The 57,671-nt window shown below is 38.7% G+C and carries 53 protein-coding genes, 1 tRNA gene, 5 pseudogenes and 1 riboswitch (2 of these 60 only partly in view); of the genes and pseudogenes, 49 read left to right on the top strand and 10 right to left on the bottom strand.

The features are described 5' to 3' along the window. Together prsA and HT698_RS00960 are read left to right on the top strand one after the other, a co-directional pair. Positions 1 to 932 carry the 3' portion of a peptidylprolyl isomerase PrsA gene (gene prsA / locus HT698_RS00965; RefSeq protein WP_173218303.1) on the top strand. 10 nt of this gene lie to the left of the window's left edge, so only the last 932 of its 942 coding nucleotides appear in the window; the start codon falls outside the window, past its left edge; it ends in the stop codon at positions 930 to 932. A gap of 297 nt (positions 933 to 1,229) precedes the next feature. Further along, positions 1,230 to 1,325, top strand: a pseudogene (locus HT698_RS00960) (IS630 family transposase); the annotation flags it as partial. A gap of 363 nt (positions 1,326 to 1,688) precedes the next feature. Here the strand turns inward: HT698_RS00960 and HT698_RS00955 are convergent. The 4 genes from HT698_RS00955 to HT698_RS00940 form a co-directional block, all read right to left on the bottom strand. Then, positions 1,689 to 2,309, bottom strand: coding sequence for a histidine phosphatase family protein (locus HT698_RS00955; protein ID WP_173218305.1), 621 nt, complete (start codon positions 2,307 to 2,309; stop codon positions 1,689 to 1,691). Next, positions 2,309 to 2,791, bottom strand: coding sequence for an aminoacyl-tRNA deacylase (locus HT698_RS00950; RefSeq protein WP_173218307.1), 483 nt, complete (start codon positions 2,789 to 2,791; stop codon positions 2,309 to 2,311). Before HT698_RS00950 ends, HT698_RS00955 begins: the two co-directional genes overlap by 1 nt. After that, on the bottom strand, positions 2,791 to 3,633 hold the full coding sequence (locus tag HT698_RS00945; protein ID WP_173218308.1) for a DUF368 domain-containing protein: 843 nt from the start codon (positions 3,631 to 3,633) through the stop codon (positions 2,791 to 2,793). The genes HT698_RS00950 and HT698_RS00945 overlap by 1 nt, the downstream gene beginning before the upstream one ends. 94 nt (positions 3,634 to 3,727) lie before the next feature. After that, positions 3,728 to 4,528 carry a glycoside hydrolase family 25 protein gene (locus HT698_RS00940; RefSeq protein WP_173218310.1) on the bottom strand — a complete coding sequence of 267 codons (801 nt, stop codon included), beginning with the start codon at positions 4,526 to 4,528 and terminating at the stop codon, positions 3,728 to 3,730. Between the two features lie 143 nt (positions 4,529 to 4,671). On the opposite strand from HT698_RS00940, the gene glmU reads away from it, so the two are divergent. The 19 genes and pseudogenes from glmU (at position 4,672) to HT698_RS10445 (ending at position 27,731) form a co-directional block, all read left to right on the top strand. Continuing rightward, on the top strand, positions 4,672 to 6,051 hold the full coding sequence (gene glmU / locus HT698_RS00935; protein WP_173218312.1) for a bifunctional UDP-N-acetylglucosamine diphosphorylase/glucosamine-1-phosphate N-acetyltransferase GlmU: 1,380 nt from the start codon (positions 4,672 to 4,674) through the stop codon (positions 6,049 to 6,051). Positions 6,052 to 6,060: 9 nt separating this feature from the next. Continuing rightward, positions 6,061 to 6,606, top strand: a complete 546-nt coding sequence (locus HT698_RS00930; RefSeq protein WP_173218314.1) for an NUDIX hydrolase — start codon at positions 6,061 to 6,063, stop codon at positions 6,604 to 6,606. Between the two features lie 11 nt (positions 6,607 to 6,617). Then, positions 6,618 to 6,929, top strand: a complete 312-nt coding sequence (gene macP, locus HT698_RS00925) for a cell wall synthase accessory phosphoprotein MacP (RefSeq protein WP_000517861.1) — start codon at positions 6,618 to 6,620, stop codon at positions 6,927 to 6,929. A gap of 16 nt (positions 6,930 to 6,945) precedes the next feature. Continuing rightward, the gene (locus HT698_RS00920; RefSeq protein ID WP_173218316.1) at positions 6,946 to 7,638 is read left to right on the top strand and encodes a 5'-methylthioadenosine/adenosylhomocysteine nucleosidase; all 693 of its coding nucleotides are present in this window, start codon (positions 6,946 to 6,948) and stop codon (positions 7,636 to 7,638) included. Positions 7,639 to 7,714: 76 nt separating this feature from the next. Further along, positions 7,715 to 8,206 (top strand): chromosome segregation protein RocS, encoded by a 492-nt coding sequence (gene rocS / locus HT698_RS00915; protein ID WP_000021242.1) that lies wholly within the window; start codon positions 7,715 to 7,717, stop codon positions 8,204 to 8,206. 97 nt (positions 8,207 to 8,303) lie between these two features. Further along, a complete protein-coding gene (locus HT698_RS00910; protein WP_173218318.1) occupies positions 8,304 to 8,894 on the top strand; it encodes a 3'-5' exonuclease in 591 nt (196 codons plus the stop codon). Positions 8,895 to 8,902: 8 nt separating this feature from the next. Beyond that, positions 8,903 to 10,666 carry a glycerophosphodiester phosphodiesterase gene (locus HT698_RS00905; RefSeq protein ID WP_173218320.1) on the top strand — a complete coding sequence of 588 codons (1,764 nt, stop codon included), beginning with the start codon at positions 8,903 to 8,905 and terminating at the stop codon, positions 10,664 to 10,666. Positions 10,667 to 10,991: 325 nt separating this feature from the next. Beyond that, on the top strand, positions 10,992 to 11,891 hold the full coding sequence (locus tag HT698_RS00900; protein WP_173218323.1) for an Rpn family recombination-promoting nuclease/putative transposase: 900 nt from the start codon (positions 10,992 to 10,994) through the stop codon (positions 11,889 to 11,891). A 191-nt stretch (positions 11,892 to 12,082) separates the two neighbouring features. Continuing rightward, positions 12,083 to 13,045 carry an Rpn family recombination-promoting nuclease/putative transposase gene (locus tag HT698_RS00895; RefSeq protein ID WP_173218325.1) on the top strand — a complete coding sequence of 321 codons (963 nt, stop codon included), beginning with the start codon at positions 12,083 to 12,085 and terminating at the stop codon, positions 13,043 to 13,045. Between the two features lie 5 nt (positions 13,046 to 13,050). Next, positions 13,051 to 13,458 (top strand): annotated as a pseudogene (locus HT698_RS00890) (hypothetical protein); the annotation flags it as partial. A gap of 719 nt (positions 13,459 to 14,177) precedes the next feature. Next, positions 14,178 to 14,294, top strand: a pseudogene (locus HT698_RS10450) (YSIRK-type signal peptide-containing protein); the annotation flags it as partial. A gap of 1,902 nt (positions 14,295 to 16,196) precedes the next feature. Next, positions 16,197 to 16,403 (top strand): annotated as a pseudogene (locus HT698_RS00880) (hypothetical protein); the annotation flags it as partial. Between the two features lie 27 nt (positions 16,404 to 16,430). After that, entirely contained in the window at positions 16,431 to 16,847 is a 417-nt protein-coding gene (locus tag HT698_RS00875; RefSeq protein ID WP_173218515.1) for an LPXTG cell wall anchor domain-containing protein, read from the top strand. Between the two features lie 229 nt (positions 16,848 to 17,076). Beyond that, positions 17,077 to 17,784: a thiol-disulfide oxidoreductase-associated membrane protein CcdA2 gene (gene ccdA2 / locus HT698_RS00870; RefSeq protein ID WP_173218327.1), complete on the top strand. Its 708-nt coding sequence runs from the start codon at positions 17,077 to 17,079 to the stop codon at positions 17,782 to 17,784. Positions 17,785 to 17,794: 10 nt separating this feature from the next. Then, the gene (sdbB, locus tag HT698_RS00865) at positions 17,795 to 18,352 is read left to right on the top strand and encodes a thiol-disulfide oxidoreductase-associated lipoprotein SdbB (RefSeq protein ID WP_173218329.1); all 558 of its coding nucleotides are present in this window, start codon (positions 17,795 to 17,797) and stop codon (positions 18,350 to 18,352) included. Positions 18,353 to 18,474: 122 nt separating this feature from the next. Next, the gene (locus tag HT698_RS00860; RefSeq protein ID WP_173218331.1) at positions 18,475 to 19,866 is read left to right on the top strand and encodes an amino acid permease; all 1,392 of its coding nucleotides are present in this window, start codon (positions 18,475 to 18,477) and stop codon (positions 19,864 to 19,866) included. Positions 19,867 to 20,008: 142 nt separating this feature from the next. Continuing rightward, positions 20,009 to 20,926 (top strand): zinc-binding lipoprotein AdcAII, encoded by a 918-nt coding sequence (gene adcAII / locus HT698_RS00855; protein WP_173218333.1) that lies wholly within the window; start codon positions 20,009 to 20,011, stop codon positions 20,924 to 20,926. 7 nt (positions 20,927 to 20,933) lie between these two features. After that, entirely contained in the window at positions 20,934 to 24,026 is a 3,093-nt protein-coding gene (locus tag HT698_RS00850; protein WP_173218335.1) for a pneumococcal-type histidine triad protein, read from the top strand. Positions 24,027 to 24,236: 210 nt separating this feature from the next. Next, positions 24,237 to 27,731, top strand: coding sequence for a pneumococcal-type histidine triad protein (locus HT698_RS10445; RefSeq protein WP_173218337.1), 3,495 nt, complete (start codon positions 24,237 to 24,239; stop codon positions 27,729 to 27,731). A gap of 77 nt (positions 27,732 to 27,808) precedes the next feature. Here the strand turns inward: HT698_RS10445 and pepT are convergent, their stop codons facing one another. Further along, entirely contained in the window at positions 27,809 to 29,032 is a 1,224-nt protein-coding gene (pepT, locus tag HT698_RS00840; RefSeq protein ID WP_166736673.1) for a peptidase T, read from the bottom strand. A gap of 146 nt (positions 29,033 to 29,178) precedes the next feature. Between pepT and hemH the strand changes: the two genes are divergently transcribed. Then, positions 29,179 to 30,273, top strand: coding sequence for a ferrochelatase (hemH, locus tag HT698_RS00835; RefSeq protein ID WP_166736674.1), 1,095 nt, complete (start codon positions 29,179 to 29,181; stop codon positions 30,271 to 30,273). A 40-nt stretch (positions 30,274 to 30,313) separates the two neighbouring features. Here the strand turns inward: hemH and mscL are convergent, their stop codons facing one another. Beyond that, the gene (gene mscL, locus HT698_RS00830) at positions 30,314 to 30,691 is read right to left on the bottom strand and encodes a large conductance mechanosensitive channel protein MscL (RefSeq protein WP_000916790.1); all 378 of its coding nucleotides are present in this window, start codon (positions 30,689 to 30,691) and stop codon (positions 30,314 to 30,316) included. An 81-nt stretch (positions 30,692 to 30,772) separates the two neighbouring features. Continuing rightward, entirely contained in the window at positions 30,773 to 31,204 is a 432-nt protein-coding gene (locus HT698_RS00825) for a GtrA family protein (protein ID WP_173218339.1), read from the bottom strand. 28 nt (positions 31,205 to 31,232) lie between these two features. Next, a riboswitch (PreQ1 riboswitch) is annotated at positions 31,233 to 31,329 on the top strand. Between HT698_RS00825 and HT698_RS00820 the strand changes: the two genes are divergently transcribed. The 4 genes from HT698_RS00820 (at position 31,327) to dapA (ending at position 34,464) form a co-directional block, all read left to right on the top strand. Then, positions 31,327 to 31,836: a QueT transporter family protein gene (locus HT698_RS00820; protein ID WP_000737071.1), complete on the top strand. Its 510-nt coding sequence runs from the start codon at positions 31,327 to 31,329 to the stop codon at positions 31,834 to 31,836. Its footprint overlaps the riboswitch before it by 3 nt. Before the next feature lie 99 nt (positions 31,837 to 31,935). Continuing rightward, positions 31,936 to 32,008 (top strand) — tRNA-Thr (locus tag HT698_RS00815). Positions 32,009 to 32,396: 388 nt separating this feature from the next. Next, positions 32,397 to 33,473: an aspartate-semialdehyde dehydrogenase gene (locus HT698_RS00810; RefSeq protein ID WP_000542462.1), complete on the top strand. Its 1,077-nt coding sequence runs from the start codon at positions 32,397 to 32,399 to the stop codon at positions 33,471 to 33,473. Positions 33,474 to 33,528: 55 nt separating this feature from the next. Then, positions 33,529 to 34,464, top strand: coding sequence for a 4-hydroxy-tetrahydrodipicolinate synthase (gene dapA, locus HT698_RS00805; protein ID WP_112443646.1), 936 nt, complete (start codon positions 33,529 to 33,531; stop codon positions 34,462 to 34,464). Positions 34,465 to 34,509: 45 nt separating this feature from the next. Here the strand turns inward: dapA and mnmE are convergent, their stop codons facing one another. Next, entirely contained in the window at positions 34,510 to 35,883 is a 1,374-nt protein-coding gene (mnmE, locus tag HT698_RS00800) for a tRNA uridine-5-carboxymethylaminomethyl(34) synthesis GTPase MnmE (RefSeq protein ID WP_173218341.1), read from the bottom strand. A gap of 137 nt (positions 35,884 to 36,020) precedes the next feature. After that, a complete protein-coding gene (locus HT698_RS00795) occupies positions 36,021 to 36,203 on the bottom strand; it encodes a 4-oxalocrotonate tautomerase (RefSeq protein WP_001117401.1) in 183 nt (60 codons plus the stop codon). A 123-nt stretch (positions 36,204 to 36,326) separates the two neighbouring features. Between HT698_RS00795 and HT698_RS00790 the strand changes: the two genes are divergently transcribed. From HT698_RS00790 to HT698_RS00690, 21 genes and pseudogenes are all read left to right on the top strand, one after another. Then, positions 36,327 to 36,917, top strand: a complete 591-nt coding sequence (locus HT698_RS00790; protein WP_000068143.1) for a thymidine kinase — start codon at positions 36,327 to 36,329, stop codon at positions 36,915 to 36,917. Beyond that, positions 36,914 to 37,993, top strand: coding sequence for a peptide chain release factor 1 (gene prfA, locus HT698_RS00785; protein WP_173218343.1), 1,080 nt, complete (start codon positions 36,914 to 36,916; stop codon positions 37,991 to 37,993). The genes HT698_RS00790 and prfA overlap by 4 nt, the downstream gene beginning before the upstream one ends. Then, positions 37,993 to 38,829: a peptide chain release factor N(5)-glutamine methyltransferase gene (gene prmC, locus HT698_RS00780; RefSeq protein WP_173218345.1), complete on the top strand. Its 837-nt coding sequence runs from the start codon at positions 37,993 to 37,995 to the stop codon at positions 38,827 to 38,829. Before prfA ends, prmC begins: the two co-directional genes overlap by 1 nt. Beyond that, positions 38,813 to 39,415: an L-threonylcarbamoyladenylate synthase gene (locus HT698_RS00775; protein ID WP_173218347.1), complete on the top strand. Its 603-nt coding sequence runs from the start codon at positions 38,813 to 38,815 to the stop codon at positions 39,413 to 39,415. Before prmC ends, HT698_RS00775 begins: the two co-directional genes overlap by 17 nt. Position 39,416: 1 nt before the next feature. Beyond that, on the top strand, positions 39,417 to 39,848 hold the full coding sequence (locus HT698_RS00770; protein WP_173218350.1) for a GNAT family N-acetyltransferase: 432 nt from the start codon (positions 39,417 to 39,419) through the stop codon (positions 39,846 to 39,848). Positions 39,849 to 39,909: 61 nt separating this feature from the next. Further along, entirely contained in the window at positions 39,910 to 41,166 is a 1,257-nt protein-coding gene (gene glyA, locus HT698_RS00765; protein ID WP_173218352.1) for a serine hydroxymethyltransferase, read from the top strand. A 7-nt stretch (positions 41,167 to 41,173) separates the two neighbouring features. Beyond that, positions 41,174 to 42,148, top strand: coding sequence for a nucleoid-associated protein (locus HT698_RS00760; RefSeq protein ID WP_173218354.1), 975 nt, complete (start codon positions 41,174 to 41,176; stop codon positions 42,146 to 42,148). Beyond that, positions 42,148 to 42,762, top strand: a complete 615-nt coding sequence (pmp23, locus tag HT698_RS00755; protein ID WP_004254352.1) for a cell wall hydrolase Pmp23 — start codon at positions 42,148 to 42,150, stop codon at positions 42,760 to 42,762. Before HT698_RS00760 ends, pmp23 begins: the two co-directional genes overlap by 1 nt. Before the next feature lie 73 nt (positions 42,763 to 42,835). Continuing rightward, positions 42,836 to 43,810 (top strand): DUF1002 domain-containing protein, encoded by a 975-nt coding sequence (locus HT698_RS00750; protein WP_042751122.1) that lies wholly within the window; start codon positions 42,836 to 42,838, stop codon positions 43,808 to 43,810. 73 nt (positions 43,811 to 43,883) lie between these two features. Next, complete coding sequence (rlmD, locus tag HT698_RS00745; protein WP_173218356.1) at positions 43,884 to 45,239, top strand: 23S rRNA (uracil(1939)-C(5))-methyltransferase RlmD; 1,356 nt, start codon at positions 43,884 to 43,886, stop codon at positions 45,237 to 45,239. 528 nt (positions 45,240 to 45,767) lie between these two features. After that, positions 45,768 to 46,490, top strand: coding sequence for a MurR/RpiR family transcriptional regulator (locus tag HT698_RS00740; RefSeq protein WP_173218358.1), 723 nt, complete (start codon positions 45,768 to 45,770; stop codon positions 46,488 to 46,490). A gap of 8 nt (positions 46,491 to 46,498) precedes the next feature. After that, the gene (locus HT698_RS00735; protein ID WP_023932686.1) at positions 46,499 to 47,251 is read left to right on the top strand and encodes a MurR/RpiR family transcriptional regulator; all 753 of its coding nucleotides are present in this window, start codon (positions 46,499 to 46,501) and stop codon (positions 47,249 to 47,251) included. 148 nt (positions 47,252 to 47,399) lie between these two features. After that, positions 47,400 to 48,830, top strand: a complete 1,431-nt coding sequence (locus HT698_RS00730; RefSeq protein ID WP_173218360.1) for a 6-phospho-beta-glucosidase — start codon at positions 47,400 to 47,402, stop codon at positions 48,828 to 48,830. 12 nt (positions 48,831 to 48,842) lie between these two features. Further along, on the top strand, positions 48,843 to 49,145 hold the full coding sequence (locus HT698_RS00725) for a PTS sugar transporter subunit IIB (protein WP_001020606.1): 303 nt from the start codon (positions 48,843 to 48,845) through the stop codon (positions 49,143 to 49,145). A gap of 10 nt (positions 49,146 to 49,155) precedes the next feature. Beyond that, the gene (locus HT698_RS00720; RefSeq protein WP_173218362.1) at positions 49,156 to 50,469 is read left to right on the top strand and encodes a PTS sugar transporter subunit IIC; all 1,314 of its coding nucleotides are present in this window, start codon (positions 49,156 to 49,158) and stop codon (positions 50,467 to 50,469) included. 13 nt (positions 50,470 to 50,482) lie between these two features. Beyond that, positions 50,483 to 50,803 carry a PTS lactose/cellobiose transporter subunit IIA gene (locus HT698_RS00715; protein WP_173218364.1) on the top strand — a complete coding sequence of 107 codons (321 nt, stop codon included), beginning with the start codon at positions 50,483 to 50,485 and terminating at the stop codon, positions 50,801 to 50,803. An 8-nt stretch (positions 50,804 to 50,811) separates the two neighbouring features. Then, positions 50,812 to 52,260, top strand: a pseudogene (gene gtfA / locus HT698_RS00710) (sucrose phosphorylase). A 261-nt stretch (positions 52,261 to 52,521) separates the two neighbouring features. Then, positions 52,522 to 53,265, top strand: coding sequence for a CPBP family intramembrane glutamic endopeptidase (locus HT698_RS00705; protein WP_050971353.1), 744 nt, complete (start codon positions 52,522 to 52,524; stop codon positions 53,263 to 53,265). A 464-nt stretch (positions 53,266 to 53,729) separates the two neighbouring features. Continuing rightward, positions 53,730 to 54,296 carry a hypothetical protein gene (locus HT698_RS00700; RefSeq protein ID WP_050971352.1) on the top strand — a complete coding sequence of 189 codons (567 nt, stop codon included), beginning with the start codon at positions 53,730 to 53,732 and terminating at the stop codon, positions 54,294 to 54,296. A 322-nt stretch (positions 54,297 to 54,618) separates the two neighbouring features. After that, entirely contained in the window at positions 54,619 to 54,807 is a 189-nt protein-coding gene (locus HT698_RS00695; RefSeq protein ID WP_000179769.1) for a hypothetical protein, read from the top strand. Between the two features lie 62 nt (positions 54,808 to 54,869). Beyond that, positions 54,870 to 55,634, top strand: a complete 765-nt coding sequence (locus tag HT698_RS00690) for an ATP-grasp domain-containing protein (protein ID WP_050252851.1) — start codon at positions 54,870 to 54,872, stop codon at positions 55,632 to 55,634. A gap of 609 nt (positions 55,635 to 56,243) precedes the next feature. On the opposite strand, the gene HT698_RS00685 is transcribed toward HT698_RS00690, so the two are convergent. Then, positions 56,244 to 56,615: an AbiH family protein gene (locus HT698_RS00685; RefSeq protein ID WP_173218366.1), complete on the bottom strand. Its 372-nt coding sequence runs from the start codon at positions 56,613 to 56,615 to the stop codon at positions 56,244 to 56,246. Between the two features lie 184 nt (positions 56,616 to 56,799). Between HT698_RS00685 and HT698_RS00680 the strand changes: the two genes are divergently transcribed. Together HT698_RS00680 and HT698_RS00675 are read left to right on the top strand one after the other, a co-directional pair. Beyond that, on the top strand, positions 56,800 to 57,144 hold the full coding sequence (locus tag HT698_RS00680; RefSeq protein WP_001127479.1) for a hypothetical protein: 345 nt from the start codon (positions 56,800 to 56,802) through the stop codon (positions 57,142 to 57,144). A gap of 75 nt (positions 57,145 to 57,219) precedes the next feature. Beyond that, on the top strand, positions 57,220 to 57,671 hold the 5' portion of the coding sequence (locus tag HT698_RS00675) for a hypothetical protein (protein ID WP_240147172.1). Its footprint extends 406 nt past the window's final position; the window shows 452 of its 858 coding nt (coding positions 1–452); it begins with the start codon at positions 57,220 to 57,222; its stop codon lies beyond the right edge, outside the window.

The raw sequence follows: 57,671 nt of genomic DNA, 5'->3' as shown, positions 1-57,671 counted from the left end.
AACTATTGGCAGGTGCCATTACACTATTATCAGTAGCAACTTTAGCAGCTTGTTCGAAAGGTTCAGAAGGGGCAGACCTTATCAGCATGAAAGGGGATGTCATCACAGAACATCAATTTTATGAGCAAGTGAAAAGCAACCCTTCAGCCCAACAAGTCTTGTTAAATATGACCATCCAAAAAGTTTTTGAAAAACAATATGGCTCAGAGCTTGATGATAAAGAGGTTGATGATACTATTGCCGAAGAAGAAAAACAATATGGCGAAAACTACCAACGTGTCTTGTCACAAGCAGGTATGACGATTGAAACACGTAAAGCTCAAATTCGTACAAGTAAATTAGTTGAGTTGGCAGTTAAGAAGGCAGCAGAAGCTGAACTGACAGATGATGCCTATAAGAAAGCATTTGACGAGTACACTCCAGATGTAACGGCTCAAATCATCCGTCTTGATAATGAAGATAAGGCCAAAGAAGTTCTCGAAAAAGCCAAGGCAGAAGGTGCTGATTTTGCTCAATTAGCCAAAGATAATTCAACTGATGAGAAAACTAAAGCAAATGGTGGAGAAATTACCTTTGATTCTGCTTCAACGGAAGTACCTGAGCAAGTCAAGAAAGCCGCTTTCGCTTTAGATGTAAATGGCATTTCTGATGTGATTACAGCAACTGGCACACAAGCCTACAGTAGCCAATATTACATTGTAAAACTCATTAAGAAAACAGAAAAATCATCTAATATTGATGACTACAAAGAAAAATTAAAAACTGTTATCTTGACTCAAAAACAAAATGATTCAACATTTGTTCAAAGCATTATCGGAAAAGAATTGCAAGCAGCCAATATCAAGGTTAAGGACCAAGCCTTCCAAAATATCTTTACCCAATATATCGGTGGTGGAGATTCAAGCTCAAGCAGTAGTACATCAAACGAATAGTCCAAATCAATAAGTCAGGGAAAAAACTCGACTTCAGGAAAAAATGAAGTAAATCTTTCCACAATAAAACGCATAGTACAAGGTTTTCAATACCTGATATTATGCGTTTTTTGATTTTAAAGACTTTTTGACCAGACTCATTTTTTTAACTTAATACTCAGTGAAAAGCAAAGATTAAACTAGGAAGCTAGCTGTAGGCTGCTCAAAGAACAGCTTTGAAGACTTATGAGGTCACCAACATATATAATGTGAAGCTGACGTGGTTTGAATCGATTTTAGAAGAGTATGAGTCTGGAAGTTTTAATGGATAATGCAAGATTCCATAGAATGGGTAAGATAGAGTTCTTATGTGAAGAGTTTGGGCATAAACTTTTACCTCTTCCTCCCTACTCATCTTATACTCAATGAAAATCAAAGAGCAAACTAGGAAACTAGCCGCAGGTTGCTCAAAGCACTGCTTTGAGGNNCATATATACGGCAAGGCGACGTTGACGCGGTTTGAAGAGATTTTCGAAGAGTATTAGTATAGAAAAGTGAATCTGAACTAGTACATCACTACTTCTAAAACATTCTTATAAATTAGTTTAAATTCTCAAATCACATTATTCAGTTCTTATTTCATTTTGCTCTACAATCCTGTTGAGAAGACACGTGTTCATATCAAAAAGGTATTGGCAAGTTGCAATACCTTTTTACGAGGCTCTTTTGTCTTATTTTTGTTTCAACTGACTATATCTCCAGAAGGCTAGGCTATAATTATGATTGATAAGAAGTATCATTCCACGTATCGAGAGTGAATGTTTCAAAATCATGGGTTTCTAGAATGGTCAGGCTGGCATTTGCTAGACTGCCATCTTTACGAAGAAGTGGTTCTTTATATCCTAGAAGAGTACGAAGACTGGCAGTAAGATTGGCACCGTGACCGACAATTAGAATACGCTCAGCTGGACTATCTTTGAGTGATTTGATAAATTGGATGGTCCGTTGCGTGGTGCTATAGAGGGATTCGGCTCCAAACATTTGAGTATCAAATTGAGCAAGATTAGTACGGAAAGCCTGGATTTGTTGCGGGTAAATAGCTTCCAAGGTTGCAATTTTCAAACCTTCCAACTTCCCCAGCTGCCATTCACGAATATTAGGAACACTTTCTAAAGGACAGGGCGTCTTGAGTTGACTTTGGATAATCTCGGCAGATCTGACTGCTCGAGGTAAGTCACTTGAATAGATCTGATCAAAAGGAATATCCTTGAGATACTGGCCTAGTTGTTTTAGGGTTTCAATGGATTCAGGAAGAAGGGGGGAATCTCCACTAGCACCTTGAAAGCGTCCTTCTTGGTTCCAGACTGTACGACCGTGGCGGACAAAGTAGAGTTTCATTACTTGCTGTCCTCCAAAATATCTACAAAGTCTGCCTTTACAAAGCTAGCCAAGTCTTGTGGCACGACGATAATGCTGTGACCAACTTCCCCAGCAGAGACAATCATTTGATCCAAGTCTAGGGCGATTTTATCGATAAAAATGGGGTAATTGTGTTTCTGACGAATTCCGACAGGATTATTGGCTCCATGAATGTAACCAGTTGTTTTTTCCAAGTCCTTTTGTGGAATCATGCTCACTTTTTTATTGCCAGAAATTTTGGCTAGTTTCTTTTCAGACAAGTGTTGAGTGATAGGGACAATTCCGATAATCGGTCCTGTCTTGTCTCCCAAAAGAGCCAAGGTTTTGAAAATCTGATCTCGTTCATAACCTTGAGGAAGCTCTCCTTCCAGGGCATTGATTTGAATCCCCTGATGTGGGATACCTGCTTTAGATAGGATTTGTTCTACTAATGTTTTTTTGACTTTAACTTTTTTTGCCATTATTTATATTTATCCTCCAATTGACTCATCCAAATACCAAGCCAAATTCCTAGAGCAAAGAAGAAGGCGATGATGACATAACCGACAAGTGAAAGACCTGTGTATTGGATACTTTCAGCGTTTCCTGCATTTGGAATCAAGATCAAAAGGGTACTTGATAGGACGATACCGATGATGAAATGATAGACGCATGAGTGGTAGTTGTTTAAGGCATAATCCATCAATTTTGAAAAAACGATGAGAGTGGCACCTGCTCCGATTCCAATCGGGAAGAAGGTTCCCAAGAGGTCAAAGGTTTTAAAACCAGTCAACATCGGAGCATAGAGACCCAAAATCAAAAGTAGATTTGATGGACTGAGGCCAGGAACCAAGACGCCAAGAGCCAGCAGTGCACCTGCTAGGACCAAATTAAGAAAGCTAGCACTTAAGGTTCCAACGACAAAATTTAAGGCATAGAGTCCTAATCCAGAAATGATAAAGGTTGTCCAGAACCAAGCTAAATCAATCTTGTCTCGGTCAGATTCTCGAGTTGATTCCTTGAGAAGGCTAGGAACTGTACCAATGATGGCACCCGCAAAGCTCCATAAGACAAAGACCTGATAATTTTCAAGCAGGTATTCAATCGGGTAGGAAAATAAGCCGATTCCCAGAAGCATACCGATGGCAACTGGAATAAAGTACAAAACATTTTCTTTAAAGTCTTTAAAGGGATGGGCCAGAAAGCCAATCATCCGTTCGTAAATTCCTAAGATTGCTGCTAGAACCCCTCCGGAAATTCCCGGTAGAATAAATCCAAGAGCAATCACAATCCCTTTGATAATGCGCGCTAACCATGAGAGCATATATTTCCTCCAACTATTTCTATTTCAAAAAATCCTTACTATATTGTATCACAATCAAACACAAAAAGAAAAAGCAAATGCTAAACAAATGCTTTTAAGGTTTTAAAAAGATTTTTCTAAAGGTTTCTTCTTTGTTTTTTAAGGGAGAGATGACGTTGATATCCAAATCGTGGTCAAAGCCGGCAATTTTTCCTTTAGATGTGTATTGGTGGATGTCATAATCTAAATCAGTTTTAGGACTGCTCTCCAAAAATCCTGAGTTTGAGCCGTAGGACGGAATCCAAACAGAAGTAAACTTGCCTGTATCAATACTGTGTTCTTCCATGAAGTAGACCCCAACGTAGATTCCGATGTTTTTAGCACCTAGTGATGCTAGTTTTGCTCGAAAGGCTTCAACACCCTCGTTCATATTGGACATGGTTTTGTCCTCCACATCTAGCCAATAGTAGCTAGGGCTGTATGGCGATGAAGCATTATAAAAAACTTCAGCAGCCTTTTCCATTTCTTGGACACTTTTTCCAGCTACATAGGCATAGACAGCAACTGGGACATTCCGCTTTTGAAGTTCAGTGATATGACTCTTATAGGCCTTGTCTATTCCATTGATAAAGGAAGCATCATTTTCTTCTGTCGTTTGAGCACCACTGTGAACACGAACAATAGCGCCTGAAATATTTTGTGAGAGGGCATCGTAGTTGATTTCCTCAGGACGCTGCCAGCCAGAGAGGTCAATAATCGGTTTGTCTAAGTGTTTCAAAGCCTGTGCTTCAATCTGCGCTATGTTGGATTTTGTTTTAAAGGATTGGTTGTCATTAAGTGGGCGATTGATGATTAAAATGAAAATTATGATCCCAAAAAAACCAAATAAAATAAGTGGATGAATTTGTTTTCTCATATCTTATAATTCTACCCTAAAAATCAAAAAAAATCAAAAAAATGGGTTAAGGAAAGGACTTTGGAGCATTTTTTCATTCAAGAGCGCGGAATGATTTGAAATATGGTATAATAAAAGGGAATTTCTAGAGAAAAGAGAAGATTATGTCAAATTATGCCATTATTTTAGCAGCGGGTAAAGGGACTCGCATGAAATCTGATTTGCCAAAAGTTTTGCACAAGGTTGCGGGTATTTCTATGCTGGAACATGTTTTCCGTAGTGTGGGAGCTATCAAACCTGAAAAGACAGTAACAGTTGTCGGACACAAGGCAGAATTGGTTGAGCAGGTCTTGGCTGGACAGACAGAATTTGTGACTCAATCTGAACAGTTAGGGACTGGGCATGCAGTTATGATGACAGAGCCTATCTTAGAAGGTTTGTCAGGTCACACCTTGGTCATTGCAGGAGATACTCCTTTAATCACAGGTGAAAGCTTGAAAAACTTGATTGATTTCCATATCAATCATAAAAATGTGGCCACTATCTTGACTGCTGAAACGGATAATCCTTTTGGCTATGGACGAATTGTTCGTAATGATAATGCTGAGGTTCTTCGCATTGTTGAGCAAAAAGATGCCACCGATTTTGAAAAGCAAATCAAGGAAATCAACACTGGAACATATGTCTTTGACAACGAGCGTTTGTTTGAGGCTTTGAAAAATATTAATACAAATAATGCTCAAGGTGAATATTATATTACAGACGTCATCGGTATTTTCCGTGAAGCTGGTGAAAAAGTTGGCGCTTATACTTTGAAAGATTTTGATGAAAGTCTTGGGGTAAATGACCGTGTAGCTCTTGCGACGGCTGAGTCAGTCATGCGTCGTCGCATCAATCATCAGCACATGGTCAACGGTGTTAGCTTTGTCAATCCAGAAGCAACTTATATCGATATTGATGTTGAGATTGCTCCCGAAGTTCAAATCGAAGCCAATGTTACCTTGAAGGGGCAAACGAAAATTGGTGCTGAGACTGTTTTGACAAACGGTACTTATGTAGTGGACAGCACTGTCGGAGCAGGAGCGGTCATTACCAATTCTATGATTGAGGAAAGTAGTGTTGCAGACGGCGTAACTGTCGGACCTTATGCCCACATTCGTCCAGGTTCAACTCTAGGTGCCCAAGTTCATATTGGTAACTTTGTTGAGGTTAAAGGTTCTTCTATCGGCGAGAATACTAAGGCTGGTCATTTGACTTATATTGGAAACTGTGAAGTGGGTAGCCAGGTTAATTTTGGTGCAGGAACCATTACAGTCAACTATGACGGCAAAAATAAATACAAGACAGTCATCGGTAACAATGTCTTTGTTGGTTCAAATTCAACCATTATTGCGCCAGTAGAACTTGGTGACAATTCCCTCGTTGGTGCTGGTTCAACTATTACTAAAGACGTGCCGGTGGATGCTATTGCTATTGGTCGCGGTCGTCAGGTCAATAAAGACGAATATGCAACACGTCTTCCTCACCATCCTAAGAATCAGTAGGAGCCTATCATGGAATTTGAAGAAAAAACGCTTAGCCGAAAAGAAATCTATCAAGGACCAATTTTTAAACTGGTTCAAGATCAGGTTGAATTACCAGAAGGCAAAGGAGTTGCCCAACGGGATTTGATTTTCCACAATGGGGCTGTCTGTGTTTTAGCAGTAACGGATGAGCAAAAGCTCATCTTGGTCAAGCAGTACCGCAAAGCCATTGAGGCAGTCTCTTACGAAATTCCAGCCGGAAAGTTGGAAGTAGGAGAAAATACAGACCCTGTCGCAGCAGCCCTTCGTGAATTAGAGGAAGAAACAGCCTATACAGGGAAATTGGAACTCTTGTACGATTTTTACTCAGCCATCGGCTTTTGTAATGAAAAGTTAAAACTATACCTAGCCAGCGATTTGACAAAGGTGGAAAATCCGCGTCCCCAGGATGAAGATGAGACCTTGGAAGTCCTTGAAGTGAGCTTAGAAGAAGCCAAGGAATTAATCCAATCAGGTCATATCTGTGATGCCAAGACGATTATGGCTGTTCAGTATTGGGAATTGAACAAAAAATAGAGGAGGTCAATATGGGTAAACCTTTATTAACGGATGAAATGATTGAAAGAGCTAATAGAGGCGAAAAGATTTCAGGTCCCCCTTTGCTAGATGATGAGGAGACAAAAATTTTACCAACCTCTTCTTCTCGTTTTGGTTATGCCAATCCTAAGGATCATGGCTTTAGTCAGGAAACCTTGAAGATTCAGGTCGAACCGTCTATCCATAAAAGCCGTCGCATTGAAAATACCAAGAGAAATGTTTTCAATTCTAAACTGAATAAAATCTTATTTGCAGTCATCTTTCTCTTGATTTTGCTTGTCTTAGCAATGAAACTTTTGTAATAGAAAAGGAAATGAAATGAAAATAGGAATTATTGCAGCTATGCCAGAAGAACTAGCTTATTTGGTCCAGCATTTAGAAAATGCCCAAGAGCAAGTTGTTTTGGGGAATACCTATCATACAGGCACCATTGCCTCTCATGAAGTCGTTCTTGTAGAAAGTGGAATTGGTAAGGTCATGTCTGCTATGAGTGTGGCGATTTTGGCTGATCATTTCCAAGTGGATGCTCTAATTAATACGGGATCTGCTGGAGCAGTAGCAGAGGGTATCGCTGTTGGGGATGTCGTGATTGCTGACAAGTTAGCCTATCATGATGTGGATGTCACAGCTTTTGGTTATGCTTATGGACAAATGGCGCAACAACCGCTTTATTTCGAATCAGACAAAATCTTTGTTGCCAAAATTCAAGAGAATCTATCTCAATTGGACCAGAACTGGCATCTTGGTTTGATTGCTACAGGAGATAGTTTTGTTGCAGGAAATGACAAGATAGAAGCGATTAAATCCCATTTCCCAGAAGTTTTAGCTGTTGAGATGGAGGGGGCAGCTATTGCTCAAGCAGCGCATGCCCTTAATCTTCCAGTTTTAGTTATTCGAGCTATGAGTGACAATGCCAACCATGAAGCAAACATCTCTTTTGATGAGTTTATTATCGAAGCTGGACGTCGCTCTGCCCAAGTCTTATTAGCCTTTTTGAAGGCCTTAAATTAAGCGAAAATTTGACAGTTTTTCTAGCTTATGATAAGATTTAAGTAAAGAAAAGCTAGAAAACGTTTCAGAGGATATTATGAGTATTGAAATGACCGTCAGTGAGATTGCAGAGGTCTTAGGATTATCTCGCCAAGCAATCAATAACCGTGTCAAAGAATTACCAGAAGAAGACACAGATAAAAATGACAAAGGGGTAACAGTCGTTACCAGAAGTGGCTTGATTAAGCTAGAAGAAATCTATAAAAAAACGATTTTTGAAGATGAGCCTGTCAGTGAAGATGTCAAGCAACGTGAACTGATGGAGATTCTAGTTGATGAGAAGAATGCAGAAATTCTTCGTCTCTATGAACAATTAAAAGCCAAGGATCGTCAGTTATCAGAAAAAGACGAGCAGATGCGTATCAAAGACCGTCAGATTGCTGAGAAAGACAAACAACTCGATCAGCAGCAACAATTGACCCTTCAAGCCATGAAGGATCAAGAAAATCTTAAGCTAGAGCTGGACCAAGCAAAAGAAGAAGTCCAATCCACTAAAAAAGGCTTTTTTGCTCGTTTATTTGGAGGATAATCAAGGAGCTGTTTAGGTTAAATGCTAACCTGATGGCTTCTTTTGTTTGTGAATAGTATAGTTGATTAGAACAGAGATAGTATAGGAGAGGTAGAAAATGGAACGATTAGAAGATTACATTGCTTTTGACTTAGAATTTAATCAGCATGAAGGACAAACACACTTGATTCAAGTATCGGCAGTGCGTTTTAGAGATGGTCAGGAAATCGATGCCTATGATTCCTATGTTCATACCAATGTACCTTTAAAAAGTTTTATCAATGGTTTGACAGGGATTACAGCTGAGACCTTAAAAGATGCTCCTTCAGTGGAGGAAGTCATAAAAGAATTCCAAGAGTTTGTGGGTTCTTTGCCGATGGTTGGGTACAACGCTGCTAAAAGTGATTTACCTATTCTAGCAGAGCATGGTTTAGATTATAGTCAGCAGTATAAGGTGGATTTGTATGATGAAGCTTTTGAACGTCGGAGCTCGGATTTACATGGTATTGCCAATCTCAAGTTGCAAACTGTTGCCTCATTTCTTGGATTTCAAGGTCAGTCCCATAATAGCTTGGAGGATGCTCGGATGACGGCGCGTGTGTATGAGTCCTTCCTAGAATCAGATCAAGCTAGAGAATTGTTAGAGACGGAAAGTAGCTTATCAAACAATCCTTTTGGTGGCTTGGACTTATCTCAATTATTTGACTAGGAGTGCCTATGAAACCTGAAAAACCTAAAAAATTGGGTTTTAAACAGATTTACCTCAATCTTGATAAAATCCTCTTTCTCTTTTTCTTGATTTTTATGATAGTGGAGTATTTGTGGGTACCATTCAATTCATGGTTGGCTAGCTTCTTATTAGATCAGACAGGTTATCTTTTTATTTCCTATAACAATGTCTTAGCCATCCTCACTCATTCTCCATTGATTAGTCTAGCTTTTTTAGCCTTGATTATCATTAACCTGCTGGTCGCTTATTTTCAAATAGGACTCCTCTTTATTGGTGCTCGTCATCTCCTCTATCATGAAAAGCGAAGGCTAATTGAGTATATCCGCAAGGTTTTCCATGAAAGTTTTGGATTTATGAAAAAGCTAACTTGCGCCAAAGCCTTGTTTATCTTTTTCTATATAGCTATGCTTTTTCCTTTTATACGGAAAATGCTGAAGATTTATTATCTCAATAAAATCGTCATTCCAGAGTTTATCCAAGATTATTTAGAAGATAAATATTGGATGTGGTGGCTGAGCATTCTACTTCTATCTCTTATCTTTCTCTATGTCTCTGTCAGATTGATGTTTGCCCTTCCGAAGATTGTATATGATCAGCTGACTGTTCGAGAAGCAGTGATGTTTAGTTTGGAGAAAACCAAGAAAAGAGTTGCTTTTTATGCTTGGAATTTATTTTATATCTTGCTCAAGGCAAATTTATTATTTTATCTTCCTTTGATTCCTTTGTTATTGGCTCAAACTTTGGTAGATGACATCACTCAGAGAGAGTCTCTGATTCTTGGTATTTTGAATTTTGTTGTGATTAAAAATCTTTATTATATGGCTCTGACTTATTTTTTGGTTAAATTTGTTTCATTTTTGACAGGAAAGGGGCTGGATATGCTTCCTAGGAGAGAAAAAGATCACATCATGCGATGGGGAGTCATGATTTGTGCCAGTCTTTTCTTTGCCTTAGAAGGTTATATTTATCTGGAGACTCCCATGGTTCATCTACCTCAGCTTATTTCTCACCGAGGGGTTTCCAATGCAAATGGGATTCAAAATACAGTAGAATCCTTGGAAACTACAGCACAACTCAAACCAGACTTGGTGGAGACGGACGTGCAGGAAACAAAAGATGGGCAGTTTGTCATGATGCATGATGCAAACTTGAAAAATCTAGCAGGTATCAATAAAAGTCCTCAAGACTTAAACTTGGAGGAGCTTAAAGGGATTGATATTTTTGAAAATGGCTACCAGGCTAAAATTTCAAGCTTTGAAGATTATCTCAGTCGAGCCAACGAACTTGGTCAAAAATTACTAATTGAAATTAAAACCAGTAAAAAAGATAGTCCAGACATGATGGACCGCTTTTTAGCCCGTTATGCTGCAAAGCTCAAGATTTATGGACATCAAATCCAGTCTTTAGACTACCATGTTGTTGAAAAAGTAAGACAGTATGATGCCGAACTGCCAGTTTATTTTATCATGCCCTACAATTCTGTCTTTCCTAAAACAAGGGCGACAGGATATACTATGGAGTACTCGACCTTGGATGAATATTTTGTAAGCAAACTATGGACAACAGATCAGAAACTTTATGTATGGACTGTCAATGATTCAGAAGCTATCAGCAAATCTCTTCACTTAGGAGTAGATGGAGTGATTACAGATGATTTGGAAAAGGTTCAGTGGGAAATAGAAGTAGCCCAAGAAGATCCAGAATATACGGATTTGCTCTTGAAAAAAGCTTTGGAATTCTTTGAATTTTAGTAATAAAAAAGAGGAACAACTATTCCTCCCATGATAGGTAAGTATTCTTGTGAATGCTTGCTTTTTTGTGGTTGCAATTCGTTTACGATAAATGTATGTCTTGTTTTTATTTCAATCAACTTTATAGTAATTTGAGATTGGAATAGTACATTACAACTTCTAAAATGGTACTAAAAATTGGGAAAATTCCTTTATTCTCTATATCCATTAGAAAGAATTGATTAAAAATTAGGAGATTTTTAATTTCTTTTCCGAATAAATAGATAGAAGCATCAAATCTAGTAAATTAGATTAAAAAATGTGCTATAATGAAAGGAGAAGAAATATGACTGTACGTCATCCGGGCATTAGCCCGACCAACGATTTGGTTGCTAAGAAAATTTTTAGCAATCCAGAAATCACTTGTCAATTTATTCGCGATATGCTGGACTTGCCAGCAAAAAATGTAACCATTTTGGAGGGAAGCAATATTCATGTACTACCTTCTCTGCCTTATTCAGCCCAAGATTTCTATACCAGTATAGACGTTTTAGCTGAACTAGACAATGGCACTCAAGTTATCATTGAGATTCAAGTTCATCATCAAAATTTTTTCATCAATCGCCTGTGGGCTTACTTGTGCAGTCAGGTCAATCAAAACCTAGAAAAAATTCGCCAACAAGAAGGCAATACTCATCAAAGTTACAAACATATCGCTCCTGTCTACGCCATTGCAATTGTAGACAGCAACTACTTCCAAGATGACTTAGCTTTTCACAGTTTCAGTATGCGCGAGGACACGACAGGTGAAGTCTTAACTATCACAAATAACGGTCAAGAAAACCATCTAGTCAAAATGGCGTTCTTAGAACTAAAAAAATATAGAGAAACCAGCAAAGACAAGGTTCGCAAGCCGTGGTTGGAGTTTTTCGGCAACAAGCCCTTTACCCAGCAACCCGAGCGAGCTATCAGCCAAGCAGATCAACTGCTGGACTATAAGAGCTGGTCCGAGGAGGACAGGAAGATGTTTAGCCAACTACGTATGCGAGAAGAACAAGCCTTGTTAGCGCAGGACTATGCCTTGGAACAAGCTGAGGAAAAAGGTTTAGAGAGAGGTCGTGCAGAAGGCGGTTTCGCGATGTTAGCAAATCTAGTTCGCCAACATGTATTAAGCACTGAATTTGCCAGCCAACAGCTGGGTATGACTGTGGCTGAGTTTGAGGTACTGTTGAAAGAACATGAGTGAGAAATCTGTAAATATTATACGATATGAAAACAATTAAAAAGAATAGCTAAATTTCTTGATGGAAAAGAGATTAGCTATCTTTTTTGTTAGGAAAGTTTGAACTTTTCACTTTCTTTTCCGAATAAATAGATAGAAGCATCGAATCTAGTAAATTAGATTAAAAAATGTGATATAATGAAAGGAGAAGAAATATGACTGTACGTCATCCGGGCATCAGCCCGACTAATGACTTGGTAGCTAAGAAAATCTTTAGCAATCCAGAAATCACTTGTCAATTTATCCGCGATATGCTGGATTTACCAGCAAAAAATGTGACGATTTTGGAGGGAAGTAATATTCATGTCTTGCCTTCTCTACCCTACTCGGCTCAGGACTTCTATACCAGTATAGACGTCTTGGCGGAGTTGGATAATGAAACCCAAGTAATCATTGAAATCCAAGTCCACCATCAGAATTTTTTCATCAATCGCCTGTGGGCTTATCTGTGTAGTCAGGTCAATCAAAATCTCGAAAAAATTCGTCAGCGTGAAGGTGATACCCACCAGAGTTACAAGCATATCGCACCTGTTTATGCAATAGCTATTGTGGATAGTAATTATTTCCAAGATGATCTAGCTTTCCACAGTTTCAGTATGCGCGAAGACACGACAGGTGAAGTCTTAACCATCACAAACAATGGACAAGAAAACCATCTAGTCAAGATGGCATTCTTGGAATTAAAGAAATACAGAGAAACCAGCAAAGACGAGGTTCGCAAGCCGTGGTTGGAGTTTTTTGGGAACAAGCCCTTTACTCAACAACCCGAGCGAGCTATTAGTCAAGCAGACCAACTGCTAGATTACAAGAGCTGGTCCGAGGAGGACAGAAAAATGTTTAGTCAACTACGTATGCGCGAAGAACAAGCCTTGTTAGCGCAGGACTATGCCTTGGAACAAGCAGAGGAAAAAGGTTTAGAGCGTGGTCTTGAACGTGGTCTTGAACGTGGTCGTGCAGAGGGTCTTGAACAGGGACTGGAGCGTGGGAAAGTCGAAGGAAGTTTGTCCATGCTACTAAATCTAGTCCGTCAAGGTATTCTAACTTCTGAGGTTGCCAGTCAGCAACTGGGCATGACTGTCTCTGAGTTTGAAGAATTATTGAAAGACGATCATAAATAAGACCTAAAAAATACAGAGAAACCAGCAAAGACGAGGTTCGCAAACCATGGTTAGAGTTTTTCGGGAATAAACCCTTTACCCAACAACCTGAGCGAGCTATCAGCCAGGCAGACCAACTGCTGGACTACAAGAGCTGGTCCGAGGAGGACAGGAAGATGTTTAGTCAACTACGTATGCGCGAAGAACAGGCATTGTTGGCACAGGACTATGCTTTGGAACAAGCTGAGGAAAAGGGCTTAGAACGTGGTCTTGAACGTGGTCGTGCAGAGGGTCTTGAACAGGGACTGGAGCGTGGGAAAGTCGAAGGAAGTTTGTCCATGCTACTAAATCTAGTCCGTCAAGGTCTTTTGACATCTGAGGTTGCGAGCGAGCAATTGGAAATGACTGTCACTGAGTTTGAGACATTGTTGTAAAATCAGCAATAATGGTCAAGCACACCATCTAGCCAAGGTGTGCTTTTTGTACTAAAAGACAGGCAAGCGTTTTTGCTTTAGTCTCTTTATCCTTTATCTCTTCTTTGGCTCCTATTTATTTGTAGGAATTTTGGAGAGACTTTGGGTATGGTTTTGCTATCGGCCTTTCTCTTGCTTCTCTCCTATATTTATCTGGGCTTTTATGAGTCTGGCTATGGCTGATTTTTGTCATGGTTAGTCTACCTCTGCTACTCGACAAAGCTGGGAGAGCCTACATCAAGTGATTTGGGATAGGAGTTATATCAAATAATATCTCAGGATTTCTGATTTTTCGGAGAGCCTGTTTTTTTATTTGCTGAGTCTAGGATAGGTCTTTCTGGCGATGGATAGCAAGACGAACAGTTTCGTTTGAATGTCATATAAATTTAAAATTTCTGAAAATAATGGAAAATATACTAAATTTACAAATAAGTAGCCTCTAAATCCTTTAAAATAAGCCTTGTGCATATATATATATATATATAATTATCGATTTTCTAAAACAAAGTGAGGTTGAAGGAAAGGAACTAAGTTGATATAATGAAGTGTTAGTAAACAATGGGTTTTTTGTCATTTGTTTAAGATGAAAAAAGGTCATGTTTTCCTGTTTTTATTGCGAGTTGATGCCTGTATGAACATGGCTAGAGGAGCAAAGACAGGGTAGAAAGAAAGGAAAAACTATGAAACAGTTTAAAATGAATGAGCGCCAACGCTTTTCTATACGCAAGTTTTCAATTGGAGCAGCCTCAGTCTTGCTAGGGTCTGTCTTTTTTGTGGCTAATCCAGCGACAGAAGTTCAGGCGGCGGAAGCAAATACAGAAGTGGTCAGTCAGGATGGAAATGGCAACACTGGGAATCCATCTGTCTTACCGCCATCAGATACAAGCAATCAAAATCTTAACGTAGAACAAGAAGGAGCTAAACCAAACACTCAAGCGACAGAGAGAAAAGAGCAAGACAGCCAAGCTAAAGATGGTGAAGGAAAAGCTGAGGAAACAGTAGAGAATAAAGGTGACGAAAAAGTTGATGGTGTAGTTAAACCTGTGTCTGGTGAATCATCTCCCGTGTCCGAGGTAGAAAAAGATAAAAAAGAAGCTCAACCAGAGTTGGAAGAAAAATCCTTAACTGACAAAGAAGAAGCTGTGGTAGCAGATAAGACAGAGCAATCTCAAGAAGAAGACGGGTATCAGTTATATGATAAATTGATAGATGCATCTAAAAGATTGAAAGAATCTAATCCTGAGTCTGCAGTAGCTTTTAAAAACTTAGCCGATACTATCAACGAAAAGTTAGGACTTTCAGACGACGGAAAGATTTCTGGAGAACTTGTCGAAAAAGCTCACAAGTTACTGGATGGTAATCAAGTGATGATGTCAAAAAATGATAGTGAGGAAAATTCTGAGGAAAGAGGAGTTCATGTAAGAAAAAGACGGAATATAACAGGATTAACAATTGGGAGATGGAATGCAGTACGTAAACAAATAGAGGTTTCTAATATACTAGTAGTACCAGGTGGAGATAGAGTATTTGGTAATATTTTGAAAATTAGTGCTAAATCAAATCATGAGAAAATTACTAGCATATCTGTAACTGGTCATGAAAACATGGGTTTAAAGGTCGCATCTTCTGTCAATGGGAGTGAAGCATCTTTGACTTTCGACGGAACTACTCCGCGCAGTGGTCAGTATTTATTGAATGTAACAGTAACTACTTCAAGTGGTAGTCAGACGACACAATTTGGATACTATCTCCCTTTTCAGAAGCCGACTATTAATACACCAAATGATAGTACAGATGCAAGTGTCCCGAGCTTAGCAGGTAAAGCTAATGAAAAACCTAATATTGATGTGACAATTCCTTATGTTCCTAAATTACCTAATGGCGCAAAGATGAAAGTATATTTGGTAACCGGAGGTTCGGATATTTCTAATTATGGAGGGAGTCCGGATGGATTAGCTTATCCGGAAGGTTATAATATACTTGCCTCTAAAGATATATCTCCTAATAATGATGGGGATGGTTCTGCACGCAAAATTACTATTACCCAGTCTGATTATAAGCCTGGAGTTAATAAGATAGGAACAGATAAATTTAGAGCGCTCACTGTTATCGAAGTAAATAATAACGTAAACGATGGTAATCCACGAGAACGTGGTTCCTGGTTTAGTGATGAAAGAAGAGCGACAGCACCAGTAGTTAAAGAAGCAACACCTGAAAAACCAACAGTTGCCTCTAGCGAAGCGAATGCCAATGTAACGGTAACACCAAGTGCGAATGCAGACCATGTAGAAATTAGCATTGGAAGCGACAAAGTTGTAGCTACGAAATCAGGGTCAAGCTGGAGCCTAACACCAACAAAATCAGGTGTCAGCATTGATGGAGTAAGTGGTATTGTTACAATTTCCCATAATGCGGCTAGTGCAGGAACTCAAGTAAGTGCGACAGCTAAACATGGTAATAGTGAAGTTAGTGCTTCTTCAACACCAGTCAGCTTACCAGCTAGACGATATTATCCAATTCCTGATTCATATAACGCAACACCTCAACCTTCTACTCCTACTCAGCCAGATCAAGGAGCTACTGAGACTCCAACAGCTCCATCTGAGCCAGCTCCACAACCGTCTCAATCAGCAGCTCCGAGTCAACCTGCAAGTCCTGCTCCAGCTCCAAGTTCAGCTCCGACTCAAGCACCTAGAGCGGTAGCAAGTCCTTCGGCTAGCTCAACGAGCACGCAAGCACCTGCTCCAGCTCCAGAGCAAGTTGACAAGTCTAAACTTCGTGCCTTGACTCAAGAGTTAGACCAACGCTTGAAAGCTTTGGCAACAGTATCTGATCCGAAAATCGATGCAGCCAAAGCTGTCCTCCTAGATGCTCAAAAAGCTCTGGAAGATAGTGCCTTGACAGAGCAAGGTTTGCGTACTGCAGTAGAGTCTGTGAAGGCTGCCTTGGACTCTCTTAAAGATGTGAAAGCAAATGCTAGCGACAGCAAGCCTACACAGGACAAGAAGGATGCCAAACAAGGAACGGAAGATAGTAAGGATTCAGATAAGATGACTGAAACAAACTCAGTTCCAGCAGGAGTGATTGTAGTCGGTCTACTCGCCCTTCTAGGTGTGATTGCCTTCTGGTTGGTTCGCCGTAAGAAAGAGTCAGAAATCCAGCAATTAAGCACGGAATTGACCAAGGTTCTAGGACAGCTAGATGCAGAAAAAGTAGATAAAAAAGTCCTTGCCAAAGCCAAAAAACTTCTCCAAGAAACCCTTGATTTCGTGAAAGAGGAAAATGGTTCAGCAGAGACAGAAGCTAAACTAGTAGAGGAGCTTAAAGCAATCCTTGCCAAACTCAAGTAAAACATGATTTATGAAATGTCAGACCTAAAAGACATTTTCGTTCACAAAAGCAGCGACGAGTAACCCTTGTCGTTGCTTTTTGCCTATTTTGGGGATAAGATCCGCCTTGACTAGCAAAAGAAAAGATTAGTCCAATAGTGCCCGATACGATTTTGCGTAGCAGAAAGCATACAAATTAAATTGAATATAGTAAAATAGGATTAGAAATCTTAAGAAAGTTGGTTCTTTATTGGAAACGCTAGTATTTTCAATCTCCGTTTTTCTAGCAGGGGTCTTGTCCTTCTTTTCTCCCTGTATTTTTCCACTTCTGCCAGTTTATGCTGGGATTTTATTGGATGATCAGGAAAGCGCAAAAAGTTTTTCTTTGTTTGGGAGAAAGGTTCTCTGGTCAGGTTTGATTCGAACACTTTGCTTTATTGCAGGTATCTCTCTCATTTTCTTTATTCTAGGCTTTGGTGCAGGTTACTTTGGTCATATTCTCTATGCAAATTGGTTTCGATATGTCATGGGAGCTATTATTATCATTTTGGGTCTTCACCAGATGGAAATTTTTCATTTTAAGAAATTAGAGGTTCAAAAAAGCTTTACTTTTAAGAAATCAGAAGTCAATCGTTATTGGTCAGCATTTTTACTCGGTATTACTTTTAGCTTTGGTTGGACACCTTGTATCGGTCCAGTTTTAAGTTCTGTTTTAGCGTTTGCGGCTTCTGGAGGCAATGGCGCTTGGCAAGGTGCTATCTATACCTTGATTTACACTCTAGGGATGGCCCTTCCTTTCTTGGTCTTGGCACTAGCTTCAGGAGTAGTCATGCCTTATTTTAGTAAAATCAAGCGCCATATGATGCTACTGAAGAAAATTGGTGGTTTCCTCATTATTTTAATGGGAATTTTGTTAATACTAGGACAAGTAAATGTTCTAGCTGGAATTTTTGAATAAAGGAGAACAAATGAAAAAAGTAATGTTTGCTGGCTTAAGCCTCTTGTCATTAGTCGTATTGATGGCTTGTGGTGAGGAAGAGACTAAAAAAACTCAAGCCCCACAACAGCCAAAACAAGAAACGACTGTACAACAAATTGCTGTTGGAAAAGAAGCTCCAGACTTCACCTTGCAATCCATGGATGGCAAAGAAGTTAAGTTATCTGATTATAAGGGTAAAAAAGTCTATTTGAAGTTTTGGGCTTCCTGGTGTGGTCCATGTAAGAAAAGTATGCCAGAGTTGATGGAATTAGCTGCAAAACCAGATCGTGATTTTGAAATTCTTAGTGTCATTGCACCAGGAATTCAAGGTGAAAAAACTGTTGAGCAATTCCCACAATGGTTCCAAGATCAAGGCTATAAGGATATCCCAGTTCTTTATGATACCAAGGCAACCACCTTCCAAGCTTATCAAATTCGAAGCATTCCTACAGAATACCTAATTGATAGTCAAGGGAAGATTGGAAAGATTCAATTTGGTGTCATCAGCAACGCAGATGCAGAAGCGGCCTTTAAAGAAATGAACTAGAAACGATAAAAATCTGATTACAAGAGAGTAGTCAGATTTTTTTAGAAAAATGTTTTATAAATATTCACAAATATCCTATATTTATGGTAAAATAGAATCATCATTTTATTTAGGAGTCAAAGATGAATATATTTAGAACAAAGAATGTAAGTTTGGATAAAACGGAGATGCACAGGCATTTGAAGTTATGGGATCTGATTTTGCTGGGTATCGGAGCCATGGTAGGGACAGGTGTCTTTACAATTACAGGTACTGCAGCTGCAACGCTTGCTGGTCCAGCCCTAGTGATTTCAATCGTCATTTCTGCCTTGTGTGTGGGATTATCAGCCCTCTTTTTTGCAGAATTTGCTTCACGAGTACCCGCCACAGGTGGTGCCTACAGCTATCTCTATGCTATCTTAGGAGAATTCCCAGCTTGGTTGGCTGGCTGGTTAACCATGATGGAATTCATGACAGCCATATCTGGTGTGGCTTCGGGTTGGGCAGCTTATTTTAAAGGCTTGCTCTCTCAATACGGGATAGCCCTTCCTCAGGCTTTAAATGGTACCTTTAATCCTCAAGCAGGGACATTTGTTGATTTATTGCCTATTCTTGTTTTGGTCTTGGTGACCTCGCTTGTTTTACTCAATGCTAAAGCAGCCTTACGCTTTAACTCAATTCTAGTTATTTTGAAATTTTCCGCTTTAGCTCTCTTTATTTTGGTGGGAATTTGGCATATCAAACTTGATAATTGGAGCAATTTTGCTCCTTACGGTTTTGGACAAATCTATGGCGCTAGTACCGGTATCATGGCTGGTGCCTCCTTGATGTTCTTCGGTTTTTTGGGATTTGAATCCATCTCTATGGCCGTAGATGAGGTCAAGACTCCTCAAAAAAATATTCCTAGAGGGATTGTCTTATCGCTTTCTATTGTAACTATTCTCTATGCCTTGGTGACCCTTGTCTTAACTGGTGTGGTTCACTATAGTCATCTAAATGTTGACGATGCCGTTGCCTTTGCCCTTCGTAGTGTTGGGATTAGTTGGGCAGCCAACTATGTGTCATTGGTGGCTATCTTGACCTTGATTACAGTTTGTATTTCGATGACCTATGCTCTATCACGTATGATTTACAGTTTAGCGCGCGATGGCTTAATGCCTGCTGCCTTTAAAGAACTGACCAAAACAAGCAAGGTACCAAAAAATGCTACTATTTTAACAGGTCTAGCTTCAGCAGTAGCAGCAGGAATGTTCCCTCTTGCTAGTATCGCAGCCTTCTTAAATATTTGTACCTTGGCCTACTTGATCATGCTGGCTTATGGTTTGATTCGCTTACGGAAAGAAAAGGGGATGCCCAAAGCTGGAGAATTTAAAACACCACTGGTACCTCTGTTACCAATTTTATCAATCATCATTTGTTTATCCTTTATGTTACAGTATAATATGGAAACTTGGATTGCTTTCCTGATTACCTTGTTGATAGGAAGTATTATTTACTTCACTTATGGTTATAAGCATTCTACCATAGAAGAATAAAGTGAGAATCTGTTGAGTTGTTGAAACTCAGCAGATTTTTATATGTGAAAGAAATTTCAAATTTTTTCTAAAAATATCTTGACAGATTAAATTTTTAGGAGTAGAATGTTTACTAGTTAATTAAACGGTTAAGGAGTTGTTCATGAAGAAACAAAATTTATTTTTAGTCTTGTTAAGTGTTTTTCTTTTATTGCTGGGAGCCTGTGGTCAAAAGGAAAGCCAGACAGGAAAGGGGATGAAAATTGTGACCAGTTTTTATCCTATCTACGCTATGGTTAAGGAAGTATCTGGTGACTTGAATGATGTTCGGATGATTCAGTCAAGTAGTGGGATTCACTCCTTTGAGCCTTCGGCAAATGACATCGCGGCCATCTATGACGCGGATGTATTTGTTTACCATTCTCATACACTCGAATCTTGGGCAGGAAGTTTAGATCCCAATCTAAAAAAATCTAAAGTGAAGGTTTTAGAGGCTTCTGAGGGAATGACCTTGGAACGTATCCCTGGGCTAGAAGATGTGGAAGCAGGGGATGGAGTTGATGAAAAAACGCTCTATGATCCTCACACTTGGCTAGATCCTGAAAAAGCTGGCGAAGAAGCTCAGATTATCGCTGATAAACTTTCAGAGGTGGATAGTGAGCATAAAGAAACTTACCAGAAAAATGCGCAAGCCTTTATCAAAAAAGCTCAAGAACTAACTAAGAAATTCCAGCCTAAATTTGAAAAAGCGAGTCAGAAAACCTTTGTAACACAACATACAGCCTTTTCTTATTTAGCGAAGCGATTTGGACTTCATCAACTTGGTATTGCAGGCATCTCTCCTGAACAAGAACCAAGTCCACGACAACTAACAGAAATTCAGGAATTTGTTAAAACCTATAAGGTTAAAACGATTTTTACAGAAAGTAATGCTTCTTCAAAAGTAGCTGAAACTCTTGTTAAATCAACAGGTGTAGGTCTTAAAACTCTGAATCCTTTAGAGGCAGACCCACAAAATGACAAGACTTATTTAGAAAATCTTGAAGAAAATATAAGTGTTTTAGCAGAAGAATTAAAGTGAGGAAAGAATGAAAATCAATAAAAAATATGTAGCAGGTTCAGTGGCAGTTCTTGCCCTAAGTGTTTGTTCCTATGAACTTGGTCGTTACCAAGCTGGTCAGGCTAAGAAAGAGTCTAATCGAGTTGCTTATATAGACGGTGATCAGGCTGGTCAAAAGGCAGAAAATTTGACACCAGATGAAGTCAGTAAGAGAGAGGGAATCAACGCCGAACAAATTGTTATCAAGATTACGGATCAAGGTTATGTGACCTCTCATGGAGACCATTATCATTACTATAATGGTAAGGTTCCTTATGATGCCATCATCAGTGAAGAACTTCTCATGAAAGATCCGAATTATCAGTTGAAGGATTCAGACATTGTCAATGAAATCAAGGGTGGTTATGTGATTAAGGTAAACGGTAAATACTATGTTTACCTTAAAGATGCGGCCCATGCGGACAATATTCGGACAAAAGAAGAGATTAAACGTCAGAAGCAAGAACACAGTCATAATCATAATTCAAGCACAGATAATGCTGTTGCTGTAGCCAGATCCCAAGGACGCTATACAACGGATGATGGTTATATCTTTAATGCCTCTGATATTATTGAGGATACGGGTGATGCTTATATTGTTCCTCATGGTAATCACTTCCACTATATTCCTAAGAGTGATTTGTCTGCCAGTGAATTAGCTGCCGCTCAAGCCTTCTTATCTGGAAAAGGCGGTCAATTAAGTACGGTTGAATATCGTTCAAGCAGGGGAGAAACAAGATCTAGTGTGAGAACGAGTCAATCTGAGACACCTCAAAATCCTGCAACAGATTCTGAAAGTCAAAGTGAGGACTTAGCTAGTCTCCTTCAAGAATTGTACGCTTTGCCACTTAGCCAACGTCATGTGGAGTCTGATGGATTAGTATTTGACCCAGCACAGATTATAAAACGTACAGCAAATGGTGTGGCAGTTCCTCACGGGGATCATTTCCATTTCATTCCTTATTCACAAATGTCTGCCTTGGAAGAAAAATTGGCTCGAAATCTACCAATTGGAGGTCAGCCAGTTCAAGGTCATGCTGATAATACAAAATCAAGCAGTCCTGCGAAACCAAGTTCAACCATTAAACCAAACTTTAATCTCAATACGCAAGCATCGAATCGAGGAACTGGAGGCGCCTATACAACGGATGATGGATATGTATTTAGTCCGTCAGATGTGATTGAAGATACAGGAGACGCTTTTATTGTACCGCACGGCAACCATTTTCACTATATACCAAAAGGCGCTTTGTCAGCAGGAGAATTGGCTGCTGCTCAAGCCTATTGGAATGGGAAGCAGGGGTCTCGTCCTTCTTCAAGTTTTAGTCATAATGCAAACCCAGCTCAACCAAGCTTGTCAGAGAACCACAATCTAACTGTCACTCCAACTTATCATCAGAATCAAGGGGAAGATATTTCAAGCCTTTTACGTGAATTGTATGCCAAACCTTTGTCAGAACGCCATGTAGAATCGGATGGCTTGGTATTCGACCCAGCACAAATAACAGATCGTACAGCAAATGGTGTTGCTGTGCCTCACGGAAATCATTATCACTTTATCCCTTATTCACAAATGTCTGATTTAGAGCAGAAGATTGCAAGAATGATTCTGTTAAAAGGGCAAAATGGTGCAGTCGTGCCAGGAATGCATTATTTGAAACCAGTGCCAAAACCGCAAGTTCAACCATCAACTGAGAGAAAACAAACTAATTTTGCAGTAGAACAGGTTGTTAGAAAAGTTGGGGAAGGCTATGTTGTGGAAATTGCTGGTGTCAGTCACTATGTTTTTGCTAAAGACTTGGCTAAGGATAAGATTGATGCTATTGAAAATCTCTTGTCTAAGAAAACTCAAGAGACACATGCTCTAGTTGCGAAGAAAGAAAACGTCTCTTCTCGTGACAAAGAATTTTATGATAAAGCTTATAATCTGTTAACCCAGGCTCATAAAGCCTTGTCTGAAAATAAGGGGCGTGCTGTTGATTTCCAAGCCTTAGACAAATTAGCAGAACGCTTGAATAATGAATCTTCTAATAATAAAGTAAAATTGGTAGATGATTTATTGGCATTTCTAGCACCAATTACCCACCCAGAACGCCTTGGCAAACCAAATGCTCAAATTGCCTATACAAACGATGAAATTAAATTAGCGAAATTAGCAGGTAAATATACAACCTCAGATGGCTACATTTTTGACGAACATGATATTGAAAGTGATGCAGGAAATGCCTACGTCACTCCACACTTGAACCATAGCCACTGGATTAAAAAAGACAGCTTATCTGAAGCTGAAAGGGCAGCAGCTCAGGCTTATGCTAAAGAAAAAGGCTTACAAGCTCCAAATTCTACTGAAGCAAAACCAGAGGCAACAGGGACAGAAGCTATCTATAACCGCGTAAAAGCTGAGAACAAGGTACCATTAGAAAAAATACCAAATCATTTACAGTATACTGTAGCTGTACAGAATGGTTACTTTATAATTCCTCACTTTGATCACTATCATAATCTTAAGTTTGCATGGTTTGACGAAGGACTCTATAAGGCACCTGAGGGTTATACCTTAGAAGATTTATTTGCGACTGTAAAATACTACGTTGAACATCCGGACCAACGTCCTCATTCAGATAATGGTTGGGGTAATGCTAGCGACCATGTTCGTAAAAATAAGGCAGACCAAGACGGTAAACCTGATGAAAATAAGGAACATGATGAAGTAAGTGAGCCAACTCGCCCTGAATCTGATGAAAAAGAGAATCACGCTGGTTTAAATCCTTCAGCAGATAATCTTTATAAACCGAGCACTGATGAAGACGAGACAGAGGAAGAAGCTGAAGATACTACAGAAGAGCCAGAAGTCCATCAAGTAGAGACTGCAAAAGTAGAAGCTAAACTCAAAGAAGTAGAAACTTTACTTGATAAAGTAACGGATGCTAGTCTGAAAGCTACTGCGACTGAAACCCTGGCTAGTTTACGAGGTAACTTGAGCCTGCAAACCATGGATAATAATGACATCATGACAGAGGCAGAAAAATTACTTGCTTTGTTAAAAGGTAGTGAGTCAATTGAGACGAAGCCAGAAGCATAAGTTTATCCTATTAAATCGATATAATGTAAGAGTCAGTAGTAATACTGGCTTTTATTTTTTTAAATGATATAAAAATCTTGACAGATAAACTTAAAAAAGGTAAACTATTTACTGGTTAATTAAATGGTTAAATAACCGGTTTAGAAAAACTGTTTAACCGAGAAAAAGAAGTTGAGAAAAAGCTTCATCATTTATTGAAATGAGGGATTTATGAAATTCAGTAAAAAGTATATTGCAGCTGGATCAGCTGTTATCGTATCCTTGAGTCTATGTGCATATGCACTGAACCAGCATCGTTCGCAGGAAAATAAGGACAATAAGCGTGTCTCTTATGTGGATGGTAGCCAGTCAAGTCAGAAAAGTGAAAACTTGACACCAGATCAGGTTAGCCAGAAAGAAGGAATTCAGGCTGAGCAAATTGTCATCAAAATTACAGATCAGGGCTATGTGACGTCACACGGTGACCACTATCATTACTATAATGGGAAAGTTCCTTATGATGCCCTCTTTAGTGAAGAACTTTTGATGAAGGATCCAAACTACCAACTTAAGGATGGAGATATTGTCAATGAGGTCAAGGGTGGTTATATCATCAAGGTCGATGGAAAATATTATGTTTACCTGAAAGATGCAGCTCATGCTGATAATGTTCGAACCAAAGATGAAATCAATCGTCAAAAACAAGAACACGTCAAAGATAATGAGAAGGTCAGTGCTGATGTTGCTGTAGCAAGGTCTCAGGGACGTTATACGACAGATGATGGTTATGTCTTTAATCCAGCTGATATTATCGAAGATACGGGAGATGCTTATATCGTTCCTCACGGAGGTCACTATCACTACATTCCAAAAAGTGATTTGTCTGCTAGTGAGTTAGCTGCTGCTAAAGCTCATCTGGCTGGGAAAAATACGCAACCGAGTCAGTTAAGCTATTCTTCAGCAGCTAGTGACAATAACACGCAATCTGTAGCACAAGGATCAACTAGCAAGCCAGCAAATAAAGCTGAAAATCTCCAGAGTCTTTTGAAGGAACTCTATGATTCACCTAGTGACCAACGTTACAGTGAATCAGACGGTCTGGTTTTTGACCCTGCTAAGATTATCAGCCGTACGCCAAATGGAGTTGCGATTCCGCATGGCGACCATTACCACTTTATTCCTTACAGCAAACTTTCCGCTTTAGAAGAAAAGATTGCTAGAATGGTGCCTATCGGTGGAACTGGTTCTACAAATGAAAAACCTAATGAAGTAGCGTCTAGTCTTGGAAGTCTTTCAAGCAGTCCATCTACTTTGAATAGTGCCTCATTACTTACAAATAAGCCTATCTCTTCAACATCTGATGGTTATATCTTTAATCCTAAAGATATTGTCGAAGAAACAGCCACAGCTTATATTGTAAGACATGGTGATCATTTACATTACATTCCTAAGTCGAATCAAATTGGACAACCGACTCTTCCAAACAATGGTCTAGCAACACCTTCTCCATCTCTTCCAATCAATCCAGGAATTTCACATGAGGAACATGAAGAAGATGGACACGGCTTTGATGCTAATCGTATTATCGCTGAAGATGAATCAGGATTTATCATGACTCATGGTAATCACAATCATTACTTCTTCAAGAAAGATTTGACAGCAGACCAAATTAAGGCAGCGCAAGACCACTTGAAAGGGGCAAATACAGCAACACCAAATCCAGCTCATGATGACGATCACGATGGCGATGAGCATGACCACCATCATGGTGAAGATCACGATCACGGTTTTGATGCCGATCGTGTCATTAGTGAGGATGATCAAGGATTTGTCATGAGTCACGGAGACCACAATCATTACTTCTTCAAGAAGGATTTGACAGCTGATCAAATTAAGGAAGCTCAGGAACATTTGAAAACACATCATGATGCAGAGCCTGTTCAACCACTTGCAAAATCTGTTGAATCATTCTCTAAAGATGCTAGTGATGAAGAAAAAATAGCTTATATTTCTAAGACCTATGGGGTTCCACTTGAAGCTATTAGAATTTCAAAAGGTTTCTTTGTATTTAATAATCCTGACCAAGCCTACGATCCAACTCATATCCATCCCTATGCTGTTCGTAAGGAACACGTTCGACTTCCACTCCAAACTGGAAATCCTGAACTTGATTTCCTAAATGAACTTTATACGACTGCCTTACGTGATCGCGTATCACCTTATCGTTTGCAGGTTGAAAACGGCAGTTTTGTGATCCCTCATGGAGACCACAATCACTACATCAAGGTTCAAACTAAGGGCTATGAAGTAGCCTTGAAAAACAAGATTCCAGCCCTTCAATCTAACTACCAACCTGGAGCTTTTGATGAAAAGGCAGTCTTGGCAAAAGTAGATCAACTTCTAGCTGAAAGTAGAACGATCTATCAAAATCAACCAATCAAACAAAGACAGATTGAGTTAGCCTTAGGACAGTTTACTGAAAATATGAAGAAACTAGCAACTAACTCTACAGCAGGTTATCTTGCGACACTTGATCTCTTTGATAAGCAATATATCCATATTGATGAAAGTGTCAAACCTGTTGAAACAAGTGCTTTAGATAAGAAATATCAGGCCTTGATTGATAAAATCAATACCTTGGATACAGACTCTTATGGGCTTCCTAAGAAAGACCTTCTCGTTCGACTCCAAGAGGCTAAGTTGGCTAAAGATGAGGCTGGTTTAGCAGCGGTTGAATCACAACTTCAAGCTCTTCAAGACTTTAATGATCGTACTGGTGATACAACAGTGGAATACATCAAGTACTTCTATGAGCATGTAAATGATGGTCGTTTAAGTGATGAGCTTCGTAATAAAGTAGCTAATTTGACTTTTACTTTATATCAATCCCAATCCTTCCGTAAGGCTGTGGACTTGAATAAACTGTTCCCAAGCATTTACCAAACAAAACAAGAAGTAGAAGAGGCTTTGAAAAATCAGCCAGCTACTGCAAAAGTAAATGAAACAGTTTTAGATAAAGAAAAAGTTGATAACCAATCTGCTAAGCAAGCGATTTATGAATTTTTGAAAGATCTTTATCCTGATCTTAAAAAAGAAGAGCATGTCAATCATGTTAGCAAGGAAGAAGTAGAAAGCCTCTTGAACAAGGCAACTCAACTCTTGGAGCAAATCCAAGAAGAAGGAATCAGACAATCCTTGGCAGAAGAAGTAGAAAATCTCAAAGCTGCTACAAACAAGGCTGATGCAGACTTGGATGAAGTAAACAGCCAGGTAAAAGATGTCTTGACTCGTATCGCTAGTGCCCTTCAACAAGAAAAGGAAAATGCAGAGCAAGATCCTCAGACACTTGTACTCTATCAAAAACTCTACGATATTCTCATATCGCTTCACTCTTATTTAGAAAGTAATAATGGATCTGATGCGGACTTTGATAAAGTGGATGCATTACTAGATCAACTTTCTGCTAAGAGTAAAGACAAAGCAGCTTTACTTGAATTGACAAAAGCTATTCTAGTTTTGAATCACCAAATCCAGTCAAAAGCTAGCGCAAGTGAAGAAACAAGTCCAGCAAGAAATGCTGAAGCAAATGGTGATAAGACAAGTACCGAAACAGAAACATCAACAGCTACGGAATCTAACAGTGAAACTGCTAGCGACGAAAACAAACCGAGCAACGCAAGAGATTCTAAACCTGCTGAATCAACTTCAGAAAATGAAACAGCATAATCTGCAACAAGTACTGGAAACTAAGAAAAACCAGCAGAATAAAAAGAAAGGCGAAGTAGCTGAGCTACCTCGTCTTTTTAGCCTTTATAAGCTACGATACCAATGATGGTATCAACTGCACGTTCCATAGTCTGAAGGCTAACGTATTCGAAACGACCGTGCATATTCTCGCCACCAGCAAAGATATTAGGGGTTGGGATTCCCATAAAGGAAATCTTAGAGCCGTCTGTCCCTCCACGGATTGGTTCGATAATAGGAGTGATACCTAGATCTTCCATAACGGCTTTAGCAATGGTAATTGGAGTCATATCTTTTTCAATGACTTCTTTCATATTGTAGTACTGGTCTGTCAAGTTGAGAGTGACACGGTCGCTCCCAAGTTCTTGATTCATCTTATCAGCGATAGACTTCATAGTTGCTTTACGCGCTGCAAAGGCATCTTTTTCAAAATCGCGAATGATGTAGCTAGCACTTGCCTCCTCAACGCTACCTGTTACATCCATTAGATGATAGAAACCTTGGTAACCATCCGTTAACTCAGGTCTGTCCTTTTCTGGAAGTTGATTGTGAAAATCAATTGCTAGCTGAAGGGCGTTGACCATCTGACCTTTGGCAGTACCAGGGTGGACATTGCGTCCTTGGAAATGCAATTCAGCCCCAGCTGCTGAAAACGTCTCGTATTGAAGCTCACCTAGTGGGCCACCATCAACTGTGTAGGCAAAATCCACATCAAAATCTTCTGCATCAAATTGATTAGCACCAACACCGATTTCTTCATCTGGACCAAAACCAACACGAATTTCACAGTGTTTGATTTCAGGGTGGGCAGTCAGATATTCAATGGCTGTCATAATTTCAGCAATTCCGGACTTGTCATCAGCCCCTAGCAAGGTTGTTCCATCGGTTGTAATGAGCGTTTGTCCTGGATATTTCTCAAGACTCTTAAAGTCAGCTGGATCGAGTTTGAAACCAGAATTTCCAAGTTCAATCACACCACCATCGTAGTTTTCAATTACCTGTGGATTGACTCCTTCGGCATTAAAATCAGCAGTATCCATGTGGGAGATGAAGCCAATTTTACGTGTTAAAGATGGATCATTGGCTGGCAAGGTACCAATCGCAAAACCATTTGGTAGATAATAAACATTTTGTAATCCAACACGTTTCATTTCAGGAATCAGAACATTGGTTGCGAAGTCAACCTGACTCTGTGTACTTGGAGTAGTAGTAGAGTGTTCATCAGAGCGCGTGTTGACTTTAACGTAGGTTAAGAAGCGGTCCAAGAGATTTGGATAAGTCATAAAAAACTCCTTTTGAATTCATTTTTTCCATTGTATCATAGAAAGAAGAGAAAAACAAAAGATTGTGAATGTTGCTATGTTAGCGTTTACTTATCAGTGGATTCATGATAAAATAAATTTGATAAAAATATCACAAGGAAGCAGTTATGAAAAAAGCAATTTTAATGATGACATTCGGTTCGCCAGAAGAGATTACCTTTGAAGGTGTGGCTGATTTTTTCACAAATATTCGTCGCGGAGTGAGGCCTCAAGACCACGAAATTCAAACTCTCTATGATAATTATGTACGAATTGGGGGCACGCCTCTGCAAAGAATTACTCGTGAAGAAGTTGCCTTGGTAGAAGCTAGACTGGGAAATGAATATAGTGTCTATTTTGCCAATAAATTTTCCAGACCTTTTATTCCAGATGTGATTGGTCAGATGGAAGCATACGGTATTGAACAGTGTATTTGCTTGATTTTGGAGCCTCATTATTCTTTTTACTCTGTCATGGGTTATGAGAAATTTTTAGAAAGCAAACAAATTCAATTTTTGGTCATTAAGGACTGGTATCAGGAAGAAGCGCTCTTAAACTATTGGGCAGATGAAATTGCTAATATTTTAAAAGAAGAAGTAAAGCAGGATAGCTTTAAAGTCATCTTTTCAGCCCATAGTGTGCCCATTTTTGCCTTGGATTTTGGTGACCCTTATATTGACCAAATTTTTGAAAATAGCAAGTTAGTTGCTGAAAAACTAGGTTTGAGTTCCGAACAATATACTAATACTTGGCAAAGTGAGAGTGATATTGGGATTCCATGGATTAAGCCAGATGTATTAGAATATCTCAGAGAACAGACAGAACATCCAGACCATTATATCTTTGTTCCAATCAGCTTTATCAGTGAGCACATTGAGGTCTTGTTTGATAATGATGTGGAATGTTATGACTTGTGTCAAGAATTGGGTGTGAACTACCATCGACCACCAATGCCAAATACGGATTCTCGCTTGATTGATGCCTTGGTCAATACAGTCAGAGCCAATGAACATCAAGAGTTTAAGGAATTTCTCCCAGAAGAAGAGACCTTTGATGAGTTAGTTCCTTCAGACGAGACGAAAAATATTTTGGCTGAATCTCAAGATTTACAAATGCCAGAATTTGTGAAAAAACTGATTGAGAAAAAAGGTCGAGAGAATGTTAAGATGCCTTATCTTATCAAAAAAATGCTTGAGAAAGCAGGTAAATTACCAAAAGAGTAAAGAAAAAGGATTTAGCTTTGTGCTAGATCCTTTTAAACGATTATTTTTTCTCAAGAAGGGCTTTGATTTCTTGAAGTACTTCCAATTCAGTTGGTTTTTTTTCGGCAGTTTTTTCTTCCTTTATGCCAGTCAGCTTCTGTGCTTTTTCAATACCCTTGATAATAAAGAAGAGGGCGGTACCCACAAAGATAAAATTGATAATAGCACTTAAAAAGTTACCATAGCCGACTCCATGCCAAGAAAGTTGAGCGATACGTTCGACTTTAGCAGCTTTCAAAGCGGGATTTAAAATAAGAGGAGTGATAATGTCGTTTACAAGTGAAGTAACGATAGCACCAAAAGCAGAGGCAATGACAACACCGACAGCAAGGTCAATAACATTTCCTCGAAGCAAGAATGATTTTAGATTTTTTAACATACTGTTTTCCTTTCAACGTTTCGTGTTTCATTGTATCCTAAATCATTATAGAAGGCAATTAAAAGGCTCATAAATGGAGCATTATTTTCTAAAAATATAGACCTTGCTCAAGATATAATTGATGATAATAATGAGTATTTGTGCAATTATTGTTTCAATAGCATTTATCTTATCAATGTTTTCATTTACGAATTGCCCTATGATATGAGGGAATTGAGTCACAAACAGAAAAGTAAAGAGCAAATCTAACAGAAAAGTAGAAAGGCGGGCAAGAAAAAATTTCACTAAACGAATAAGCCGATTCTTCCTTGTTTGCTTAAATACAATCGTATCATTTGTGATAAAGGCAAATAAGATACCAATAATATTTGCTAAGGCAGTAGCAAGGAGTTCCTGATGACTTAGTTGATAAATGACTAGTCGTGAGAGAATCGAAACTAGAGTTGTTGCAAGGCCAAAAAAGAGATAGGCTAAGATTTCATTGTTAAAAAATTTTTGAATAGGTTTTTTCATGCTTTAAGTATAGCATAAAGCAGGCTATTGTGCTATACTAGTAAGGTTGAATAAAGCAACCCTTGGTGCTTAGCTTCTTTCACCAAGCATATTACACGCGGATAACCGCCAAAGGAGAAAAGATGAAAAAATTAACTATTCGTGATGTTGCAGACATTGCAATTGTTGCTGCTATTTATGTCGTTTTGACTGTCACACCGCCCCTAAATGCCATTAGCTATGGTGCTTATCAGTTTCGTATTTCAGAAATGATGAACTTTATGGCTTTTTACAATCCTAAGTACATCATCGGAGTTACCATCGGTTGTATGATTGCTAATTTCTTTAGCTTCGGACTGCTAGATGTCTTTGTTGGTGGTGGATCAACCCTAGTATTCCTTAGTTTAGGTGTTTGGCTTTTTGCAAAATATAGTAAGGATTACCTCTTTAACGGATTGATTCGAAAAGATCATTTCTTCTTTTCAATCCTCTTTTCAATTTCCATGTTTACTATCGCTGCAGAGTTAAATATTGTAGCAGAATTACCATTCTTCCTTACTTGGTTTACAACAGGAATCGGTGAATTTGCCTCATTGATTATTGGAGCGATTATTATTGGTAAAATTGGTCGTCGAATCGATTTAAGCAAATAGAACAGGACAAGCTAGGTAGCCTTTACCTGGCTTTTTCTTATAGAAAATTTCTAAGGAAACTTGACAAGTTTTTCTGATTATAGTATACTTTTCAAGTAAGCTGATTTAGCTCAGTTGGCAGAGCGCATCCATGGTAAGGATGAGGTCGCCGGTTCAATCCCGGCAATTAGCATTAAATATACAGTAAAACCCTTGATTGACAAGGGTTTTTGTTATGTCTGCCCCAAATTTTTCAAAGATACTGCTTATGCACCTGTGTAAATAAAACTAAAGAGTTTCGTCTGTTGACAAAAGTCATTCTCTTTAGTAGAATAGTAGATGCGATGAGTCGATAGGTAGTCTTCGGACTACTATTGAGCATAAGGAGGTCATAACGAAGGAGCGGACCTTGATGAGTTGTGTGAACCTGCTCATCACATGAAGATGCCTCTTAGTCCCTGGTCTAACGACTGGGGCTTTTTATTTTCCAAAAAATGATGAAAAAGCTTTGCAATTCATGGAAAAAGTAGTATAATACTTCTATTATAGAAATTTTTAGAAAATTCCGAAAGAGGTTATTTATGGGATATACAGTTGCTGTAGTCGGCGCGACAGGTGCTGTCGGTGCTCAGATGATAAAAATGTTGGAAGAATCAACACTTCCAATTGATAAAATTCGTTTACTTGCTTCTGCACGTTCAGCAGGTAAGACTTTGAAATTTAAAGACCAAGATATTACGATTGAAGAAACGACTGAAACTGCTTTTGAAGGAGTTGATATTGCTCTCTTTTCAGCAGGTGGTTCTACATCAGCTAAGTATGCACCATACGCAGTGAAAGCTGGCGCAGTAGTAGTAGATAATACATCTTACTTCCGTCAAAATCCAGATGTTCCTTTGGTTGTTCCAGAGGTCAATGCTCACGCACTTGATGCCCACAACGGGATTATTGCTTGCCCTAACTGTTCAACAATCCAAATGATGGTGGCTCTTGAGCCAGTTCGCCAAAAATGGGGCTTGGACCGTATCATTGTTTCAACTTATCAAGCCGTTTCAGGTGCTGGTATGGGAGCAATTCTTGAGACACAACGTGAGCTTCGTGAGGTCTTGAATGACGGAGTGAAACCACGTGATTTGCATGCCGAAATCTTGCCTTCAGGTGGTGACAAGAAACACTATCCTATCGCCTTTAACGCTCTTCCACAAATCGATGTCTTCACTGACAATGATTACACATACGAAGAGATGAAGATGACCAAGGAAACTAAGAAAATCATGGAAGATGATAGCATTGCAGTATCTGCAACATGTGTGCGTATTCCAGTCTTGTCAGCTCACTCTGAGTCTGTTTACATCGAAACAAAAGAAGTGGCTCCAATAGAAGAAGTCAAAGCAGCTATCGCAGCCTTCCCAGGCGCTGTTCTTGAAGATGATGTAGCTCATCAAATCTATCCGCAAGCCATCAATGCAGTTGGTTCACGTGATACCTTTGTTGGTCGTATCCGTAAAGACTTGGATGCAGAAAAAGGAATTCACATGTGGGTTGTTTCAGATAACCTTCTCAAAGGTGCTGCTTGGAACTCAGTTCAGATTGCTGAAACTTTGCACGAACGTGGATTGGTTCGTCCAACAGCTGAATTGAAATTTGAATTAAAATAGTCATATAATTTAGGAGTTCAGATGAACTCCTTCTTTGAAATAGAGAGGTGTTTTCATGTCTTATAAAGATTTAAAAGAGTGTAAAATCATCACAGCCTTTATTACCCCCTTTCACGAGGATGGTTCCATCAACTTTGATGCTATTCCAGCCTTGATTGAGCATTTGTTGGCGCATCATACTGACGGAATTCTTCTTGCAGGGACCACTGCTGAGAGTCCAACCTTGACCCACGATGAGGAGTTGGAACTGTTTGCGGCTGTACAAAAGATTGTCAATGGACGAGTTCCTTTGATTGCGGGTGTAGGTACCAATGATACGCGTGACTCTATCGAGTTTGTCAAAGAAGTAGCAGAATTTGGTGGCTTTGCTGCTGGACTTGCAATCGTCCCTTACTACAATAAACCTTCTCAAGAAGGAATGTACCAGCACTTTAAAGCTATTGCAGACGCTTCTGACTTACCTATTATCATTTATAATATTCCAGGTCGTGTGGTTGTGGAATTGACTCCAGAAACCATGCTTCGCTTGGCTGACCATCCAAATATCATTGGTGTTAAGGAATGTACCAGTCTTGCCAATATGGCTTACTTGATTGAGCATAAGCCAGAAGAGTTCTTGGTCTATACAGGTGAAGATGGAGATGCTTTCCATGCCATGAACCTTGGTGCGGATGGGGTTATCTCTGTTGCCTCTCATACAAATGGGGATGAAATGCACGAGATGTTTACTGCCATTGCAGAAAGCGATATGAAGAAAGCCGCAGCTATTCAACGTAAATTCATTCCTAAGGTCAATGCCCTCTTCTCTTATCCAAGTCCTGCTCCAGTTAAGGCAGTTTTGAACTACATGGGATTTGAAGCTGGACCAACTCGTCTACCTCTTGTTCCAGCACCAGAAGAAGATGCTAAACGCATTATCAAGGTTGTCGTAGATGGCGACTACGAAGCAACCAAGGCAACTGTAACAGGGGTTTTAAGACCAGATTACTAATAAGACAATAAAATCCATGACCGCAAGAACGATCATGGATTTTTCTTATTTTCCTAAACAGAATTGGCTAAAGAGTTGGGTGATGAGTTCATCAGGAGCAGCATCCCCAGTAATTTCTCCGAGGATTTCCCAAGTACGAGTCAAATCAACTTGAAGTAAATCAACTGGCATCCCCAGTTCAAGACCTTCGTTTACAGCTTGTAGGCTTTCAACTGCTTTCTCAATTAAGGAAATGTGACGGGCATTTGACAAGTAGGTAGCATCTTGCTCAACTAAGCCAGCATTTTCAAAGAAGAGGTTGTTAATTCTCTCTTCAATCTTATCGATATTTTGGTTTTTAAGGACTGAAATACGAATAACGTCTTCAGGTAGTTCCGAAGCTTCAATCGCTTCTGGCAGGTCGGTTTTATTAAGAAGAATAATACGGTTTGTATCTTGGCTAATCTCAAGAAGTTGTTGGTCTTGGGCGGTTAGTGGTTCACTGGCATTTAGCACCAGTAGAACCAAGTCGGCTTCCTTGAGGGCTTTTTTCGAACGCTCAACACCTATTTGTTCCACGATGTCATCCGTTTCACGGATACCGGCTGTATCAATCAATTTGAGAGGGACACCGTTGATGTTGACGTATTCTTCAATGACATCTCGAGTAGTACCAGCAATATCTGTAACGATAGCCTTGTCCTCACGCAAGAGGTTGTTGAGGAGGCTAGATTTCCCAACGTTTGGGCGTCCGATAATAGCAGTGGAAATTCCTTCACGGAGGATTTTACCGCGGCGGGCTGTCTTAAGGAGATTGGTTAGCAATTGCTCAAACTCCATAGTCTTCTCACGGACAACAGCAGTAGTGGCTTCCTCAACATCGTCATACTCAGGATAGTCAATATTAACCTCGACTTGGGCAAGCGTATTGAGGATTTCTTGACGGGTATTATTGATAAGATCAGAAAGGGAGCCGTCTAATTGCTTAACTGCAATGTTCATGGCCTTGTCTGTCTTAGCACGGATGATGTCCATAACGGCTTCAGCCTGAGTCAAGTCCACACGTCCATTTAGGAAGGCACGTTTAGTAAATTCACCAGGTTCAGCCAATCGAGCTCCTTCACGGATAGCTAGCTGGAGAATCTCATTGGTCACCGCAATCCCACCGTGGGTGTTGATTTCGATAATATCCTCACGAGTGAAGGTTTTTGGAGATTTCATGGCTCCAACCATGACTTCGTCCATGACTTTACCAGTCAGAGGATCAACGATGTGACCGTAGTTAAGGGTATGGCTAGCAACCTGACTCAAGTCTTTTCCTTTAAAAATCTTTTGCGCAATAGCAAAACTGTCTGTTCCGCTCAAGCGGACAATACCAATAGCCCCTTTACCTAGTGGAGTAGAGATAGCAGCGATGGTATCAAATTCACGTGTAATCATAATGTTTCCTTTAATAAATAGCTCTTTTCTTAGAAATTTTTCCAAGTATCCTTTCAAATTGTAACAAATTTAGGCTATTTCTTCAATGGATGTTACTTGGAGATTGAAAAAGCCTAAGCAATTCTGCTTAAGCTAGCTTATTTGGTGCGCATTTCCCCTTGTGGGAAGTAAGTTCCTTCTGGCATATCGTTGATGATGACATGGACAGCAGATTGAGGGGCTCCAGTGTTGCGAACAACCGCTTCCGTTACTTCCTTAGCAAGAGCTTTCTTTTGCTCGAGCGTGCGTCCTTCAAATAAATCGATGCGTACAAATGGCATAATAGCTTCCTCCACTAGTTTTTGATTTCTTCTATTTTACCACATTTTGCCGTTTAAAGCTTAAGAAAATTATGATATACTAGAATGTAGCAAAAATTTAGAAATGGACGTGAAGCAAGAAACATGGCACAGTTGTATTATCGTTATGGGACCATGAACTCTGGTAAGACGATTGAGATTCTCAAGGTGGCCTATAACTATGAGGAGCAAGGAAAAGGTGTTGTGATTATGACCTCGGCTCTGGATACGCGTGACGGTGTTGGCTATGTGTCGAGTCGAATCGGTATGAAACGCCCTGCCCTTGCGATTGAGGAGACGACGGATATCTTTGGCTATATCCGAGATTTACCAGAAAAACCTTACTGTGTGTTGGTCGATGAAGCCCAGTTTCTCAAGCGTCACCATGTTTACGATCTAGCTCGTGTTGTTGATGAGTTAGACATACCTGTCATGGCTTTTGGCTTGAAAAATGACTTTCGCAATGAACTGTTCGAAGGTTCCAAGTATCTCTTGCTCTTAGCAGACAAGATTGACGAAATCAAGACCATCTGTCAGTATTGTAAGAAAAAGGCGACTATGGTTTTGCGAACACAGGATGGACTGCCCGTTTATGACGGTGAGCAGATCCAGATTGGTGGTAATGAAACCTATATCTCGGTTTGCCGTAAACATTATTTTGCCCCTGAAATCAATAAGGAGAATGAAGAAAAATGAACATCTATGATCAACTACAAGCTGTAGAAGACCGTTATGAAGAATTAGGAGAGTTGCTCAGTGACCCAGATGTCGTCTCAGACACCAAGCGTTTCATGGAGCTTTCCAAAGAAGAGGCTTCTACTCGTGATACGGTAACAGCCTACCGTGAGTACAAACAAGTCCTTCAAAACATCGTTGATGCTGAGGAGATGATTAAGGAATCAGGTGGCGATGCGGACTTGGAAGAAATGGCCAAGCAAGAACTCAAAGATGCCAAGGCTGAAAAAGAAGAATACGAAGAAAAACTGAAAATCTTGCTCCTTCCTAAAGATCCAAACGATGACAAGAATATCATCCTTGAAATCCGTGGCGCGGCTGGTGGTGACGAAGCAGCACTTTTCGCTGGAGATTTGCTAACCATGTACCAAAAGTATGCGGAAGCCCAAGGCTGGCGCTTTGAAGTTATGGAAGCCTCTATAAACGGTGTCGGTGGTTTCAAAGAAGTGGTTGCTATGGTTTCTGGTCAGTCTGTATACTCTAAACTCAAGTACGAATCAGGTGCTCACCGTGTGCAACGTGTCCCTGTGACAGAAAGCCAAGGCCGTGTTCATACTTCGACAGCGACAGTTCTTATTATGCCAGAAGTGGAAGAGGTTGAATACGACATTGATCCAAAAGACCTTCGTGTCGACATCTATCATGCCTCTGGTGCTGGTGGACAGAACGTCAATAAGGTTGCGACTGCCGTTCGTATCGTTCACTTGCCAACCAATATCAAGGTTGAGATGCAGGAAGAACGTACCCAGCAGAAGAACCGTGAGAAAGCCATGAAAATCATTCGTGCGCGTGTTGCTGACCACTTTGCTCAGATTGCACAAGACGAACAAGACGCTGAGCGTAAGTCAACAATCGGTACTGGTGACCGTTCAGAACGGATTCGTACTTATAACTTCCCACAAAACCGTGTCACAGACCACCGTATCGGCTTGACTCTCCAAAAACTAGATACGATTTTGTCTGGTAAATTGGATGAGGTTGTGGATGCCTTGGTGCTCTATGACCAAACACAAAAATTAGAAGAATTAAACAAATAATGAAATTAGCTCAATTATTTTCAGATTTTGAAGAAGAGTTGATAAGACAAGGAGAGGAAGCTGAAAGCCTCTCTTTTGTCTATCGTAGCCTGAAAAATCTATCTTTTACGGACTTTGTTTTTGCCCTCCAGCAGGAAGTGACGGAAGAGGAAGAAGTATTTGTAAAAGGAATTTTCCAACAGTTAGCAGCTCATAAACCGGCACAGTACATCATTGGACAGGTAGATTTTTATGGATTGCAGTTAAAAGTTGATGAGCGAGTATTGATCCCTCGTCCAGAAACAGAGGAGTTGGTGGAGCTTATCCTGGCTGAAAATCCTGAGACGAATCTTTCAGTTCTGGATATTGGAACAGGTAGTGGAGCTATTGCTCTCGCTCTAGCAAAAAACAGACCAGATTGGTCAGTGACAGCAGCAGATATTTCCCAAGATGCTTTAGATTTAGCTAACGAAAATGCTAAAAATCAAAATCTTCAAATATTTTTAAAAAAATCTGACTGTTTTACAGAAATTTCTGAAAAATATGATATAATTGTTTCCAATCCACCCTATATCTCTCGTAAAGATGCGTCAGAGGTCGGCTTGAATGTCTTGCATTCGGAGCCTCATCTAGCTCTCTTTGCAGACGAGGATGGCCTAGCTATTTACCGTAGAATTGCGGAAGATGCAAAAGACTATCTCAAAGATGGTGGTAAGATTTACCTTGAAATTGGATACAAGCAAGGTCAAAGTGTTCCTGAACTTTTTAGGAAACATCTTCCTGAACAGCGAGTTCGAACACTCAAGGACCAATTTGGTCAAGATAGGATGGTCGTGATTGATGATGGACAGGATTAGACAAGAGTTGGAAAATGGTGGAGCTGTCGTTCTACCTACAGAGACAGTTTACGGTCTTTTTGCCAAGGCTCTAGACGAAAAAGCAGTTAATCATGTATACCAGATTAAACGTCGTCCCAGAGATAAGGCACTTAATCTCAATGTTGCCTCTTTAGAGGATATCTTGCACTTTTCAAAGAATCAGCCAACTTATCTACAAAAGCTTGTCGAGACCTTTTTACCGGGTCCCTTGACCATTATTCTCGAAGCCAATGACCGAGTTCCCTATTGGGTCAATTCTGGTCTTGAAACTGTGGGATTTCGGATGCCCAGTCATCCTATCACGCTGGATTTGATTAGAGAGACGGGGCCCTTGATTGGACCGTCTGCCAATATCTCAGGTCAGGCAAGTGGGGTAACCTTTGAACAAATTCTGAAGGATTTTGACCAAGAGGTGCTGGGTCTGGAAGACGATGCTTTTCTAACTGGACAAGATTCGACTATTATAGATTTGTCTGGAGACAAGGTGAAAATCATACGCCAAGGGGCGATTAAGCGAGAAGATATTCTTACTCGGTTGCCAGAGATTTCTTTTGAGGAGGAATGAGATGCTCAGAAATTTAAGAGAAACTGATGTGAAAGCTATATGTGATATCAACCAAGAGGCTTTGGGCTATTCTTTTAGTTCAGAGGAAACGGCTAGCCAACTAGCTAAACTGTCTCAGGATTTACATCATTTCTTACTTGCTTATGAGAATGAAGCTAGTCATGCCTTGCTTGGATATGTCCACGCTGAGGTCTATGAATCACTTTATTCTAAAGCAGGATTTAATATTTTAGCCTTAGCAGTTTCACCTCGAGCGCAAGGTCAAGGTATTGGTAAAAGCTTATTACAAGGGTTGGATCAAGAAGCAAAAAGACGTGGTTATGGGTTTATCCGCTTAAACTCTGCCGATCATCGTCTGGGTGCTCATGCATTTTATGAAAAAGTTGGTTATACTTGTGATAAAATGCAGAAACGGTTTATTCGCATCTTTTAGTTTGATTTTCTAATAAGAAAATTAAACTAATGGACTAGTCACACAATAAAGGAGAAGACCTATGATTTTTGACAAAGATGATTTTAAAGCATATGATGCTGATCTCTGGAATGCTATTGCCAAAGAAGAAGAACGACAACAAAACAACATTGAGTTGATTGCTTCGGAAAACGTAGTTTCCAAGGCTGTTATGGCAGCTCAAGGGTCTATCTTGACGAATAAATACGCCGAAGGTTACCCAGGACGCCGTTATTATGGTGGAACTGATGTGGTAGACGTGGTAGAGACTCTAGCCATTGAACGCGCAAAAGAAATTTTCGGCGCTAAATTCGCTAATGTCCAACCTCACTCTGGAAGCCAAGCCAACTGTGCGGCTTACATGGCCTTGATTGAGCCAGGTGATACCGTTATGGGGATGGATTTGGCAGCAGGTGGTCACTTGACCCACGGAGCTCCAGTTAGCTTCTCAGGTCAAACCTACAACTTTGTTTCTTACAGTGTTGACCCTGAAACGGAACTCTTGGATTTTGATGCTATCTTGAAACAAGCCCAAGAAGTAAAACCAAAATTGATCGTAGCAGGTGCTTCAGCCTATTCTCAAATTATCGACTTTTCAAAATTCCGTGAAATTGCGGACGCTGTTGGGGCTAAACTCATGGTAGATATGGCTCATATCGCTGGTTTGGTTGCTGCTGGTCTACATCCTAGCCCAGTGCCATACGCTCACATCACGACAACAACGACCCACAAAACCCTTCGTGGACCTCGTGGTGGTTTGATTTTGACCAATGATGAAGACTTAGCTAAGAAAATCAATTCAGCTATTTTCCCTGGTATTCAGGGTGGTCCTTTGGAGCACGTTGTGGCGGCTAAAGCTGTTTCTTTCAAAGAAGTCTTAGATCCAGCTTTCAAGGAATATGCTACCAATGTCATCAAGAACAGCAAGGCTATGGTAGATGTCTTCTTGCAAGATTCTGATTTCCGTATCATTTCTGGCGGGACTGAAAACCATCTCTTCCTAGTGGATGTGACTAAAGTTGTAGAAAATGGAAAAGTTGCTCAAAACTTGCTGGATGAAGTCAATATTACCCTAAATAAAAACTCAATTCCTTACGAAACCTTGTCCCCATTCAAGACAAGTGGGATTCGTATCGGATCTGCAGCCATCACTGCACGTGGATTTGGTGAAGAAGAAAGTCGCAAAGTGGCTGAATTGATCATTAAAACCCTTAAGAATGCAGGAAATGAGGCTGTATTAGAAGAAGTGAGAAGTGCAGTCAAAGAATTGACAGATGCCTTCCCATTATACGAGGACTAAAACTTTTATGGACATTTATATTAAGAAAGCCATTATTCACCAGTTCAGTCCGGCTGATACCGAGCTGTTTCTAGCGGATAAGCTTCTCAATATTACTCCAAAAATCGAAGAATACCTGCGTAAAAAAATTGAACGTGTGTATTCAGATGAAGCCAAGACTGGGATTTTCGAGGAAGAAAATCCCTTCTTCAATCATATCACAGACGATTTGTTGGAGACATCAGTAGCACTAGCTAATCTCTGGAAAGAGGAGTTCAGCATTTCAGAAAATCTCAAGACCAATGACTTGATTTTTGCGCAATTTTCTAAAGAAGGTGTAGAACATTTTGCTTTCTTGCGAATTGCCCTGCGGGAGACCTTGACCCACCTCGGTGGAGAAGTTGATAATCCAATCAAGCTAACTCAGAATAACCTGCCTGGATTTGGGACGGGTGCTGACGAGGCCTTGGTGGTCAATCTTCAGAGTCGCAAGTACCACCTGATTGAAAAACGAATCAAGTACAACGGGACTTTTTTGAATTACTTTTCAGATAATCTTCTTGCTGTCGCCCCTAAGATTTCTCCTAAGAAATCTATCAAAGAACTGGAAAAAACGGCCCAGAGAATTGCTGAGACTTTTAACACAGATGACTTTCAATTTCAATCCAAGGTCAAATCAGCGATTTTCAACAATCTAGAAGAAAGCAATGAATTGTCACCTGAGAAATTGGCTAACGACCTTTTTGATAATAATCTGACGGCTCGTTTGAGCTTTATTGATCAAGTCAAGGAAGCTGTACCAGAGCCTGTTCAATTTGATGAAATTGATGCCAGTCGCCAGTTAAAGAAATTTGAAAATCAAAAACTCTCCTTGTCAAATGGAATTGAGCTCATCGTTCCCAATAACGTCTATCAAGACGCCGAGTCTGTTGAGTTTATCCAAAACGACAATGGAACTTACTCTATCTTAATCAAAAATATCGAGGATATCCAAAGTAAATAATGTTTAAACGAATTCGAAGAGTGCTTGTACTAGCAGTCTTCCTTTTTGCTGGCTACAAAGCTTACCGCGTTCATCAAGATGTCAAGCAAGTCATGACCTATCAACCCATGGTGCGAGAAATCTTGAGTGAAAAAGACACCCCAGCAAACGAAGAGCTTGTGCTCGCTATGATTTATACCGAAACAAAAGGAAAAGAAGGCGATGTTATGCAGTCTAGTGAGTCTGCAAGTGGTTCCACCAACACCATCAATGATAATGCCTCTAGCATTCGGCAAGGCGTTCAAACTCTGACAGACAATCTCTATCTAGCCCAGAAGCAGGGGGTAGATGTCTGGACAGCTGTTCAAGCCTATAATTTTGGTCCTGCCTATATCGATTTTATCGCACAAAATGGCAAGGAAAATACCTTGGCTCTGGCCAAACAGTACTCTCGTGAGACTGTTGCCCCCTTGCTTGGCAATACCACTGGAAAGACTTATAGTTATATTCACCCCATTTCCATTTTTCATGGAGCCGAACTCTATGTAAATGGAGGAAACTATTATTATTCTAGACAGGTGCAACTCAACCTTTACATCATCAAATGTTTCACTCTCTTTTCAACATCTGGCTAATCCAGGTGTTTTTGTTATAAGTTTTCTTTAAGATAGATATATTACTCTAGAAAGGTAAAGGAGGGAATTCCCTATGAGAAAGAAACTCTTTCTGACCAGTGCTGCGGTCTTGTGGGCAGTAACAGCTATGAATAGCGCCCATGCAGCAACAGATGTTCAAAAAGTTATCGATGAAACCTATGTCCAACCTGAATATGTCCTAGGTTCTTCATTGTCTGAAGATCAAAAAAATCAAACCCTTAAAAAACTAGGCTACAATGCCTCAACAGATACAAAAGAACTCAAGACCATGACACCTGATGTCTATTCTAAGATTATGAATGTTGCCAATGACTCTAGCTTACAATTGTATTCATCAGCCAAGATTCAAAAACTAGGTGACAAATCACCACTTGAGGTCAAGATTGAAACTCCAGAAAACATTACTAAGGTGACGCAGGATATGTACCGAAACGCAGCCGTAACGCTGGGAGTGGAACATGCCAAAATCACTGTAGCAGCACCCATTCCAGTTACAGGTGAGAGTGCCTTAGCAGGGATTTATTATTCGCTAGAAGCTAATGGAGCCAAGGTGCCGCAGGCCAATAAAGATTTGGCTCAAGAAGAGCTAAAGGCTTTGTCAGATATCAATGCTGAAAATAAGGACAAATCAGGCTATGATGCTAATAAATTAAACGTTGCCCTAGCCGATATCAAGTCAGGACTCGCCAAAGCTAAAGAAAGCAAGGGAAATCTGACAGAGGAAGATGTCCGTAAAATTGTTGAAGATACCTTGAAAAATTACAAACTTGATCAGGTTATAACAGGAAACCAAATCAATATCATCATCAATTTTGCTTTGAATCTCTCAAAGAGTGATATCCTCAGCAATGCAGATTTCACTAAAACCCTAAATGACCTTAAACAAAGTATTGTTTCACAAGCTGGCGACAGTTTTAAAAATATCAACCTTAATTTTGATGCGGATAAGGCGCTAGAGGACGGTGGGAACTTCTTAAGCTCCCTCTGGCAAGCCATTGTCAACTTCTTCAAGAGTTTTGGTTCTTAAGAAAAATCATGGTATAATAGATGGTAACCGTAACGTTGCCGTCTTTTTTGTCGGCCAATAGAAAGAGAAGAGAATGTTAAAGAAAAATGATATTGTAGAAGTTGAAATTGTTGACTTGACCCATGAAGGTGCAGGAGTGGCCAAGGTGGATGGTTTGGTCTTTTTTGTAGAGAATGCTTTACCGAGTGAAAAAATTCTCATGCGTGTCCTCAAGGTCAATAAAAAGATTGGCTTTGGAAAAGTTGAAAAATACCTTGTCCAGTCACCACACCGTAATCAAGATCTAGATTTGGCTTACCTGCGTTCAGGAATCGCGGATTTAGGACACCTTTCTTATCCAGAACAGCTCAAGTTTAAAACTAAGCAAGTCAAGGACAGTCTATACAAGATTGCTGGAATTACTGATATAGAGGTTGCTGAAACTTTGGGTATGAAAAATCCAGTCAAGTACCGCAACAAGGCACAGGTGCCTGTTCGTCGTGTTAATGGTGTCTTGGAAACTGGATTTTTCCGTAAGAATTCGCATGACCTCATGCCTCTAGAAGATTTCTTTATCCAAGATCCTGTGATTGACGAGCTAGTAGTAGCCCTACGTGACTTGCTCCGCCGTTATGATTTGAAACCTTATGATGAAAAGGAACAAGCTGGCTTGATTCGTAATCTTGTGGTGCGTCGCGGACACTATTCAGGGCAAATCATGGTTATTTTGGTGACAACTCGTCCAAAAGTTTTTCGTGTTGACCAATTGATTGAACAAGTTATCAAGCAGTTCCCAGAGATTGTGTCTGTCATGCAAAATATCAACGACCAGAATACCAATGCGATTTTTGGTAAGGAGTGGCGCACTCTTTATGGTCAAGACTATATTACGGACCAGATGTTGGGAAATGACTTCCAAATCGCTGGACCAGCCTTTTATCAGGTCAATACTGAAATGGCGGAGAAACTCTATCAAACAGCCATTGACTTTGCAGAGTTAAAAAAAGATGACGTGGTTATTGATGCTTATTCTGGTATTGGAACCATTGGTTTATCAGTCGCCAAGCATGTCAAAGAAGTCTACGGTGTTGAAGTCATTCCAGAAGCGGTTGAGAATAGTAAAAAAAATGCTCAGCTGAACAATATTTCAAACGCCCACTATGTCTGTGACACAGCTGAAAATGCTATGAAGAATTGGCTTAAAGATGGGATTCAACCAAGTCTTATCCTAGTGGACCCACCAAGAAAAGGTCTCACAGAAAGCTTTATCAAGGCAAGCGCTCAAACAGGAGCAGACCGCATCGCCTATATCTCATGCAATGTCGCAACCATGGCGCGTGATATCAAACTCTACCGAGAATTGGGATACGAGTTGAAGAAAGTCCAGCCGGTGGATCTTTTTCCTCAGACGCATCACGTGGAGTGTGTTGCTCTGCTCGTAAAAACCTAGAAACCTTTGAATGAAAGGGATAACGAAAAGCCTTGATTGCAAGGCTTTTTGTATTGGCGTGGGGAAGTATCAGAGTGAGAAAATTTTTGGAATGAATAGAAGTGATAGCTAGAAATTATCAGTTTCTATTTCCATTTACCCTGTGGGTACGTGTTTGTTTCCATTGACAAGGAGATTGTGGGAATAGAAACGTCCCCACCTTACATATCTCCAGAATGGGCGATTGAAATTGAGACAATTTAATAGAGATAAGCTCTTGTTATGTTTCTTTTAAGTCAATTAACTAACAATACTCAAAGTATGCTCAAAAATATGATATAATCTAGGACATAAGGCAATACTGTTTTAAAGTATTTTCTCTTAACCATGTCTCGTTAGACAAATCTGATTCGTCTGGTTTTCTAATAGATTTTAATGCTGACTTGGTTTTATAGCCTTATGCTCTCCATTATTTTAGTGTAGAACACTTTGGTTATTAGTTTTTTGTTACATTGTAAGCAAATCAATAGAGATAGAAAAAGGAATTATATGTTTAGTTATGAGGTTGTAGCAAGTTTTAACGACTTAGAAAATGCTATTTATACAACTATTTTAGAAAATGAAAATATATCCTCTATGACAATCAAGGAATTGTCCCAACTTGCACATGTATCAGTTGGAACCGTACAACGATTTTGCAAGCATCTAGGATTTGATGGATATAGCCATTTTAAGATTGCTTATAAAGAATATTTAAAAAATGAGCAAATTATTTTAAACAATCAAGACAATCATTCTTTGAAGCTATTCATTGATTATACTGAGCAAGATACTTTTTTACAGCTGATTATGGAGGCTGTGGCAATCTTAAAGAAAGTTGAACAGATTGTTTTTGTCGGAATTGGTTCCTCTGGAACTTTAGGTCGATATGGAGCGCGCTATTTTTCAAATATTGGCAAATTTAGTATGTGTATTGAAGATCCTTGGCAACCAGTGCTACAAAACAGTATGGAAAAAACTTGTGTCATTGCCTTATCCGAATCTGGTGAGACTTCTCAAACATTGAAAATTGTACAAAAATTAAAGGAAAAAGGTTGTCCAGTTATTGCCATCACAAATACATTGGAATCAACATTGTCAAGGCTATCTGATTGCTCCATAACCTATCATGTTCCTCAATTATTTTTAAATGGGTTTAATATTACGACGCAGGTACCTGTTATTCTCATTATTGAAATGTTAATGAAACAACTATATACTACAAAAGCATAAGGGTGTCTATGAATTTATTTGATTATCATAAAGTAAAAGGGCTAAATAATAGTGAATTAAGCGTGTATAATTTTATATTGCAACATAGAGATAAAGTTGCTACGATGACTATCAGAGAGCTATCGACATCTATAAATCTATCGACAACAACCATCATTCGTTTTGCGAAAAAGATGGGATTTGATAGCTACAATGATTTAAAATATGCCTTGTCAAGGTCGGAAGATAAGGAAAATAAACATCGTCACTACTTTCCTATTGATATTCCAGCAATACAATTTTTACAGACTAGTGTCCAAGATGAAGCTTTAAAAAAACAACTATCAGAGATAGCAGACTTGATCGTTCAAGCCAAACAAGTTATCTTTTTAGGGGTGGGTACTAGTCTAAGTTTGGCAGAATATGGCTCATATCTTTTTTCTGGAATCGGTATTCTTAGCTTTGCTATTACTAACCCATTTTATTCTCTGAAATTGCATCATTCTAATTTGGAGGATGTTTTGGTTATTGCTCTAAGTGTCAGCGGTGAGACAGAAGAAGTTCTAACTCTGGTACAGGGATTCAAAGAAAGAAATGCTAAGATTGTTAGTCTGACAAATACAGATATTTCCACTTTATCACAGCTATCGGATATAAATTTATCCTACTTTATGCCAGTTGCCTACGCAGATTCCTCGCTACGTTCCACTAATTTGACCACTCAGATTCCAGTTGTCTATTTTTTAGAATCCTTACGTTACCAAGTTTATTTAAAAAAATAGGAGTGAAAACTCTTGTTTTTTTTATGTAACAAATATTGTTCGACTGTACATTTATTTTCTATCTCAATATCTATTGTCAGCAGATACAGTATGTTATAAAATAGACTTGTTCATAGCGCTAGTACAAAATACAGAAAGGATTGGTAAAATGGCAAAAATACCAGAAGGCTTTTTATGGGGTGGGGCAGTTGCTGCTCACCAAATTGAAGGAGGATATGATAAAGGTGGAAAAGGCATTTCGATAGCCGATGTGATGACGGTTGGAAGTGCTAGCCACTCTCGACAGATTACTGATGGCGTCTTACCTGACGAATATTATCCGAATCATGATGCAATAGATTTTTACAGAACCTATAAGGACGATATACAATTATTCGCTGAGATGGGATTTAAGTGTTTTCGAACTTCGATTGCCTGGACTCGTATCTTCCCAAATGGAGATGAAGAAGAACCTAACGAAGAAGGGTTGAAATTTTATGATGATTTATTTGATCAGCTGCTAGCTCGTCAAATTGAACCGGTCATCACACTCAGTCACTTTGAAATGCCCTATCATCTAGTTACTAAGTATGGTGCTTGGCGTAATCGCAAGTTGATTGATTTCTTTGTTCGTTTTGCGGAAGTCGTCATGGAACGATATAAGGACAAAGTTAAGTATTGGATGACCTTTAACGAGATCAATAATCAAGGTGCAATTAATGTTCCTTGGTGCTCATGGACTAATTCTGGTGTCATTTATCAAGAAGATGAAAATCCAGTTGAGGTACTACAGCAGGTTATCCATTATCAGTCAGTGGCTTCTGCAAAAGTTGTACAATTGGGTCGGAAAATCAATAAAAATTTCAAAATTGGTTGTATGCTGGCAATGGTACCATTTTATCCGAATACATGTGATACAAAAGATATACTTGCTAGCCAGAAGGCAATGGAGCATCGTTTATTTCACTATGGAGATCTTCATGTTTTTGGAGAGCGTCCTTACTATATCGAGGCCTTTTGTCGAAAAAATAATATCAAACTGGATATTTTACCAGAAGATCTAGAAACTCTAAAAGAAGGTTGTGTAGATTATATTGGCTTGAGTTACTATATGAGTGATACAGTGACTGCTACAGCATCTGAGGAAACAGAAGAACTTTTCAAAGATGTTTATACTAAGAAAAATCCCTATATTGAATCAAGCGATTGGAGTTGGCAGATTGATCCTGAGGGATTACGCTATAGCTTAAATCTTTTATACGATCGCTATCATTGTCCGCTTTTTATAGTTGAAAATGGATTCGGTGCTTATGATAAGGTAGAGCCTGATGGAATCCATGATTCTTACCGCATTGATTACCTCAAACAACACATTGAACAAATGATGTTAGCGATTGAAGAAGATGGCGTAAATGTCATTGGTTATACCCCTTGGGGCTGTATCGATATTGTTAGTGCTGGTACAGGTGAAATGGAGAAGCGTTATGGCTTTATCTATGTCGATAAGAATAATAATGGCGAAGGAACTTTGCAACGAATGAAGAAAGATTCCTTTACATGGTATCAAAAAGTGATTACATCAAATGGAAACGAATTATAGGGAGTAATTAAAATGAATATTGGATTGTTTTGTGCAGCAGGTATGTCAACAAGTATTTTGGTTGAGCGAATGAAAGAAGCGGCTCAGAAAAAAGGGAAAGATGCAACAATTGCAGCTTATTCCATCAGTGAATTGGAACAAAGAGTTGGAGATATTGATGTGGCTCTATTAGGCCCACAGGTTGGTTTCCAACTTGAAAAAGCAAAAGAAATTTGTGCTTCTCACAATGTTCCTGTAGAAGTGATTGCAATGGCTGATTATGGCACTGCAAACGGTATGGCAGTTCTTAAACAAGCTTACATGATGAAAAAATAAGGAGAAGATGATGAAGGATAAACTGATTAAAAAGTTTGTTGATGGGATGATGGCCTTTGTCAATACCAAAGGTGTAACAGCGATAAAAGATGGTATTGTTTTCTCTATGCCATTGTTGATTGTTGGCTCCATCTTTCTTATCTTGGCCAATCTTCCAGTTCCAGCTCTAGCAACGATGTTAGAAACTAGTGGTATTACCCCTGTTCTCAATCAAGCAATTGGTGCAACCTTTAATATCAGTGCGATTGTAACAGTCATTGGGATTGCGTATACCTATGCTAAGCTAGAAAAACAGGAGCCGCTTGGGGCAGGTGTCATTGCCCTAGCAGTTTTCTTGCTAATCCAGCCTTCCAGTTTGATTTCTCAAAATGGGGATGTAGTTGGTAACATTATTCTGAAGGATTGGACTTCCGGGAAAGGGATGATTGGTGCCATTATCGTTGGTTTGATTGTAGGAGCAAGCTATTCTTGGTTTTTGAAGAAAAATATCAAAATCAAAATGCCAGATGGCGTACCAACTGGTGTAGCCAACGCATTTTCAGCCTTGATTCCTGCTACTGTTATCATCACAGCGGCAACGATCTTTGTCGGACTTGTTGAACAATTGTTTAAGGTCACAACGATTGAAGTGATTTATAATCTTATTCAAACACCAATGCAAGGCTTGACTGACTCATTGTTTGGTGCGGTGCTTATGTGTTTCCTTGTACCATTCTTATGGATGTTTGGGGTTCACGGCTCAACTGTAGTTGGTGGCATCATGAGTGGCTTGCTACAGGCGAATGCTTTGGAAAACCAAGCCATTTTAGATAAGGGCCTAGAATTAAATCTAGCCAATGGCGGTCATATTGTGACGATTCAATTTTTTGATCAATTTATCAATGTTACAGGTGCCGGGATTACGATTGGTTTGGTAGTTTACATGGTTGCATTTGCAAAATCAAAACAACTAAAAATTCTTGGACGTCTTGAAATGGTTCCAGCCATCTTTAATATCAATGAGCCGGTGCTCTTTGGTTTGCCGATTGTAATGAATCCAGTTTTAGCAACTCCCTTTATATTAACGCCTATTTTATCTTGTATCATCCAGTATTCAGCGATTTATTTTGGACTGACACCTATGTATGGTGCCGTTCAAGTTCCGTGGACTTGTCCTCCAATTATTTCAGGATTTATCATCGGTGGTTGGAAAACAGCCTTGTTGCAAACACTTATTTTGGTTATGTCTTTCTTTGTTTATTATCCGTTTATTAAACAGATGGATAAACAAGCTTTACAAGCTGTAATACAAGAAACAAGCGATTTAGAAGATGAAGATTGGTAAGAGAGGTATTAAAATGGACGAAAAAGTACTCGAAGTGTGTTTTCAAATTATCACCTATGTAGGAACAGCAAAATCTATGTACATCAATGCTATTCAATTGGCTAAGCAGGGTGAATTCGAGCAGGCTAAAGATAGAATTAAACAAGGCGAAGAAGCATTTGTACAGGGACACAATGCTCACCACTCACTTTTGACAAAAGAAATGAATGGGGCATTAAGCCAAACAGGTCTACTTCTGATGCATGCTGAGGATCAGTTAATGAGTGCAGAAGGTTTTCGAACGATTGCTGAGGAATTTATAGCAGTCTATAAACGCTTTGAGGAAGGTAAATAGAGCAAGTTATGAAAGTAAAAAATCAAGCAATGTTAATTACCTATTCAGACAGTCTTGGAAAAAATCTGAAAGACTTGAAGTAGGTCTTAGAAGGCCCTTTGAAAGATGTGGTCGGTGGTGTCCACATTCTTCCCTTCTTTCCATCGTCAGGCGACCGCGGGTTTGCACCCATGAACTATACCAAGGTTGATGAGGCTTTTGGAGATTGGAGCGATATTGAGGCACTCAGTCAAGACTACTACCTCATGTTTGATTTCATGATTAACCATATCTCAGCCAAGTCGCCTTTTTCCTTGATTTCCTAGAAAAGAAAGATGAGTCTGCCTATGCGGATTTGTTTATCCGCTACAAAAACTTTTGGCCAAACAGTGGGCCGACTCAGGAAGATGTAGACCTGATTTACAAACGGAAGCCACGTGCTCCCTATCGCATTGCCAAGTTTGCTGATGGTAGTGAGGAAAAAGTTTGGTGTACCTTTGATGAGCAACAGATCGACCTCGATGTGACAACAGAAACAACTCGTCGCTTTATTCAGGAAAATCTGGAACAGCTGGCGGACCACGGAGCTTCCATTATTCGCTTGGATTCCTTTGCCTACGCCAATAAGAAAATCGGCACTAACTGTTTCTTTGTTGAACCAGATATTTGGGAAATGCTTCATTTTCCGCGTCAGCTATTGGCACCAAAAGGAGTGAAAATTCTTCCAGAAATTCATGAACATTACACCATTCAGCAAAAAATCGCTTAGCAAGACCACTATGTCTATGACTTTGCCCTTCCAATGCTGGTTCTTCATGCTCTTTATTCAGGTAATGTCAACCGTCTTGTTCACTGGATGGAAATCTGCCCTCGCAAGCAATTTACAACCTTGGACACGCACGATAGTATCGGAGTGGTCGATGTCAAGGACTTGCTAACAGATGTTGAAACAGAGGCGACAAGAGAAGCCCTCTATACCCAAGGAGCAAATGTCAAAAAGATTTACAGCTCAGAGGCCTACAACAATTTGGATATTTATAAGATAAATTGTACCTACTATTCAACTTTAGGAAATGATGACCAAGCCTATCTCTTGGCACGTGTGCTTCAATGTTTTGCACCAGGTATTCCGCAGATTTACTACGTTGGCTTGTTGTCAGGAGAAAATGATATCGAATTGCTCGAATCAACCAAAGAAGGCCGCAACATCAACCGTCACTATTATGATTTGGAAGAAATTGAGCGAGAAGTTCAACGCCCAGTTTGTCCAGTCCTTGTTCGATCTGCTCAAATTCCGTAATACCAGCGCAGCATTTGATGGAGAGTTTGCTGTTGATATGGAAGACGCTAATACTATCCACATCAGTTGGACCAATACCGATGCCAATACAGTGGCAGAATTAAGAGCTAATCTGAAAGATAAATCATTTGAAATTACAGAGAAAATAGATAGTGAAAGAACATCGATTTATCTATAATAGAATACAAAAGAGTGGTGGAAACGTTTGATTTCCTCACTCTTTTTGTTAGCTAGTTAGTAACAAAATAGTACTTAAACGTAAACTATGAATTATATTCTGTTGTGACGATAATTGTTCGAGAATATTTGTAATAAAAAAACAGGAACAGTCAATTAAACTGCTCCTATTTTTGTGATAGAATATAGGTAGTTATAACCGAGAGCAACTAAGAAGCAATAAAAATATTATTCATAAAATAATCAAGATTAGGAAGATAAAATGACAGAAATTGATAAAAGGAATTTAAAAAATTATCTTTATTGTACATTTGGAATTACTTATATAGCTTGGGGGATTCTTGCCATCTTTACGCAATCTCATATTTTGGGATTAGAAACATTTATAGGGAGAATGTTACATATAGTAGGTGCACTTGGTCCAGCTATTGCAAGTGGCTTTTATTTGAAAAGTAATAATATAAAATTTAAACATTTTGTATTTAATAAAAGAAAAAATAGTAGTATTTATTTCATTATTCATTTGTTAGCAATTTTGATACTATTTTCTGTATCTTCCTTAGAATTAAACGGAGTATCAATTTATCTGATGCCGCTATTCTTTATACAATTAATTTTTTTTGGTGGTGGACATGAAGAATTAAGATGGAGAGGTATATTACAACCGTTACTTGATAAAAAATATACTTATTGGCAATCTAATTTGATTGTAGGATCAATTTGGGGGATTTGGCATCTGCCTTTATGGTTTATAGTTGGAGAAAGCCATCAAGGATTTCCTTTTATTTTATTTTTTATATATACATTATTTTTAAGTTTTGTTTTAGGGCTTCTTTATCGTCAAACGAAATCTGTGGGGTACTGTCTATTATTTCATGCATTCGCAAATTTGTTAAATCTCTATTTTGTGTTAAAAATTAATCTTATTTTTATTATCATATTTATTACTTATTTAATTTATACAATATTGGCGAGTAATAGGATTAGTAAGGAAACAACATTTTAAAATTTAGATCAGTATATCCATTATTGAAGGTAACAATCGGTCTATCTAGATAATCGATGTTAAAGAATTTTCTGTTGTAATTTCAAGTGGAATGATGAATGTCGTTTCTTTTGCAACTGGCGAAAATCTTTCCGTTCCACAGTATCATTTTAAAATGATTTTCATTGCCTTTTGTTTATTAGTATAAAAGAAGAATATTAACACATGTTGAGTGTGTAAGTTTGTTAGTTAAACGAAGTTAATCTTCAAAATGTTCGGTGAACCTTTTGAGTCTGCCAATGGGATAGCTGTCGTAGAGTAAGGAGTTTACGACGAAACGATACGGTAACAGCGAACCGCTGAGTGTGTAGCCTTGAAATGATGTTTTAAGAAGGTGGAAAAAAGAATTTACTATATCCTAAGGGTAACTAATCAGTATTATATTCTGAAAAATCAATCTACGGATAATTTAGATGAGGTTATAAATGATTATATTAGAGTTATATCAAAATAATTATTCTAAAGATTTAGTCGCATTTGATTCCATAAAAGATGGGAAAGCCTTTGTAGCTCAAATTCCGGGATACACTCTGGAAACAGAAGATGGTTTTGAAGTGGAGTATTTTAATCCTAAAAACATACCGGATTATATGGAAATTATTTTTAACGGAAATATTGTTCCTTTATCTAAATTTATGTTCGATCCTGAGGAAAATGTAGACATTATTTGGAAAGAGATTTCAAATTTATCCCTCAAAAACGATAGAGTAATCGAAGGATATTCAAAAATCGATGCATATGTCGTTAACAACCATGAAGTTAAAGCCTATGTCGAAACAAGAGAAACGAACTATCGTAAAGCAAAAGACTTCTTAGAAAGCCGTGGATATGAAATCGACAGAAGCTTTTTCGGAAGTGAAGACGGCGAAGCGATTCTCTACAGAAAAAAAGGTGCCGAAGATTGGCATTTCTTATCACATTTAGACTCAATGTTTGTAGAGATTGAAGATGTAGAAGGATATGTTAAAGAAGAGGTGGGAGAGATTCAATAGTCAAGCAAAGTTCCTTGTGAGTATGTACCTTTGCTAGTAAAAGCGTCAAAACGTTGTAACGAAGGGGGTTAAGAAAACCCTTGAGTGTAAGCCTTCTTCTTGTTTAGAGGGAAAGTATTAGAGTAGCCGCTCATAATTTATACTAGATTTGATAACTTATTTGAGATAGATTTTATTTCTATAAATACTGTGAAAATTTTTTAATACTAAAGATTTAAAGTTACTTTGAGAAGTTACACTCTCCACTTTTAAACTAATGTATTATAAAAGCGAGTTGACACAAGTGTTACACCTATGATAGAATTAACTAGAGGTGAAGAAAATGGCAACCGATAAAAATAGAATAATGATTAGCTTGGATGATAAAAATCTAGAGAAACTTGAAAATTTAGTAGAAGATGCTAGAGATAGAAGAGGAATGCGACTAACAAAGTCCCAGGTTATAGAATTACTCCTAAATACTGTTGATTATTTCGATGATATTATGGGAGCTATTTACTCAAAAAAATAACAGCAAAAATGCTATTATTTTTTTACAAACAGGTGCAACACTAGTGAAGCAGGAGTGATAAAATGGTTGTTTATATTAGACAAAGCAAACTACCAAGTGAAGTTTCAATTAATAAATACAATGCTCAAGTAGGTGCCTACTTACAAGGAGAAGAAATTATTTTATATCAATCTTTTTCTGAAATAGAACAGTTAACAAGTGAAGATATAGTTGTAGATTATATAATGGAGACTAGAGCATTGCTAAAAATGATGGGGTTAAATGTTCCGGTTTATGACTATCCTATTGAGCTTAAAGACTTTTATGGTCGAAAGATTTATGAAGGTGTTTTAGGAGAGATTGTAAATATACCTGATAATTGGGGAAAATTTATTAAGCCTAAAGCTGGTTCAAAAGTCTTTACTGGAAGAGTTGTTAACGGAACCCGTGATTTGATAGGTATTGGTCTACCTTTTGACTATCCTATATGGATTAGTGAGGTTGCAGAATTCATAGCAGAATGGCGTTGTTTTGTTTTAGATGGTAGCGTATTAGATGTTCGACCCTATACAGGTGATTATCATGCACAATTTGATCCTAGTGTAATTGATAAAGCCATATCATGTTGGAAAGATGCGCCAATAGCTTATGGACTAGATATTGGTGTTACTAGTGATGGCAGAACACTTGTTGTTGAAGTAAATGATGGTTATGCATTGGGAAATTATGGCCTATCTCCTTTAAACTCAATCAACTTTCATAAAGCTAGATGGAAAGAAATGGTAAAACCTTATTTTGAAAAAAACGATGTCTTTACTATGCCTGAAAATGAAAATATAAGTTTCTAAAAAGAACAGAATTAAATCTGTGTATCTGCAACGAGTAAGTTGCAGTTTTTTGTTTTGAATAATGATATAATAGATTAAGAAAATAATGAAAACGCTATATATTTGAAAGTTGATTAGGAAAGCAGGAAGTATGGAAACAATCGATATTTTTTGCCTTTAGAGTCTTAAATTTTACATCATATTAATAAATTGAACCACACCATTATATCCCCAATTTTTTAGGTTGTTCTGTATGTCGTTCTTATTTTGCTCAGTAAGATAATAGTCGTTGACATAAAATTTTGTATTTGAATCAGTATGTTTAATAATCTCTTTCAAATACGGAATATCAGGTATGTCAGATGGTACAATATTTAGACCGAAATCATAGACTTCTTCCAAAGTGAATAGGCTATTAAAAAAATCTATATTTTCTTTCTAAAACAGTAGTGCAATTAAAGACCAAATAAAAAGCAGCCTTTGAATACGAATCAATGAGTTTGCTTCTAATTTTGATTTTTTCAGGATTCTGTATTTTTGAGTTTATCCAATCAAAGAAGGCAGCATTTTGACATAATTTATATACACAAACTAAATCATTTAATTTTGTTAAACAGATGTTTTTATCCTTTAGAATTTGTTTGAAAGGTATCTTAGAAAGTTTTTTTCAAATTCATTCCATGTAATATTATCGACATTTTTATCATGATTTGCATATTCGGTTAGAGTGAAAAAGAATTCATAAGCTTCTAGATTACCTTCATGATAGTTAGACCCATAATATCCGCCATCTTTAAATGATTTTTTGCTGTCTTCATCGACTTCAGGGATAGTTAAATTTTGAAAACCTTCAAGTTCAATTCTATTAATAGCATTATTAAAGTCAAATTTACTACCAAATTCTTTACAAGTGTCTATTATGAACTTTCTAAAATCATTGTATCCTGTGTTTAATTTATAGGCCATATCAAACCCATTTCCAATAATAAAAAGTGTATTCAAGTTTTCTACCTCCTGAAATATATTATACCAACTTATTGAGATAAATAGTAGTAGACTTATATTACATATTTTAAGATGTGGAACTTATTAATTTGATTGGTAGCGAAAACAACTAGAAGTAGCCCATCAAGATATTTTAAATTAGATAATATTGCATTTGCAATTATAACAAAGGAGTACTAACATGCCGAAATATACCGATGAAGATATTAGAAAATTAAATAAAATCACATTAAAAATTGCTGGTGATTATTTAGGTATAAGTTCACAAGCAGTTGCGATAGGTCTTAGAAATAATCTTCTTCCAATTGGTTTTGCTATTCATAACGAAGAAAGAGACAGACGTTTCACTGAGAGTTGGTCATATCATATTATTGCTGAAAGAATGATTTCATACAATCACGGTAAGCTATCTGAGATCCGTGTTGAAAATATTGAAACTAGTTTAGATAAAATTATAGAGGAATTTAACGGTTTAAAACAAGATTTACTTTTTATATTAAGCGAAAATGCAGAAGTGAAGAATTAGAAGTTTTTGAATTTGCGTTTTCGCTTGGTAAATATAAAAATGGTGATGTGAAATATAAGGGTAAAGGTGTTTCAAATGAAGATGATAAAGACCTTTTCTAGAGAAGAACTCTATGAAGTAATCTGGGAAATAAGTGCAAAACAAGTTTCATTGAAATATGATTTAAGCTATTCAGACTTACTCAAGAAATGCAAAGAATTTGAAATCCCAATTCCAAATGGTAGTTATTGGTATCGTAAGAATACTGGACAAGATTTAAGTGAACTTATTATTCCATTACCACAAAATGACGTAAATGAGGTTCATATTGATAGAAAAAGTCTAAAGAACAATAGAATAAAACCTAGTAAACATAAAGAAGATAGTACGGAGGATAAAAACGAAGATACTGTTAAACTTGATACAACTAGTATAAGAAGTTCATTATCATTTATAGAGGACGATAAAATAGAACGTATTATTGAAGCAGTTTTAAACCTAAACCAGGCTCCAAATAAGAGATTACATAAATCTGTAGCTAATCTAAG

Source organism: Streptococcus sp. 3109, assembly GCF_013276905.1.
Lineage (GTDB): Bacteria > Bacillota > Bacilli > Lactobacillales > Streptococcaceae > Streptococcus.
Note: the sequence above shows the minus strand (reverse complement) of the source record. Positions and strands in the feature narration are given on the sequence as shown.

Coding starts and splice junctions, on each gene's coding strand:
- HT698_RS00955 (WP_173218305.1), bottom strand. CDS start 2,309: ATGAAACTCTACTTTGTCCGCCACGGTCGTACAGTCTGGAACCAAGAA.
- HT698_RS00950 (WP_173218307.1), bottom strand. CDS start 2,791: ATGGCAAAAAAAGTTAAAGTCAAAAAAACATTAGTAGAACAAATCCTA.
- HT698_RS00945 (WP_173218308.1), bottom strand. CDS start 3,633: ATGCTCTCATGGTTAGCGCGCATTATCAAAGGGATTGTGATTGCTCTT.
- HT698_RS00940 (WP_173218310.1), bottom strand. CDS start 4,528: ATGAGAAAACAAATTCATCCACTTATTTTATTTGGTTTTTTTGGGATC.
- glmU (WP_173218312.1), top strand. CDS start 4,672: ATGTCAAATTATGCCATTATTTTAGCAGCGGGTAAAGGGACTCGCATG.
- HT698_RS00930 (WP_173218314.1), top strand. CDS start 6,061: ATGGAATTTGAAGAAAAAACGCTTAGCCGAAAAGAAATCTATCAAGGA.
- macP (WP_000517861.1), top strand. CDS start 6,618: ATGGGTAAACCTTTATTAACGGATGAAATGATTGAAAGAGCTAATAGA.
- HT698_RS00920 (WP_173218316.1), top strand. CDS start 6,946: ATGAAAATAGGAATTATTGCAGCTATGCCAGAAGAACTAGCTTATTTG.
- rocS (WP_000021242.1), top strand. CDS start 7,715: ATGAGTATTGAAATGACCGTCAGTGAGATTGCAGAGGTCTTAGGATTA.
- HT698_RS00910 (WP_173218318.1), top strand. CDS start 8,304: ATGGAACGATTAGAAGATTACATTGCTTTTGACTTAGAATTTAATCAG.
- HT698_RS00905 (WP_173218320.1), top strand. CDS start 8,903: ATGAAACCTGAAAAACCTAAAAAATTGGGTTTTAAACAGATTTACCTC.
- HT698_RS00900 (WP_173218323.1), top strand. CDS start 10,992: ATGACTGTACGTCATCCGGGCATTAGCCCGACCAACGATTTGGTTGCT.
- HT698_RS00895 (WP_173218325.1), top strand. CDS start 12,083: ATGACTGTACGTCATCCGGGCATCAGCCCGACTAATGACTTGGTAGCT.
- sdbB (WP_173218329.1), top strand. CDS start 17,795: ATGAAAAAAGTAATGTTTGCTGGCTTAAGCCTCTTGTCATTAGTCGTA.
- HT698_RS00860 (WP_173218331.1), top strand. CDS start 18,475: ATGAATATATTTAGAACAAAGAATGTAAGTTTGGATAAAACGGAGATG.
- adcAII (WP_173218333.1), top strand. CDS start 20,009: ATGAAGAAACAAAATTTATTTTTAGTCTTGTTAAGTGTTTTTCTTTTA.
- HT698_RS00850 (WP_173218335.1), top strand. CDS start 20,934: ATGAAAATCAATAAAAAATATGTAGCAGGTTCAGTGGCAGTTCTTGCC.
- HT698_RS10445 (WP_173218337.1), top strand. CDS start 24,237: ATGAAATTCAGTAAAAAGTATATTGCAGCTGGATCAGCTGTTATCGTA.
- pepT (WP_166736673.1), bottom strand. CDS start 29,032: ATGACTTATCCAAATCTCTTGGACCGCTTCTTAACCTACGTTAAAGTC.
- hemH (WP_166736674.1), top strand. CDS start 29,179: ATGAAAAAAGCAATTTTAATGATGACATTCGGTTCGCCAGAAGAGATT.
- mscL (WP_000916790.1), bottom strand. CDS start 30,691: ATGTTAAAAAATCTAAAATCATTCTTGCTTCGAGGAAATGTTATTGAC.
- HT698_RS00825 (WP_173218339.1), bottom strand. CDS start 31,204: ATGAAAAAACCTATTCAAAAATTTTTTAACAATGAAATCTTAGCCTAT.
- HT698_RS00820 (WP_000737071.1), top strand. CDS start 31,327: ATGAAAAAATTAACTATTCGTGATGTTGCAGACATTGCAATTGTTGCT.
- HT698_RS00810 (WP_000542462.1), top strand. CDS start 32,397: ATGGGATATACAGTTGCTGTAGTCGGCGCGACAGGTGCTGTCGGTGCT.
- dapA (WP_112443646.1), top strand. CDS start 33,529: ATGTCTTATAAAGATTTAAAAGAGTGTAAAATCATCACAGCCTTTATT.
- mnmE (WP_173218341.1), bottom strand. CDS start 35,883: ATGATTACACGTGAATTTGATACCATCGCTGCTATCTCTACTCCACTA.
- HT698_RS00795 (WP_001117401.1), bottom strand. CDS start 36,203: ATGCCATTTGTACGCATCGATTTATTTGAAGGACGCACGCTCGAGCAA.
- HT698_RS00790 (WP_000068143.1), top strand. CDS start 36,327: ATGGCACAGTTGTATTATCGTTATGGGACCATGAACTCTGGTAAGACG.
- prfA (WP_173218343.1), top strand. CDS start 36,914: ATGAACATCTATGATCAACTACAAGCTGTAGAAGACCGTTATGAAGAA.
- prmC (WP_173218345.1), top strand. CDS start 37,993: ATGAAATTAGCTCAATTATTTTCAGATTTTGAAGAAGAGTTGATAAGA.
- HT698_RS00775 (WP_173218347.1), top strand. CDS start 38,813: ATGATGGACAGGATTAGACAAGAGTTGGAAAATGGTGGAGCTGTCGTT.
- HT698_RS00770 (WP_173218350.1), top strand. CDS start 39,417: ATGCTCAGAAATTTAAGAGAAACTGATGTGAAAGCTATATGTGATATC.
- glyA (WP_173218352.1), top strand. CDS start 39,910: ATGATTTTTGACAAAGATGATTTTAAAGCATATGATGCTGATCTCTGG.
- HT698_RS00760 (WP_173218354.1), top strand. CDS start 41,174: ATGGACATTTATATTAAGAAAGCCATTATTCACCAGTTCAGTCCGGCT.
- pmp23 (WP_004254352.1), top strand. CDS start 42,148: ATGTTTAAACGAATTCGAAGAGTGCTTGTACTAGCAGTCTTCCTTTTT.
- HT698_RS00750 (WP_042751122.1), top strand. CDS start 42,836: ATGAGAAAGAAACTCTTTCTGACCAGTGCTGCGGTCTTGTGGGCAGTA.
- rlmD (WP_173218356.1), top strand. CDS start 43,884: ATGTTAAAGAAAAATGATATTGTAGAAGTTGAAATTGTTGACTTGACC.
- HT698_RS00740 (WP_173218358.1), top strand. CDS start 45,768: ATGTTTAGTTATGAGGTTGTAGCAAGTTTTAACGACTTAGAAAATGCT.
- HT698_RS00735 (WP_023932686.1), top strand. CDS start 46,499: ATGAATTTATTTGATTATCATAAAGTAAAAGGGCTAAATAATAGTGAA.
- HT698_RS00730 (WP_173218360.1), top strand. CDS start 47,400: ATGGCAAAAATACCAGAAGGCTTTTTATGGGGTGGGGCAGTTGCTGCT.
- HT698_RS00725 (WP_001020606.1), top strand. CDS start 48,843: ATGAATATTGGATTGTTTTGTGCAGCAGGTATGTCAACAAGTATTTTG.
- HT698_RS00720 (WP_173218362.1), top strand. CDS start 49,156: ATGAAGGATAAACTGATTAAAAAGTTTGTTGATGGGATGATGGCCTTT.
- HT698_RS00715 (WP_173218364.1), top strand. CDS start 50,483: ATGGACGAAAAAGTACTCGAAGTGTGTTTTCAAATTATCACCTATGTA.
- HT698_RS00705 (WP_050971353.1), top strand. CDS start 52,522: ATGACAGAAATTGATAAAAGGAATTTAAAAAATTATCTTTATTGTACA.
- HT698_RS00700 (WP_050971352.1), top strand. CDS start 53,730: ATGATTATATTAGAGTTATATCAAAATAATTATTCTAAAGATTTAGTC.
- HT698_RS00695 (WP_000179769.1), top strand. CDS start 54,619: ATGGCAACCGATAAAAATAGAATAATGATTAGCTTGGATGATAAAAAT.
- HT698_RS00690 (WP_050252851.1), top strand. CDS start 54,870: ATGGTTGTTTATATTAGACAAAGCAAACTACCAAGTGAAGTTTCAATT.
- HT698_RS00680 (WP_001127479.1), top strand. CDS start 56,800: ATGCCGAAATATACCGATGAAGATATTAGAAAATTAAATAAAATCACA.